Source organism: Anaerococcus sp. C0059F3 (assembly GCF_056590475.1).
In genome coordinates this window covers 1-57,671 of the sequence record NZ_JBWPWE010000010.1, presented here as the reverse complement: position 1 = coordinate 57,671, position 57,671 = coordinate 1, and the positions used below count along the sequence as shown (strand labels likewise).

Genomic DNA, 57,671 nt, shown 5'->3' with positions numbered 1-57,671 from the left:
TATTTCCCTATCTGCCCTCCTACCTCCAGGAGCTAGCCAAGAGCAAAGAATAACCATGGTTATGATTCTTTTAGGTATCCTAGGTTGGACAGGACTTGCACGTTTGGTACGTGGACAAATCCTTGCAGAACGTGAAAGGGATTATATTACAGCAGCCAAGGCCCTTGGTGTAAGGGATTGGTCAATTATGGTTAAGCACATACTCCCTAACGTCCTATCAATTGTTATAGTAAATGCGACAATTGGTTACGCAGGCAACCTTCTTACTGAAAGTGGTCTTTCATTCTTAGGATTCGGTGTTCAAGAGCCTACACCATCTTGGGGTAATATGCTTACAGCTGCCCAAAGTTCGGATGTACTAAACACTTACTGGTGGAGATGGGTATTCCCAGCCCTTGCAGTATTCTTGACATCATTCTCAGTTAACCTTATTGGTGATGCCCTAAGAGATGCAATCGACCCAAGAGCAAACGAGAGATAGGTGAAATTATGAGCTTACTAGAAATAAACAATCTTCATACCTACTTTTCTACAAGGCGTGGTCTAATCAAGGCTGTTAACGACGTAACCTTGTCTGTTGACGCTGGAAAAACCCTAGGTCTTGTAGGTGAGTCTGGATCTGGTAAGAGTCAGACAGCTATGAGTATTCTCCAACTGTTTGAAGCTAACCAAAAGATCTATGGTGGTGAAATAATATTTGATGGAGAAAAAATCTCCGAATATAAAACAAGCCAAATGGAGCATATCAGGGGAAATAAGATTTCTATGATCTTCCAAGAGCCAATGAGCTCCTTAAACCCTGTATTTACTGTAGAAAAACAGCTTTCAGAAGTACTTATGCTTCACAAAGGCATGAATAAAAAAGAAGCAGCTGAAAGAGTTGAAGAACTTCTTGCAGCTGTTAAAATCCCAAACCCACACGTAGTTACCAAGCAATATCCATTTGAATTGTCAGGTGGTATGAACCAAAGGGTTATGATAGCCATGGCCCTTGCTTGTGAGCCAAAGCTTCTTATAGCTGACGAGCCAACTACAGCCCTCGACGTAACTATCCAAGCCCAAATCCTAAGGCTAATGAATGACCTTAAGCACAAGGCTGGCACATCAATCCTCTTTATCACCCACGACCTTGGTGTTATTAACCAAATGGCTGATGAAGTAGCTGTAATGTACTGCGGACAGATCGTTGAGCAATCACCAGTAGAATTTATTTTCAAACGTGATATAACAGACTTTAACCACCCATACACTGTAGCCCTTCTAAACTCTATCCCATCTATCACTTCAGATAGGAATGAGAGATTAGACATAATACCAGGAAGCGTACCTCACCCATTAAACCTACCAGACGGTTGTAAGTTTGCGGCAAGGTGCAAATTTGCTACAGAAAGATGTATCAAAGAGATGCCAGAATTACAGGCAGTAAATGAACACCAATTAATCAGGTGCCATTACCCAAATAGAAAGGAAAGAGAAGATGGAAAATAAAGACAAGAAGGTCTTATTTAAGATAAGAAACCTCAAAAAATATTTCCCTCTTAAGAAAAAAGGCTTTTTCAACAAGGGCCCAGGCGAATATGTACACGCCAACGAATCTATATCTATAGACATCTATGAGGGTGAAACACTTGGTCTTGTAGGAGAGTCAGGCTGTGGTAAGTCTACTTTCGGAAGGACACTTCTACAAATTTATGAGCAAACAGAGGGAACAACCCTTTATTACGGAAAAACTCTAGAAGAACTTGCTCCAGAGTACATGGGCAAGATGATTGGTAAAATCCCATCAAAATTCCCTAACTACCACAAGGAATTAGATGAATTAAATAAAATCTATGAAGATTTAGAAAAATCTGAAACCGACGAAGACAGGGCAATGAATAACGAAAAAGCCATGTTCAAACGTCGTGCAATCGAAGAAGAATACCTAAATATGATAAGAATTGCCGGTGGACTTCTAGCTTCAGATGACCTAGGCAAGGTAGCAAACCTCCTTAACGGAGAATACCAAGTCCTAAAGGAAAGAGCTAAGGTTTATACTGACATAGAAGAATTTGAGCAAAAGGCTCAAATGATGGTAAGAACCTGGGATGACTACTACAAAATCCTAGATGAAGATCCAAAATATAAGGAATTAAAAAATAAGGCTGATGAAATAAGTAAGAGAGTTGAAGAAAAAAGAGCTGAAATTGAAGCTTACAGAGATACTCTTAGGGACAAAGAAGGCTTTGATGAGCTTGAGAGTCAACTTGACACAGGTATCGACCTTTCAGAATTAAACAAGGAAGAGATGAGACAACTCCGCAAGGATCTACAAATGATCTTCCAAGACCCTTATGGATCACTAGATACAAAGATGACTGTAGGAAATATCATCGGTGAAGGAGTTCTAGGCCATGATTTATTCAAGTCTAGAAACGAAAAAGGCTACAACGAATATATCCAAGAAACAATGGAAAAATGCGGTCTCGCCCCATACTTCCTTCATAGGTATCCTCACCAATTCTCAGGTGGACAAAGACAAAGAATAGGTATAGCAAGAGCCCTTGCCCTAAAACCAAGCTTTATAGTTTGCGATGAGGCGGTATCTGCCCTTGACGTATCTATCCAGTCACAAATCATAAACCTTCTTCAAGACTTAAAAGAAGAAAACAACCTAACCTACCTCTTCATTACCCACGACCTTTCAGTTGTAAAATACATCTCTGACAGGATTGGTGTAATGTATCTAGGTGTAATGGTAGAACTTGCTGATTCTGAAAAGATATTCGCAAACCCACTTCACCCATACACAAAGGCCCTACTTCAAGCTATACCAAGAACTGACGTTGATCAAGGTCAAGAGCTTGCAATAATCGAAGGCGATATTCCTTCAGCTGTAAGGCCACCAAAGGGATGTAGGTTCCACACTAGGTGTGAATACGCTATGGACATCTGTTCACAATTTGAACCAGAACTCAAAGACGTTGGCGACGGCCACTTCGTTGCCTGCCACTTAATGGATGTATCTGAAGAAGAAAAAGAAAAAGCCCACGCTAAGGTTATGGCAGAAAGAGCCAAATTAGACAAAGAATTAGAAGAAATTAGTGCTATATGAAAAGACCAATAGACAGGTTTAAGGGAAAAACTAGAGAGGAAATAGAAGAAAAAGAAGATCTCCTAGACAAGGACAACCTAGAAAGAGGCGATAAGCTGGCAATGTTTCTAGCAGCCATGAGAGTCTTCATGCCCTTTGTCCTACTTCTTCTCGCCCCAATATTTTTAATAGCATATTTTATGTAAGTTAGAAAACCAGGATTTTTATAAATTCTGGTTTTTTTATTCCAGAAAACCATTAATAGTTTTTTATCCGAGATTAATGGTAGTAAAAACTTTGATATCAAAGTTTTTACGGTTTTCAAAATTTCTCAAGGTGCAAAGCACCGAAGCAGAAATTTATGAAAAACCTTATGTAATTTTTTACAAGCGATGCGACGAATAGGAGCATTGATTGTAAAAAGATTACGTTCCTTAGCTCGTTAATCCGAGATTAACTGTATCTTAATAATAATCTAGGTCATTTACATGACCCCTCCGTTCAAAGGGGAGGCCCAAGGGACCTTCCGCAGGGTCCCTCACCCGCCGGAAACCCGTTTGCTTTGCAAACTCCTCCGTGCTACCGCACTACGTTTCCGGCATAAACGCCCCAAATCAAGGGGCGTTTATGTCCCCCTTAAACCCCTCTCGGCTACACCCCCGAGCGTCTCCTTGGCGGAGTGCGGGAGCAGAAGCTTGCCTTTTCGGCAAGCTTTTTTATGTAGAGAGAATTACCTTGTATAAGATTACATATCTCCCCACAGATTTCTAATCTTCGGGCTGTTAAAAACTGATAACTCGGCTACGCCTCAAACAATCAGTTTTCTTAACGCAACCCTTGATTAGAAATCTTTGTCAGTAGATTAGAGAATTAACTTCGAAGTTCCAGATTTTACCAGGCACGTTTGGCTTCGCCAAACATTGCTAAATTAGTGTTTGTTTTCAAACAAAGAAGAAAAAATCACAAGACTGTGTATTTTAAAATACCAAGCATCCGTAAAGAAAATTGCACTGACAGCTTTTTACGAATAAAAGCATTATAAATACTGTGAACTAATTAAAAATATAAAGTATAAGTCAAACGAGATTGCAATTTTTAGGAGGCTTGGGATTTTAAAAAGTTAGACAAAAGAAAAACCAAAACGAAGACGTAAACCCTACTAAATAAAGATTTCCGAAGGAAATCCACAGTTTATGCTCCCCGCCATAGGGGCCGCCTGGGGGTGAAACGGAAAGGGGGCCTGGGGGAACCCGATGAGGGGGCATGCGGAAAGCCCCCTTGGGGTTCCCCCAGTTACGGAGTGGTCATGTCAATGACCTAGAACATTTATAAGATAAGTTCAATCTCGGATTGAAGAAAAAAGATGATAATCCTGGATTAATAGACTCACCTAGTGAAAAGATAATTTATCTCGGATAAAAATTTTGTATAGCAAATAAAAAAGTATATAATAAAATGATGAGGTAAAAATTAAAAAGCGCCAGATCCTTTTGGGATGACGAGGGAGGAAGTTATCGAAAATTCGGCGGGAGCTTCCTGGGTTCACAGCCTTAGTGTTAGACAAAAGCAGAGAGTAATTTCTGTGACAGAGAAAACACAGTGGCCTCATAAAAAAATTAATAAGGAGGCACTATGTGCGGAATAGTTTGTTACAAAGGAAGGCTTGATGCTAGGGAGGTAATTGTAGACGGTCTCGAAAAGCTTGAGTACCGAGGATATGATTCAGCAGGTCTTGCCGTTATTAAAGAGGGAGCTATTTCTGTTGTTAAAAAAGCAGGCAAGATCGCAAATCTCAAAAAAGCCCTTGAGGCAAACCATATCAGTGGAAATATTGGTATTGGCCACATAAGGTGGGCGACCCATGGGGAAGCAAGTGATATAAATAGCCACCCTCACCTTTCAAATAAGGGTAGAATTGCCGTAGTCCATAACGGTATTATCGAAAATTACAGGGAATTAAAGAAAGAACTCGAAGACGAAGGCTACACTTTTAAGTCAACTACAGATACAGAAGTTATAGCGGTTTTAATTGAAAAATATTACGGTGGCGATCTTTTAGAAGCTGTAAAAAAAGCCAAGGCAAGGCTAGAAGGTTCTTTTGCTTGCGGGATTATTTCAGCTGACGAGCCAGGAAGGCTAATCGGAATGAGGGTTGAAAGTCCACTTGTAGTAGGTCTTGCTGGAAGTGACATAATAATGGCAAGTGACATTCCTTCCATTCTAAAATACACCAAGGACGTAATCTATTTAGAAAATGGTGACCTTATCGACATTACAGAAGACGGCTACACTATTTATGACGGAAATAACCAAAAAGTCGACAGGGAAATCACAAAAATATCTTGGTCTGTGGATGCAGCCACAAAAGGCGGTTACGACCACTTTATGATTAAGGAAATCAATGAACAAGGGCCAGCTATTAAAGAGCTATTGAACTTAAATATAAAGAATAATGAAATTCATTTTGACGGAGATTCTTTCACAAAGGAAGAAATTGAGAAATTCAAAAGAATTTACATCGTAGCCTGTGGCACAGCCTATAATGTTGGTTTGGTAGGAAAATGGGCCCTTGAAAAATTTACAAAAATCCCGGTTTTTTGCGATTTAGCATCAGAATTTAGGTACAATGAGCCTTTCTTAGATGAAAATACCCTAGTAATCCTTATTTCCCAATCAGGGGAGACAGCAGATAGCCTTAAGGCCCTAAGGTTAGCTAAAGACGAGGGGGCAGAGACCCTGCTTATTACCAACACCCTAGCCTCATCGATGGATAGGGAAGCGGATAGGTCTTTGTATTGCTATGCAGGGCCAGAAATAGCAGTGGCATCTACCAAGGCCTACACAACTCAAATTGTAAATCTCTACCTCTTAGCCCTAGATTTTGGAAATAAGTTAGGAAAGTTTGATAAAAATACCTATGAGGAAATCATTAAAAATCTAAGGGAAATACCAGAAAAAATCGATCAAATCCTAAAGGATGATCATATAATAAAAGAATTTGCAGAAGAAATCAAGGATAAGCATAGCCTATTTTATATAGGCAGGGGCCTTGATTATGCAACAACAATCGAGGCTGCCCTTAAGCTAAAGGAAGTTTCCTATATCCACACCGAAGCCTTTGCGGCAGGTGAGCTTAAACACGGAACAATTTCCCTTATTGAGGAAAATACTCCAGTAATTGCCATCATGACCCAGAAAAACCTCACAGCAAAGACCCTTTCAAATGTAGAAGAGGTTGTGGCAAGGGGAGCAAATGTCTTTATCATCACCTCCCACAAAGATGCTAGGATGGAAAAAATAAGCAAGAAAATTTTTGAAGTCCCAGAGACCCTTGATATTCTCTACCCACTTTTAACAGTAATCCCAGGCCAGTTAATAGCTTATTACACTTCAACAGCCAAGGGCATTGACGTTGATAAACCAAGAAATCTTGCTAAATCTGTAACTGTCGAATAAATTTAGTTTAGTAAACCGACTTTAGGGGTAAAAGAGAGTTTGAGAGTAAAGGAGGTTTTTATGAGATTTAAAGATAAGTCAGTAGTTGTAACAGGAGCAAGCTCCGGAATCGGTAGAGAAATTGCCAAAGAATTTGCCCAAGAAGGTGCAGTTGTAGTAGCTGTAGCCAGGAGGGCAAATCTTTTAGAAGAATTAAAAGAAGAATGCAAGGACTTTGAAGGAAGGATAGTGCCTTTCCCAGGCGACCTAACAGACGGTGATTCTGTAAAGGCTATGCTACAAAAGGCCATAGATGAAACTGGCAAGCTTGATGTTTTAGTTAATAACGCTGGAATTATGGATGATTTCATTCCTTTAGGAGAACTTGAAAGAGATTTCTATGACAGGGTTATGGAATTAAACCTAAATGCACCAGTTTTTGCCATGAAAGAGGCAATTAATATAATGCGTAAACAAGGAAGCGGCAATATTGTAAATGTCAACTCCCTAGCTGGAGTAGCTGGAGCTAAGGCAGGTGCAGCCTACACAGCAAGCAAGCACGCCTTACTAGGTATTTCCAAAAACTCAGCCCATATGTATAAAAAAGACGGAATTAGAATTAATTCTGTAATTCCAGGAGGTATAGAAACTGGAGTTGTGGGCGATTATTCAAAGATAAACCAATTTGGCCTTGGCAGGGTAATGGCAGCTATAGAAGCAGACAACCCAATGGGCCAACCAGTTGATATAGCAAAAGCTTGTCTATTTTTAGCAAGCGATGACGCTAAGTTTATTAACGGCGCAGGCCTTGTTGTAGACGGCGGAGTCTTAGCAGCTGAATAATATAAGTAAAGAAAATATGTCTATTTTTGTAGTGAACCCCAAAATTCTTAATATGGATTGAGGGGTTCTTGCATAATCAAATACATTAAAAAATAAAAATGAGTATAGATTTAAAAAATAAGCGGAATGTATCGTGCTCTATTCAGATTACATTCCGCTTAAAAGATTATTAAATAAACCGTTTTTTATGGGTTTTGTTATATTATTGTTATTTTTGCAAGGATGTTAACTTTAAATTCACGCTATTAACTATTTAGTAAATTATTGTTAATTATAATAGAAGCTTAGTTGATTATAATCTATTTTGCTTTTATTTTTTGATAGCTTTAAATGCCGATGCTTGAGCTGTCATTCCTCTTTCTGATGCAAGCCTTTCAATGGATGATGCGCCGAAAAAGCCATCTATTTCTGGAACGTTTTTAATAACATATTCTGCATCTTCTGGATCTGCAATTGGTCCACCATGACATATTACCATTATTTCTGGATTAACTTCGCGTCCTGCTTTAATAATCTCACGTATTTTTTCACAGCAATCATCAAGAGTGACGGCTGTTTCTGCACCGATTGAACCCTTGGTTGTTAGACCCATATGAGCCACAAGAATATCTGCTCCGGCTTCTGCCATTGCTTTAGCTTGGTCTGGATCAAATACATATGGGCAAGTTAGCATATCGAGCTCATGTGCTTTTTTAATCATATCTACTTCAAGTCCATAACCCATGCCTGTTTCTTCAAGGTTTGCTCTAAACTTTCCATCAATAAGTCCAACAGTTGGGAAATTTTGAACTCCATTAAAACCTTGTTCTTTTAGTTGTTTTAAGAAAATATCTATTACGCGGAAAGGATCTGTACCACATACTCCTGCAAGAACTGGTGTTTTTTCTACTATTGGAAGAACTTCTTGACCCATTTCCTGAACTATTTTGTTGGCATCGCCGTAAGAAAGTAGTCCAGATAAAGAACCACGGCCGGCCATTCTAAAACGTCCAGAATTATAGATTATTAACATATCAACGTCTGCTTTTTCTGAACATTTGGCAGTAATACCTGTACCAGCTCCTACTCCTACAAGAATTTTTCCTCTCAAAACTTCTTCTTTAAAATCGGACATTATTTCAGCTCTAGTTTTATTTAACATAATTATACCTACCTTATTTTTTATTTTTTCTAATTTTATTTATTCATTAAATTAATAAGTTCTTCAGCGGCTGTTACAGCAAACTCATTATCGTTTATATTGCAATCTATTGTTTTGATTTTTACATTAGGATTATCTATTCCATTTTTAATTGCTTTAAAGAGGGTTTCTCTTTCTTTTATTCCTTCAAAAGGTTGTCCTTCTGCATCAATTGCAGATACGCCTTTTTTTGGTAAAAGCACAACCATTTTACTTTCGGCTTTATTCCATCTTTCTGAAAGGGCTTTTCCAACGCTTGCATTTTCAACTTCTGTTGTCCTCATTAATGTTACACTTGGATTATGTTTATAGAAATTTCTTCCAGAAAATTTAGATGGTACGGACTCCATAGGGCCAAAGTTGACCATATCACATGCACCGACTGACACAACCTGAGGAATTCTATTTCTAACAGCAGCTGTACATCTATTTGTTCCAGCAGCCAGTACTCCTCCTACGATTTGGTCACACCACTCTGTAGTTGTTAGATCAAGTACGCCTTTAAAAAAGCCAGCATCTATTAGCGATTCCATTGTTTTACCACCAGTGCCAGTTGCATGAAAGACTAATACTTGATATCCTTTTCCTTCTAGATAATCTTTAGCTTGATCTATACAAGGTGTTGTAACACCAAACATTGTTGCAGCTATTAAAGGTTTATCTTCCTCAGCTTCTTGTTTAAATTTGTCTTTATGCTTAACCATCCCAACTATACAGGCAGCTGCATTGTAAAAAATTGTTTTTGATATTTTATTAAGTCCAGCAACATCAACAATTGATGGCATCATAATAATATCGCTAGTTCCAACATATTGGGATACATTGCCCGAAGCCATTGTTGATACCATCACCTTTGGAACTCCAATAGGTAGTGTTCTCATGGCTGCTGTTGCAAGTGCAGTACCACCCGAACCGCCACAAGAAATGATACCATCAAATTTTCCCTCATTATAAAGCTTTGGTACAATATTTTTCATACCTTCTGACAAAGCTTCTGTAGCAGTAGATCTATCTTTTTTTGCGAGTAATTCCGACATCTCATATCCAGCTGCGCCAGCAACTGCTGTATTAGACACATCTGGTATAAATTTGGGATCAAATGTACCTGTATGAATAGTAAAAGTTTTACAGCCTAAACTTTCTATAAGTGATTTGATGTATAGAAACTCATCACCCTTGGTATCAAACGTTCCCACGATAGCGATTGTTTTCATTCGAATCTCCTTTCTGAAGATTTTATTTAGAAAATAAGTTCATGAGCTTATTGTAGTTTAATTATAGAACATAGATATGTGTTTGGTAAATGGGTTTATATGCTTTTAATATGTGGTTTTAGTAAATGATTGTGATAAAATTTGATTTATATATGTTTTTATGTATTTATCTATCTTGAATATTTGTTTCTTGGATAAATTTTATTTTTTAGTAAATTTTTTTCTCCATTTTATTGGACTATATCCTGTATATTTTTTAAACATTTTTGAGAATTGAGCATAATCATAGTAACCAACTGCAATTGCTGCCTCTTTACAAATTATATTATCATCTTTTAATAATTCTTTGGCTTGATTAACACGATATCTAACAAGATATTCAATAAAACTAGTACCTGTTTCTTTTTTAAAACGTCTACTTAAATAAGAAGGTGAGATATGAATTACCAAGGCTATATCTCCTAATTTTATGTTCTCCATATAATGTTTTGATATATACTCTTTTACAAAAGTTACAGCATTATTTGAATTCCAGCATCCTTCGATTAGTTTGTTTTTTATGTCATCATTTAAGACATTTGCATCGTAGAGCTTAAACTCTCTTGTTGCATTAAAAATAGCTTGTTCTGTTGGGATTCTATCAAATGTTGAGCCTCCAATATATCCTTGACATATGGTGTTTTGATATATGTATTGCATATCTACTAAAGTGTTGGCGGGGCCAGCATAAACCATACGTATTATTTTGGGATTCATTTTTTCACAAACATGAAAGATATTATCTGCAATTATCCTTGCCTCATCAATGGATATTTGCTTTTTTGCTCCTAAATATCCTCCTTTTGTAAGGCCGAGGTGAACACAGATTATATCTGCTCCAGCTTTGATCATTGCCTTTGCCTCTTTGATATTAGTCACAAAAGCTATCGTGAACATATCAAGATAATTTGCGAGTTTTATTGCGAGAACTTCCCTTGCAAAGGTATTATTTTCATACTCTAAACCTTGTCGAAATTTTCCATCAATTAATGAAATTGTTGGAAAATTTACTATCCCTGAAAATCCATTCTTTTTGATTTCTTTCAGGTAATCATAGAGCTGAATATTTGGATCATTCGCCATCAATCCAAATATTAATGGTCTATCTGATAGTATTGGAAGCAACTCTCTTTGCCCTATTTCCATGACTTGGTCATTATTGTTCCCATAACATAAATAGCTGGCATAAGAGCTTCTACCCATAATACGATATTTTCCGGCTGTTAAAGCTAAGAGTAAATCAGATCCTCCCATTGCTGCATACTTTGCAGTCATGCCCGATCCTACTGAGGCACCTATTATATGACCGTTAATATTAATTTGTGCACGTAATAATTTAAGTATTTTTTTTCTTTCCATAATATTAATCCTAATTTTTCGGCTTTATATATATTTTACTTTAATTATCAACTTAATGTTTCTCTGTTATATTTTCTTATAATAATAATTGAAAAAGACGAGGATTTCCAAAATCTTCGTCTTTTAGCTTTGCAAACATTACGCCAGTTTATTTAATTAATTTTCTATTTTCTTTACTTCCTCAATTACTTCTTCAGGAATCATCTTATTTGAAAAGTAAAGGAGACCTGCTGTGAGAACTGCATCGTCTATATAGCCCACAAATGGGAATATATCAGGGATGACATCTGCTGGTAAAAGTATATAGGCAAGGGAAAATACTGCGAGAATCTTTGCCATTAGAGGGGTTTCCTTGTTTTTTAGGGCCCTAAAATATCTTGGTATCATTTTTCTTAATTTATTCATAAAACTTCCTTTTATTAAACTTGTGTTTTAAATATCTTAACTTCTAATATCATTATACTAGGAAAAACCAAAAGTCAAGCGAATAATATTGAAGTTAAACTTTAAAAATAAAACAAATGCTTTTTAGGAAAAAGCCGATCTTTGGGTATAATGATTTAAAGAAAGAAGGTTCTTATGGGATTTAGATTTAGAAAAAGTATTAATTTGGGCAAGGGCTTTAGGATTAATATGTCCAAGTCCGGTCCGGGATTTTCATGGGGCGGCAAGGGCTTTAGGGTGACTAAAAAAGCAAATGGTGGCTTTAGGACAACTGCCTATATACCAGGCACAGGCCTTTCCTACCAAAAAGATTTCTCAAACCCCCTTGGTGGTGGATCAAAAAAAGCAAATAAAAAAGTAAGTGGCCAAAGACAAATAGAAGAAAACGAGACTGAGTCAAGAGACTTTGGCCTTGATTTTAAAAACCTAGAATCAACAGGCCTTAAGGATGTCTTAGACCAAGCGGCTTATGAATATCCTCTAAGAAAGCCGGGTTTTGGTATATTTATTTTGGGAATCATACTTACATTCATCCAGCCTTTCCTTGTTATAATTGCAATCCTTGGAGCCCTTATGTATTTTTACAAAAAGGCAAATCCTGTTGAAATCGAATACGATTTTGAAGGTGGGGCCAAGGATGAATATGACCTTACCAATAAACTTTTGGCTGGAATTTTGGAAAGCGATGCGGTTTGGCTGGTCGAAGGAATAGAAGCAGATGATGATAGGAATTTAATCACAGCGAGAAAAGAATTAAAGATTAAGGATGGTCTTCCTGGTGATTTATCAACAAATGTTAAGGTCCATAGCCTTGTGGCAGGAGATTTGACCTTATCCTTCCTTCCAGATGCCCTTTTGATAAATAAAAATGGGTCAAATAAGGCTCTTGATTACAAGGACCTAGAAGTTGACCTAAGGAGCGAAAATTTCCTAGAAGAGGAAAAAATTGCCGACGCGACCCTAATAGAAAAGACCTATCTCCACACTAACAAGGACGGGGGACCTGATATGAGATACAAGGACAATCCAGAAGTCAACCTTGTGGAATATGGGGTTTTGGAGATGAAAAACAAGGATATTAACCTAGTAATTGTCTTTTCAGACACAGTTATAGATGGAAAATAATGTTATGATGGAAAATAAGATGGGAATTGATTTAAGAAAAAGAAATTTTATAGCCCTCAAAGATTTTTCTGAGAGGGAAATTTTATATTTAATAGACTTAGCGGCAGAATTTAAAGAATTGAAAGCCCAAAGAAAACTTCACAAATACCTAGAAGGGCAAAATATTATCCTTCTTTTTGAGGAGGCTTCAGCAAGGACTAGGACTTCCTTTGAGATAGCAGCGGCTGATTTGGGAATGACTACATCCTTTATTAACTACACCCAGGCAAAAATGGGCGAAAATGAATCGATTGAGGATACCATTTCTGTCTTTGATCGATATTACGACGGGATTGTCTATAGGGGCCACGAGCAAGACCTCCTAGAAAAATTGGTGAAAATCACAGAAGTACCAATTTATAATGCTATGACAGATATGTTTCACCCTTCACAGATGATTTCAGATATGCTTACCATTAGGGAAAAATTTGGATATCTAAGAGGCCTAAAACTTGCATATCTTGGCTATCCTGGCGATATTATGCCCAACTCTCTAGTCATCACTTGTTCAAAACTCGGTATAGATTTTGTAGGCTGTGGACCAAGGAAGTTTTTCCCGAGAAAAGACTTGGTCAGACTTTCTAGGAGATTTTCCGACAAGCACGACTCAGATGTGATTTACACAGATGATATAGAAGAAGCAGTTGCAGATGCCGATATAATCTACACTGATATGTGGATTGCCCTTACAGAAAAGGACGACCCACCTATGGACAGGATAAGGAGGCTCTATCCTTACAGGGTGACTGATGAGGTAATGGCCATGTGCGATAAGGACGCGATTTTCATGCACTGTCTGCCAGCCTTCCACGACCACAAGTCAAATCTAGCAAAAAAAGTCTTAGCCAAACTCCCAGAAGATATGAAAGATTGGGATTTTAATGGGATGGAAGTTGCTGATTCGGTCTTTAGATCTGATAAATCCATGGTTTTCGACCAAACTGAAAACAGGATTCCTGCTGTGAAGGCGATTTTATATTCAACCTTAAAATACGATTAGAAAAAAGCTGGTAGAAATTTTGCGAAGTCCCCTTGCCTTAAGGGGGTTTTCCTTATTGTCTACCAGCTTTTTAATTGCTTATTTTTTTGGAAACCATGGTATTATTCGATTTACTCTTTTGCAATACAAGTCATATTCCTTGCCAAACTTGTCCCTTAGCCATTTTTCTTCGCTTTTTTTCATCAAAATTGTCAAAAATATCCAAAAAATAATTGGCAAGACTAACAAAAGATAATTTTTTGCAAATAGGAGAATTCCTGTAAAAATACTTATAAAAGCGGTATAAACAGGATTTCTTACTATGCCATAAACTCCGTTGGTAATAAGTATTTCATCCTTGACCCTTGCATTTATTTTTTGTATCAAAACAGCTTTTACCCATAAGTATAGGCCTAAAATTATTAAGATAAAACCCATAATTACAAAAAGTGTTTTAGCCTGGCCGACTTTCCCAATTTCTAAATATCCCTTATAATTTAAAACTAACCCTAGGATTGTTAGGATCAAACAAGATAGGACGTAGATGGGGCCAACTCCAAAGATAGGAAGAGAATTATTTTCTTTCATTTTTTTCTCCATGAAAAATAATATTTACTATAATTTTATTATATTGTCAGTCTAATTTCTCGGCAAGAATTTATGCAATAATAAGCGTTCATATGAATGGATATTCATTACAAATAAGTATGGTTATAATAATCATTATCAATATCAATTAACCTAAAAATTTGATTTGAACTAATAGAGGTTATCATTATTGCTAATTCAAGGTTTATCAAGGAAAAAATCAATAGAAAAACTTGATTTTGTAGAAAACTTAACTATAATAATATTACAATATTTATACAATATTAGTATGTATTTTAAGGAGAGTAATATGGTAAGTAAAAAGTTTATTAGAATCGGTGCAGGCGTTTTAGTTGGTGCTCTTGGTGGCAAGGTTCTAAGCTCACAGCTTGCTAAGAAAGCCGCTGTAGGTGCAGTTGCAGGTGGCCTTAGGGTTAAGGAATCAATCGACAAAACAGTAGAACAAGTGAGGGTTTCTGCTGATGATATAGTTGCAGAAGCTAAGGAAGCCAATCTTAAAGAAGATTTAGAAAGAGCTAAAAAAGAAGCAGAGCTTAATATAGATGAGGTTGCCAAAGAAGACCTTATTAACCAAATCAAAGAAGAATTAAAAGAAGAAATCAAGGCAGAAATCAAAGAGGACGAAGATAAATAATGAGGGCAAGTTTAGCCCACAGGCTAGATACTAGGGCTAGGTTTGTCTATGAAGAAGACCTCTCCTTTGACCTAGCCAATAATTTAAAATATCTAGTCCAAGGTCTAGAGGGAGTTAAGTTTTGTAAGGTAAATCCCCTTGCAAATTCCTTTACAGTTACATTTGAAAAGGGAAGTCTTCCAAACCTTGCCAGGTTTATCATAGACCTTGATATAAAAACAATAAAAGACTTAGTTATTGATGATCCTGATTTTTATCCACAAGAAGAAGAGGATATTTTTAGGATTTTGAGGGATGCTTTTTATAGGAGAGTTTTCTTTAGGTATTTCATACCAGCACCTCTAGGTCCATACTTCATCATGCTTAGGGCTTATCCATTTATCAGAGACGGTTTAAAGGCTATCCGCCAGAGAAAACTTAATGTGGATCTTTTAGATGCCACAGCTATTTCTGTATCTCTAGCAACAGGGGAATTTGGCGATGCGGCTAATATTATGTTCCTATTGGATTTGGGTGAGAAATTGGAAGATTATACACTTAAGAAATCCCAAGAAGATTTGGCCCATTCCCTTGCCTTAAATATTGACAAGGTATTTGTGGTTGAAGATGGCAAAAAACTCCTAAAACCTCTTAAGGAAGTGGAAATAGGAGACCTTGTTGAAGTTGAAATGGGATCTACAATTCCGGTTGACGGTGAGGTTGTAGACGGTCTTGCCATGGTAAACGAAGCATCCTTTACAGGTGAAAGCGAACCTGTTAAGAAAAACAAGGGGTCAATTGTCTTTGCAGGTACAGCTCTCGAAGAAGGTAATATCCTTGTTAGGGTGAGCAAAAAATACGATGATTCAAGGCTAAGCCACATTATAAACCTCATTTCTGAAAGCGAAAGAAATAAGTCACTTTCACAGAAAAAGGCAGAAAATATGGCCGATTCCCTTGTAAAATACTCATTTATAGGTGCAGGACTCACCTACCTACTTACAAGAAACTTCATCAAGGCCAAATCATTCTTGATGGTAGACTTTTCTTGTGCACTTAAATTGACAATTCCTATTGCAACTATGAAAGCAATAAGCCAAGCATCAGATATGGACGTTATAGTAAAGGGCGGCAAGTTTTTAGAAAACCTATCCCAAGCTGATACCATCGTTTTTGACAAGACTGGAACTTTGACTAAGTCAGAGCCAAGCCTTGCTAAGGTCATTGCCCTTACAGATATAAATGAGGATGAGTGTTTGAGAATAGCAGCTTGCCTTGAGGAACATTTCCCTCATTCAATCGCCAATGCGGTTGTGAAGGCGGCCAAGGATAAGGACCTCCACCACGAGGAGATGCACTCAAAACCAGAATACATCGTAGCCCACGGTATAAGAGCCTATATAGCTGACAGGGCAGCCCTAATTGGATCAGAACACTTCATTTTAGAAGATGAGGGCATAGAAATTTCTGACCAAACAAGGCAAATGATTGATAAATTAAAAGAAAATTATTCACTTTTATACTTGGCCTTTGCAGATAGGCTAATTGCTGTCCTTTGTATAGAAGACCCAATAAGGGAAGAGGCAGCAGGTATTATAAAAGATTTAAGAAAGCTAGGCTTTAAGGAAATTGCCATGCTCACAGGTGATGCAGAAAATGCAGCAGCCTCTGTTGCAAAAAGCCTAGGCCTAGACCATTACCAATCCCAAGTCCTTCCAGAAGACAAGGAAGCCTACGTCAGAAAAAAGAAGGCAGAAGGCAGGAAGGTCATCATGATAGGTGATGGCATAAATGATTCTGTGGCACTTTCAGCTGCAGATGTTGGCATAGCCATGCACCAAGGAGCTGATATAGCCAAGGAAATCTCAGACATATCCATAGGCACAGATAGCTTAGAGGGCCTTGTAGATGCAATTAAACTTGCTAAGGCTATGGATAAGAGGATAAAGGCTGACTACAGAAAGATTGTAGGCATCAATTCAAGCCTAATTATCCTAGGAGTTTTGGGACTTTTGTCAAATACAAATTCATCCCTAATCCACAACATGTCAACAGTAGCCATAGCTGGCCAAAATATGAATAATTACAGAATTTAAAAATTTTATTAGATAATGAGCAAAGAAAAAGCCAGTGTAAAATTAATTTTTACTCTGGCTTTTCTTTTGCTTCTGAAAAAATTATGGTTAATTATGACCAATCAAAGGTCAAAGATAAAGGAAACCTCAAGGCCTGGATCCTTATTTTTTACGAGGAAATTTCCCCCATGCAATTCAGCTATTTGTTTGGAAATAAAAATCCCCAAGCCATGCCTTGTAATATTAGTCAAATCTTCCTCGTTAATTCTTTTTATTATATCATCATCCACTCCGCAGCCTTGGTCTAAGACCTCTATTCTTAGCTGATTATCAGGGCTTGAAATTATCAATTCGATTTTCCCATCGGTATAGGCAAGGGAATTTTTTAAGATATTTTCTACCATCCTATAAAACAAGGTTGGATCCATTTTGATTTTTATATCTGGATCTCTTAGCCTATTTTCAAAGACAATTTCTCTTTCTGGATTTTCATTTAACTTATCGACTATGACTTTTCGGATTACTTTTAAGGGGCTTTTTGCCTCAAAATTCTCCTTGTCGATGTTGGCAAGGGACATAGTTAGATTGAGGCCTTCTAGGATATTTGAAATCTTTAGGACTTGGTCCTGAATATTTTGGGTATCAAGGTCTTCTTTATTTTCCTTATTTAGTTCCCAAGAAATTTTTGCAAGAGGAGTCCTCACATCGTGGCTTACTCCCCTAATCCACTTAATTTGTGATTTTTTTAAGTTATTATATTTTTCATTGGCCTTGTTAATTGAAAGGGCAAGGTCTCTTAATTCTCCGTTTTCATCTAGTTTTTCATAGTCATCTTCAAAAAGCTTATCAATGGCCTTTTGAAAAGGCGAAATATTTTTAAGTATATCCCTTATATCCATCCTGTAAAAGACATAGACAAAGAGCAAAAATAAAACTATAAATATGACAACTAGCCACATATTAAATACAAGATTCTGGTAGTTATAATAATTAAAGGGCAACTTATCCAGGGAATTTTTTGGATAGGCAAAAAGGAGTAGGCCATCTCCTATAATATAGGTAAAAACGGGATAATCAGCCAAGTAGTACCTGGTAAAGCCAGCTACATCTGTGATCTCGAATTTATTTTTAACCTCTTTTGGCTTGTTGAAAGATTCTATGACTTTGCCATCCTTATCTAGCCTTATGGCCCAAATATCTTTTTCTTTTAAAAATTCCTTGTTTTTTTCATTTAGGTAAATACTAGTTTTATTGTCTTCTACATAAGAATAAATCTTGTCGGGGTTTGGGTATTGGTCTTTAAGCCTATAGTTTAGGTAGAGGAAAATCATAAATAAAAATATTAAAAAAAACATTAAAGCTAGTATCCTAATAACAATTTTTTTGAACCTTTTTATTATAAAATCAAACATTATTCATCCTCTTTGACAAGCTTATAGCCAAGTCCTTTTATAGTAATTAAAAGCTTTGGATCTCTTGGATTATCCTCAAGCTTTTCCCTAAGTCTATAGATGTGAGTTATTAATGTGTTTTCATACCCATAGGAATCTTCCCAAATATTTTCCAAAATACGGTCAATAGAGACAATCATATTCATGTTGTCGGCTAGGTAGGCCAGGATTTTAAATTGGGTAGCAGTTAGGGGGATTTCCTCTCCATTTTTTATGAGGATGCCCTTGGACTTATCGAAAATTACCTTTCCTAAATTAATTTTCTCGTCGTTTTTTATTTTTTTACTGCGTCTTAAAACCGCATCAATTCTCCAAAGGAGTTCATCAGGGAAAAATGGCTTGACTAGGTAGTCGTCGGCCTTGTTTTCAAAACCTTCCTTCCTATCATCTATCCCATCAAGGGCAGAGAGGATTATGACTGCCATATCGGAAGTCTTTCTTATTTCCTTCAAAAGATCAAAACCACTCCCATCTGGAAGCATTAGGTCAAGGACCACTAGGTCGATTTTAAAATTCCCTAGTTTAAACCTTGATTCCTTAAGGTTTTTTGCAGTATAAACTTTTTTAAAACCCTTGTCTTTCAAAAAATTATATAAATTTTCTAATAAATTTGTTTCGTCATCTACTATTAGTATAGAAAAATTATTTCTAAAATCCATTGAACTCCTCCTTGCTACCCTAATTATACACCAAACTTTTAGATTTTTGGTTTTTGTGATGTAAAAGTGACCTTGCTTAAAGCTTATTTTTATCTTAGCCTGGTATCCTTTTTGTAGGAGGAATAATTATGGAAAAAATATTAGAAATAAAAAATCTACAAAAATCATATAACAAGAAGAAAGTCCTAGATATTGACTACCTAGAAATTGCCCAAGGTTCAATTTACGGCCTAATAGGCAAAAATGGAGCCGGTAAGTCTACGCTTATGAAGCTTATACTTGGACTTGTTAAAAAAGACGGAGGGGAAATTAGGGTTTTTGGCCAAGCAGTAAGTCCCAAAAACCAAAAGGACCTTAATAAAAATCTCGGGGCCCTAATTGAAAATCCTTCCTTTTATGACCACTTAAGTGGCTATGAAAATCTTGAAATAATTTGCGAGCTTAAGGGAATAGATAAGGGAGAAATTTCAAAAACTCTTGACCTTGTTGGCCTTAATAATGTAGGCAAGAAAAAAGCAAGGGATTATTCGCTGGGTATGAAGCAAAGACTTGGAATTGCCATCGCTCTTATTGGAAATCCAAAACTTTTGATCCTAGATGAACCTATAAATGGCCTTGATCCTCAGGGAATTGAGGAAATGAGAAACTTATTTAAAAACATAGTGAAAAACACTTCTACAAGCATTCTGATTTCTTCCCATATTCTTGATGAGATGGAAAAAATTTCTACACATATTGGTATCCTCAAGGCAGGGAAACTAACCTACAATGGAAGCTTGGAAGACTATAGGAAACTTCATCCACCATTTATTTCCATCCAAACATCTGACAATCAAAAAGCTGCTAATCTTTTAGACTTAGATCAGGTAAGGATAGATGGTAAAAAGATTATTTTGGGCAAAGTTTCTAACCAAAAAATATCTGAAATAGTAAATTTCTTGCACGGAAAGGTTGATATATACAGGATTGAAGAAGAAAAAGAAAGCCTAGAAAAACTTTTTATCGAAGAAAGCAGGTCTTAATATGGCAAACTTAGAAAGAAAAAAATACAAAAGACTTGGGATAAATTTTTTAATACTAATAGTATTTTTCGCTCAAATGCTAATGGTGGCAGGGGTCAGCCATTCAAAATCATTTGCGCAAGGAAATTATCCCCTAGCCTATATCCTAGACACATATCTATTTATTTCCTTATTGATAAATCCGATTTTAATCTCTTCTTTGGTGAAAAAAGTGATTGAAATCGAGGAAAAAAACAAGATGTGGCAGTTGCAAGTAAGTCTTGGAGAAAAAGTAAACTCTATACTCATAAATAAATTTAAAAACCTATCCCTAAAGCTAGTTTTATTGCAAATAGTAGAAGCTTTTGTATTTCTTATCATAGCAAGAAGGTCAAATAATTTTAATATGGATACCGATATGATCTTAAGATTTGGCCTGGTAAACCTATCTGCCATAATAATAAATTTATTTTTTATGGGCCTATTTATGATAATAGAAATGAAATCAAAAAGAGTCTACACCCTGTCATTTATTTCAATAATTGGAGGGCTAACTGGAGTAATAACCATGCTTACATCAGAGACTCTTGCCTTTGTAAATCCCTTTGCTTGGATGGCTAGTTTATTGAATATTTCCTATGTAAGCGAAGGTGGAAAATTTATCCAGGTTCTAAATCCAATAAATTTTTATACACCAATCATTGCCCTTATCCTTTTAATAGTTTGCCTATCCTACTTAAAGGCAATGAATACTTATAATCTATACAAGGACTAGGAGAACTTATGTTAAAATTAGAATTTAAAAAAATAAAATTTACAAATATCTTGTTGGTAAGTCTGATAATTCCCCTACTAGCCAACGCCTTTGGCCTTATAAATTATATGGGAAATAGGTCAACTTTAACCAATGAATGGCAATCTTTGTGGACCCAGGTGAGCTTGTTTTACTTTTCATTTTTCTATATTCCTTTAATTGCAATCGTAATAGCAAGTCTTTGGGCGACAGAACACAGGGTAGGACTAAAATTTATTAGGCTAAGCCCAAAGAAAAATATGGCCTTTGTAGGGGCAAAATTGCTTTTAGCATTTATTATAATTTGCCTTTGCCAAATATATTTTCTAGCCCTTTTCTACCTGGGAGGAAAATATATAGGAGGATTTTCGACCATTGATTTTTCTATATATTTTTACTATATAGGTCTTAGCATCTTGCTTGCCCTTCCAATAATTGGAATCTTTGGAGCCCTAGCCATAAGGATAAGGTCTTTTGGGATCACAGTTCTCCTATCTACAATCTTTACCATGTTTGGATTTGCAAGTGCCTTTAGGTCTTTAAAAATTGTAGGTCTAAGCTTTTTGGCAATAGAGGCTAATAATTTAAGGTTCATAAATCCACACGATTTGGTCTTATTATTTATTTTTGCTCTGGGAGAATTAGTAATTTTCTTTTACCTTTCAAATAGATTCTTAAAATACGAAAATAAGTAATTTTCAAAAAGTATTTATAGCTAACCTTGATTTTGGCCTATAAAATTTGACATATTATAAATTTTGATGTATTATTATAGAAAATAAAAATGTTAGTACAGAAAGACAGTTTTAATGAATTACTTTAGAGAAAAGACGGTTGGTGCAAGTCTTAGTAAGGATCAAAACTTATTCCCTCTGTAAGCAGAATAGCCGAAGTTAGTAAGCTATTACGGAAGCTACCGTTATCAGAAGCAAGAAGTTGTTAGACTTCTGTTGAGTTAATCTTTTAGATTATGAAATTAGGTGGTACCACGAATTGACCTCGTCCTATGTTAGGGCGAGTTTTTTTATTGAGATTTTATTAGAAAGGAATAGAGATGAAAAAATTATTAAGAAAAAAAATAACTGGGCTGATTATATCCCTTGGTGCAATCTTCATTTTGGGATCTTGTGCCAACAAGGAAGGGAAAAAAGAATACATAATTGGGGTAATCCAAATCGCTGACCACCCATCACTTGATGCGGCTAGGGAGGGATTTTTAGAGGAACTTGATAAGGAAGGTCTTTCCTACAAGCTAATCGACCACAGGGCAGGAGGGGATATTTCCCTCATCCCCCAGTTGGCAAGCGACCTTAAAATCAAGGGGGCAGACCTTATCTACACCATAGGCACTCCTGCTGCCCAAGGCGTTTATAATATAGTTAACGACAGGCCAATCTTATTTACGGCCGTCACAGACCCGATAGGGGCAGGTCTTGTGGATGAAAATACAAGAACTGGAGCAAATATCACCGGAGTTTCCGATTATGTCGACCCTGCCAAAGTTATTGATGATTTTTTGGAAATTTATCCAGAAACTAAGACCTTCGCTACTATGTATAACACGAATGAGCAAAATTCTCTTGTCCAAATCGAAGCCCTAGAAAAGGCCCTCAAGGAAAGGGGATTAAGCCTTAAAAAACAGGGAGTTTCATCAATCAACGACATTCCTCAGGCTCTTGCAAGCCTAAAATCTGGGACAGACGCCATGGTTACTGTCACAGACAATGTTGTTGTAAATGCAATGCCAGTTATAGCCAAGACCTTGAAAGATGAGAAAATTCCAAGTCTTGCCTTTGACGAAGGTTCAGTTGAAAACGGAGCCTTAATTGCTGAAGGAGTTAATTACAGGAGAGTCGGTATAAGGGCTGGCCAGATGGCGGCAGAAATTCTTAAGGAAAATAAGGAGATAAAAGAAATTCCTTTTGAAGATGCCAAGGACTTAGAAATGCTTGTAAATAAGGAAACAGCAGAGATTTTGGGCCTTGATTTAAACAAGGAAGCCCTCAAAAAAGCAAATATTAAGGAAAATAAGGAAGGAAAGTAAAATGACAGTTTTAATAAATATCATGGCCTCATCGGTCGAAATTGGCTTAATCTTCGGAGTTCTCGCCATGGGCTATATGGTCACATACAAAATTTTGGAATACTATGACCTAACTCTGGAAGGATCCTACCCACTCGGAGCGTTTCTTACAGCGGCAGCTATTACAAGCGGTTTAAATCCCTATTTGGGTCTTGTTTTATCTGTTCTAGGCGGTGCGGCAGCAGGTTCTATCACTTATTTTCTCTATAAAAAAGTGAGAGTCGAGCCTCTTTTAACAGGTATCTTGACCCTAACCATGCTTTATTCAGTGAATTTAAAGATTAAGGGAGTGTCAAATATTCCGGTTGCTCAGTATCCATCAATTTTTGGCAGCCTTCCTAAATGGATAATTCTCCTCGCCTTTGTCCTTGTAATAAAATTTTTGATCGACCATTTTCTCAGAAGCGAGCAGGGATACTTGCTAAAGGTCACTGGCAACAACAGGAAACTTGTCAAGGCCCTAGGCAAGGACCCAGATACCTATGTATTTTTGGGATTAATTATATCAAATGCCCTAATTGGCCTTGCGGGAGGATTAATGACCAACTACCAAGGTTTTGCCGATATAGGCATGGGCACAGCAATGATTGTTACAGGCCTTGCTTCAATCATAATCGGTGATACAATTGCCAAAAATTCAAACAAACTAAGAGATACTACAAGAGCGATTTTGGGAGCTATTGTCTATAGGATAATTTCAGGCTTTGCCATCTTCTTTGGCCTAAATCCAAATGACCTAAAGCTAATCACTGCCCTAATCGTAATAGCCTTCATCGCCTACAATAATTACCTAGGCAAAAAACAGTACAGAAAGTTGGTAAAAGATGTTAGAAATTAGGAATATATCAAAAACCTTTAACCTTGGCACTCCTGAGGAAGTGACAATTTTCGATAATTTTTCCCTAAAAATTGAAGAAGGAGTAGCGACAACCATTATAGGCCCAAACGGCTGTGGCAAGTCGACCCTTATGAATATAATCTCTGGGTCACTCAAAGTTGATTGCGGTTCGGTTTTAATTGACGGTGAAGATGTGACCAAGCTTTCCGAAGAAAAAAGGGCAGCCTATATTGGAAAAGTAAACCAAGATCCAAAAGACGGAGTCGCAACCAACCTTGATATTTACGAAAATATGGCCCTTGCCCTAAAAAAAGGCAAGAAATTCACCCTAAAAAACCTAAAGAAAAACGCTGACGAAAAAGAGATTATAGAAAGGCTTAAGTCTTTGAATTTGGGTCTTGAAAACAAACTTCACACCAAGACCGGCCTTCTTTCAGGCGGCCAAAGGCAGTCCCTATCGCTTTTGATGGCAACAGCCAAGAGGCCAAAACTTTTGCTCCTTGATGAGCATACAGCGGCCCTAGATCCAAAGACAAGTAGGAATGTAATGGATAAGACCAGGAGCCTTATTGATACAGAAAAAATCACCACCCTTTTAATTTCCCATAACCTAAGGGATGTCATAAAATATTCTGACAGGATAATTATGTTAAATAAGGGAAAGATTGCCATAGATGTGAGGGCAAAAGATATCACCGAACCTGAACTAATAAAAAAATACAAGGAAGAACTCGGCGAATACGAAGGATAAAAAATAGCTAGGAAGTCCAAGTGAGGATTTTCCTAGCTATTTTAAGCTAATATTTAAAAGGGTTTTAACTCAGCATTTAATTTTAGCCAATCCTTGGAAAATTTGGAGGGACCAAGGCCTTGGCTTATTTTTTTACAATTTTTTTGTAAATAGCGAATACAGCCATGCCTATAAGGGCGTTTACCACAATAGCGCCACCTGGTTTGATGTCAAAATGGTAAGAAACAATGATTCCCACCATCATATAAATCACGCCAAGTATAGTAGTTATGAAAAAGGTTTGTTTATAGGATTTGGCGACTATGAGGGCTGTTGCAACCGGAAGGACAATGAGGCTTGTTACCATCAAGGCTCCGATTATCTTAACAGACAAGGCTATAGTAATTGCTGCAAGGAGGGTAAAGACGGCGTCCATTGCCTGGACCTTAACCCCAGATAGTCTTGCAGTATTTGGGTCAATGGCGATGGCCAAGAGGGCTGAATACCTGGTCGCAGAAAGGATAATAACCAGGATAAATACAATAGAAGTATTTATAATATCAGTTGTAGTTACCGATGAAATCGAACCGAAAAGGTAGGATTCAAAGGAATTGCCACCGGGAGCGAAATCTGACAGGATGGCAGCTATACCAAGGCCTGTCGACATGATTACCGCTGTTGCCATATCCCCATATTGGGGAAATTTTTTTCTTATTAATTCTATTAGGAAGGCTGCAAGGACGCAAATTATTGCAGATCCAAGTAGGGGGTCAAAACCTAATATTAATCCCATACCAACACCAGCTAGGGCTGTGTGGGAGAGGGCATCTCCAATCATGGAGGTTTTTCTGTTAACCATTACAATACCAATGATTGGGATCATTATTGAAAGAAGAAAGCCTAGAAAAAGAGCTTTTCTCATAAAAGCAAATTCTAACATCTGACTAGCCTCCCTTCTACCATCTCGTATTTTTGCATATTTAGGTCAAGACTTTCCATTTCCTTAAGTTCGTGGGTGACCATGACAATTGTTATAGAAAATTTCTCGGAAAGTATATCTATGGTTTCAAAGAAATTTGCCTTGCTTTCCTTATCGACACCTGCTGTAGGTTCGTCAAGGATAAGGATTTGAGGATTGTTAATCATAGACTTGGCAATCATTGCCCTCTGTGCAAGGCCACCAGACAATTCATTGACTGGAGTATTGATGTATTCTTCCATGCCCATTTTTATAAGGATATCCCTTGCCTTTTGGTAGTGGATTTTTTTAGGAATTTTAATTATGCCAAAATCCTCATAAAGGTTCAAAGATACAAGCTCTAGGCAGGTTATAGGAAAGGATATTTTGTTTACTATATTTATTTGGGGAACATAACCGATGTCCTTATAGGACTTGTAATCTTCGATATTCTTGCCTAAGATTTTTATAGAACCTGAATCTTTTTTTAATTCACCCAACATTAATTTTATTAAAGTTGACTTGCCACTGCCGTTTCCACCGAGGATGAGGGCCAAATCTCCCATTTCTAGGTCAAAATCACAAGATTTTATGACGGGGATTTTATTGTAGGCAAAAGTCAAATTTTTTATTTCTATTGCTTTCATTTTTCCTCCTCGACCATAGACTTGTAGAGATTTTCAAGATTCATTCTCATCAGATCAATGTAAGATTGGTCCTTATCCTTTTGCTCTTTGGTCAAATATTCCATAGAGGCAAGGGGAGAAGTTTTGCCGCCTATCTCTTCGGCAAGGGCAGCGGCCTGTTTTGGGTTTTGCCCATATTCGTAAAAGACTGTTGAAATATGGTTATATTCCGAAAAATCTATAGCCTTTTTGATTGTCTTAAGACTTGGGCTTTCAAGGCTGGTTAGGCCTTGGAGAGGGTACTGGGTAAGGTCAAAGTCCCTAGCCAGATAGGCGTAAGCATAGTGTAAAGTTAGGAAATTTTTCCTAGACTTATCTAGCTTGGAGAATTTTTCTGTGTATTCTGCGTCTATATCTGTCAGTTGGTCTACATATTTTAGTTTATTTTTTCTATAAGTTTTTTCGTTTTTTGGATATTTTTCAATCAATTTTTCTTGGATGGCGTTGAGGTATTTCTTGGCATTTACGATGGAAATCCAAGAGTGAGGGTCATAGGTGATTTTGTCAAAACCTGATGAAGAGCCTTCCATAAGAGAGACTTCTTTGCCCTCATCCTTTAAGAAATTGCCCTTAGCGTCTACGAAATTATAAGGGAGCAAGTCCTCACTAACCCTATCGGATATAAATATCCACTTGCCATCTTCAGGGAAATCAAAAAAGACTTCGCCGGATTCGTGGCCCATTTCAATACCATAAACCTTGCCTTCTTCTACTTTGTTGGTAGATTTTTGATGGACTAGCTCGCCTTTTTGGCTCATGACTTCCTTGGCTTTTTTGACCAAGTCTTTTTGGTCAAGACCTTCATCTTTTATAAAGGCAACCCTCATCATGTCTTCGTGGGTGTGGCCAAAGTCAATCTTATTTTTGCCAGCCTTTATATCAAGCCTTGCTAGGTATTGAAAATCACCGATAGCAGCTGCACCCTTATAGGTAATAAGGTCTACAGAATCGGAAAGCTTTAGGATATCAAGGTCTGGCAAGTTTTCCTTTACGGTATCTAACCAAGGTTCCATGTTGGCCCCATTTACAACCAAGAGGTCGCAAGAAGCGAGTTTTTTCATATCCTTAGCAGAAGGTTCCCATTCGTGGGGCATCTTGTCTACAGGCATGAAACTTTCTACATTGACAGTGTCTCCGCCAATCATTTGGACAAGATCATGGACTGGGTAAAATGAAGTATAAATTAGGGGTTTATTTCCAGATTCCTTAGACTTCTTTGAACACCCACTCGCCAAAACAAGAACGAAGATAGAAAAAACTGTAAGAAATTTTCTTCTCCCATTTTTTTGGCCAAGAAATACTTGGCCAAGGGAGAAAATCTTATTCAGTAATTTCATCTATGATTTGTTGGTCAGTTGAAGATGGTTTTACAAATGTTGGGTACCAGCCTTCTTCCTTAAGTAGGCTATCCTTGTCATCACCATATCTCATGTGGAAGTGGGTTAGACTCTCTTCACCGTGGATAGGCATCATTAGAAGAACCTTGTAAGGAGCATCTTCGCTTTTTGCTTCAAATACGTCCCATTCAAGCTTGTGACCACCGTGTTCTACTTCTATTTTTTCTTTATAGGTATAATCAGCTTCACCGATAACTTCGCCCTTAGCATCTGGGAATTCTTTTAAGAATTTAATATGGTCACCTTTAATCTCGAGTCCACCGAAGTCACATTTTCTCTTTTTGAGATAAGCTTCTTTGGCACTAGCTTCGTCTGTTTTTTCTTTTTCAGCTAGAGTTTTGAAAGCGTCTTGGATTTCAGCTTTTTCTAGGTAACCACCCATGTTATTCCATTCGCCTTCCCAGTCAGCTATGCTTGCTTGTTCAGCTTCTTCAGCAGGTTTTTCATTTTCAGCAGGTTTTTCGTCCTTAGCTGTTTCTTCAACCTTTGTTTCAGCCTTAGTATCTTCCTTTGTTTTTGTATCAGCTGCGTCTTTTTGGCAAGCTGCTAGGATAAGACCTAGAGAAAGTAGGGCTGTTAATGCAATTTTTTTATTGTTTTTCATAATAAGTACCTCATATTTTTGTATTTTAACTTTGTCAATCGATCAACTAACTACGATAATGATAACACCTATTAACTGCGATGTCAAGAATGATTTGCATTATCGAGCAAAAATAATAAATTAGCAAGGGTAAATTAGGATTTTATACATAAGTTTAATGTTGGTATTTTAAGGGAAATTGAGGATTTGATTTATTTTTAAAACAAAATAAATTCTGGCCTAAAATATAAGATAAATTATAATTTTTCTAGAAAAAGATAGGAATCTGACTTAAAATTTATAATAGTTTAAAAATTGGAATTGATTTTTAAAATAAGAAGCAAAATTAGTTTAAGTTAGGATTGAAAAATATATACAAACAGAAAAAATTAAAAAAAAGTGACTGGCTTTTTTTCTTTGCCAGTCACTTTTATCATGACTATTTCTTTGTATAGTTTGGAGATTCTCTTGTAATTTGAATATCGTGTGGGTGGTTTTCTACTAGGGAAGCAGGGGAGATTTTTACGAATTTTGATTTTTCGTAAAGTTCTTTGAGGTTTGCTGCTCCTACATAGCCCATACCAGATCTTAGTCCGCCTAAAAGTTGGTAGACAACATCGCCAACAAGACCTTTGTAGGCAACACGTCCTTCAACGCCTTCTGGTACGAATTTTTTGGTGTCATTTTGGAAATATCTGTCAGATGAACCTGATTTCATGCTTGCGAGAGATCCCATGCCGCGGTATTCCTTAAATTGCTTACCTTCGAACATGATTGTTTCTCCCGGACTTTCTTCAGTACCTGCAAAAAGAGAACCAGCCATGATGACATTAGCACCACAAGCTAGGGCCTTGGTAATATCTCCTGAATATTTGATACCACCATCTGCTATTACTGGGATGCCGTATTCTTTGGCAACTTCAACGCAGTCGACAATGGCAGATATTTGTGGGACACCAACACCTGTTACAACCCTGGTTGTACAAATTGATCCAGGACCTATACCGACTTTGACACAGTCAACTCCTGCTTCGATTAAATCTCTTGCAGCCTCGCCTGTTGCAATGTTGCCAGCAATTACTTGGAGGTCTGGGTATTTGGCCTTAATTTTCTTAACAGCTTCCATCACGCCTTTGGAGTGGCCGTGGGCAGTATCAAGGGCGATTACGTCAACTTTTGCACCAACAAGGGCGTCAACTCTTTCCATCATATCAGATGTGATACCAACGCCAGCACCAACAATGAGTCTGTCTTGGGCATCTCTTGCTGAATTTGGATATTGTCTGGTTTTTTCTATATCTTTGATTGTGATAAGGCCTTTTAGCTTACCTTCGTCATCAACAATTGGGAGTTTTTCAACCTTGCCAGATTCCATTTTTTTAATGGAATCTTCCATGCTGATACCTTCGTGGCCTAGGATCAAATTTTCCTTGGTCATTATATCGTCAATAAGTACGCTTTTGTCATCTTGGAATCTCACGTCCCTGTTGGTTAAAATTCCCTTTAGGTACATATTATCATCAACTATTGGCACACCTGAAATCCTGTAATGTGCCATAATATCAAGGGCATCGCCAAGGTTGTTGTATGGGTGTAGATAGAAAGGATCGGTTATAACTCCGTGCTCACTTCTCTTAACCCTGTCAACTTGGGCAGCTTGCTCTTCTATTGACATATTTTTGTGGATAATACCAATGCCGCCTTGTCTAGCCATAGCAATTGCCATTTCGTATTCTGTGACAGTATCCATTGATGCTGACATTAATGGAATATTAAGCTTAATTTTCTTTGTTAAGTTTGTTTTGATATCTACTTGATTTGGCAAAACTTCAGATGGGCCTGGAACTAGAAGTAGGTCATCAAAAGTAAATCCGTCGCCGATAATTTTCATATTAATCTCCTCTTTTCTTTTTCTAATAGAAACAATCCAACCTTCAAGCAAAATCTTTGCTTTTTGCAACACTCTATTCAATTATTTTTCTTACTATACCTTTAAAAATAAGACTCGTCTAATAATTTTCCTAAGAGATTTAAAACTGGCAGATTTACAAGGAAATTAGTAGAAATTGTCCCTTGCAAATAAAAAATCGCCCCGAAGGACGATTTCTTTTTTATTCATTTACCATTAGGTAATTATAGGCTCCAAGGGCTGCTGTGGCTCCTGTGCCAGCGGCGATTACGATTTGCTTAAATTTAGTATCTGTGGCATCACCTGCGGCGTAGATTCTTTCAATGCTGGTAGATCCATCACTTGATGTTGTGATTTCTCCCATCTTATTTAGGTCGATGCCTGAACCGTCTAGCCATTCGGTATTTGGAATGAGGCCGACTTGGATAAAGCAACCTGCTATATCAAGCTTGTTTTCCTCGCCACTTACCCTGTCTGTATATTCGAGTCTTTCAACCCTGCCTTGGCCGTAAAGGCCTGTTGTCTGAGCGTTTGTTATGACTGTCACATTAGGAAGTGATTTTAATTTCTTTTGTAAAATCTCATCTGCCTTTAGTTCTGGCAAAAATTCAAGTACTGTAACGTGTTTTACAATACCTGCAAGGTCTATAGCTGCCTCTATACCAGAGTTGCCGCCACCGATTACAGCGACGTTTTTGCCCTTAAAGAGTGGGCCATCGCAGTGGGTGCAATAGGCAACTCCCTTGTTTCTAAACTCGGTTTCACCAGGGATTCCGATTAGTCTCCACCTAGCGCCAGTTGCAATTATTGCAGTTTTTGCAAAGAGCTTAGCTCCATTATCAAGGCTTACTTCTACCTTTCCGTCCAAAGATTTTATTCCATCTGCAAGGATACCTGTCATTAGGTCAACACCTAGGCTTGTCACCTGATCTTTCATTTGGACCATAAAATCAGGTCCTTCTGTGTATTTAAAACCAGGAATATTTTCGATAGACAAGGTCTCATTGACTTGTCCACCAAATTCGCTGGCCACAAGGCCTGTTTTGATTCCTTTTCTAGCTGCGTAAATTGCAGCTGTAGCCGCTGCTGGCCCCCCACCGATAATTAGGGTATCAAAAACTCCTTTATTATCAAATTCTCCCTTATCAACCTTAGTTCCAAGTTTATCTAAAAGGCTTGATAGGGATTGCTTGCCGCCTTCGAAAAATTCTCCGTCCTTAAAAATAGCAGGAACAGCGAGAACGTCTCTTGATTCTGCAAGGTCTTGGAACATGCCGCCTTCGATCATGGTGTGGTTTATATTTGGATTTAAAATCGCCATGATATTTAGGGCTTGGACTACGTCTGGGCAGTTGTGGCAAGAAAGGGAAACTATGGTTTCAAAATCTGCACCACCAAGTGATTCTATTCTTTTCTTGTCAGCATCATCAATCTTTGGCTCAATACCACCTGCTTGGAGCATGGCAAGGGCAAAGGATGCAAACTCATGGCCAAGAGGAAGGCCTGCAAAGATTATCCTGCCATGGTCAAAGGATCCCTTGATTTCAAAAGATGGACTAAGTGGGAGGTCTTTTTCAACAAGGCTAAGCTTATCAGAAAGACCTACAACTTCCTCAACAAATTCTCTAACTTTTTTGGAATTTTCGTCATTATGAGCAGAAAGCCCAATAGTGACCTCTGTTTTCAAGAGGTCAAAATATTGGGCCAACTGGTTTTTTAGATTATTATCTAACATATTAGATTTTACCTACTAGGTCAAGTCCTGGTGTAAGTGTTGCGTCAGCTTCGCTTTCCCATTTAGCTGGGCAAGCTTGGCCTGGGTGTTCTGCAACGTATTTTGCAGCCTTAACTTTGTTTATATTTACATTAGCTTTTCTACCTATACCATCAGCGTTGATTTCTATAGTTTGGATAACATTTTCTGGGTCAATAACAAGGGTTGCTCTGTGAGCCTTGCCTGATTCGTCAAGTAGGCCAAGTTCTCTTGTAAGTTCTTTATTAGAATCACCAATCATTGTGTACTCGATTTTGCCAATAGCTTCAGAGTTGTCATGCCAAGCTTTGTGAACAAAGTGGGTATCTACAGAAACTGAATAAACTTCAGCGCCAAGTGCCTTTAGCTCTGCGTATGATTCTTGCATGTCTTCAAGTTCTGTTGGGCAAACAAAAGTAAAGTCAGCTGGGTAGAAGATAAGAACCGTATAAGAACCCTTTAAGTCCTCGTTAGTAACTGTTACAAATTCATCTTTAGCTGGGTTATAAGCGTCAAGTTTAAATTCTGGTAATGTTTTTCCTATTAAAGCCATAATATACTCCTTAAAATAATATTTCAGAATTGTTAGCTCTGTAATAATAATTATAATCATTCTAAATATAATAGTCAAGTTTTGCTTCCAATCCTAAGTAAGAAATTTTTAAAAAATATATATTCTAAAAATTTTAGAAAAAAAGCTTCAAACAAAACAAAGTTTTAAATATAGTTTCGGAATAAAGTTTTACACTTTTAAGTAAATACATGGTTTGCAAGATATTGATAATTGTTTACTTTTTCTATAAAACATGGTATTCTAAAGGCATAAGAAGCATTACGAAAGGAGTAACGTATGACTAACAAGAAAAGGATTTCATTAGCTTTAGCTTTACTTCTAGGGCTGTCTAGTTTTACAGCTTGCCAAAAATCAGAAGAAAAGCCTGCTGAAGAAAAAGCACAAGAAGAAAAAGCAGACGAAGCTGATAAGAAGGAAGCAAAGCCTGAAAATGAAGGCAAAAAAGAGGGCGAAAAAACTGATGGAAAGTTCGAAGCTACTGGTCCAGGCTATGGTGGAGATATAAAAGTAGCTGTGGACTTAAAGGATGGAAAGATAGAAAATATAGAAATTCTTGACAACCTAGAATCAGCTGGCGTAGGAAAGGTAGCCATGCCAATAGTTGCAGATAGGATTAAAAAGGGTCAATCTGTAAATGTTGATTCTGTTACAGGAGCTACAGCTTCATCAAAGGGGCTTATGCTCGCAGTTACCAATGCTTTAAAAGAAGCCAAAATAGATGATAAGTTCAAAGAAGAATATAAGGAGGACAGAGAATATCCAAGCGAACTTGACGCTGATGTAGTAATCCTAGGTGGCGGTGGTGCTGGTCTAGCTGCTGCTGTTGAAGCTGTAGAAAAGGGCTCATCAGTAATAGTAGTTGAGAAAAATGGATATGTAGGTGGAAATACTATCCTATCTGGTGGTATATATAATGCACCAGATCCAGAAAATCAAAAAGCTCAAGGCATAGAAGATTCAAATGAATTATTCTTTAAGCAAACATTCGAAGCAGGGGATGAAGTAGCAAACCCAGAATTAGTAAAAACCATGACAGACAATGCTTATGATGGTCTTGTATGGTTAAAGAAACTTGGAACTAAGTTTGAAGATAAGATAATTCAAGGAGCTGGCTCCCTCTATCCAAGAACCCACCAAGCTGTAAAACCTAATGGAACAGGACTGATAGAAGCTTACGAAGAAAACCTAAATGGCAAAGAAAATTATAAACTTTTAACAGAAACAACAGCTAAAAAGATTTTGATGGATGGCGATAAGGTAAGCGGAGTAGTTTGTGAAAACCATGATGGATCAGAATTAAAAATAAAGGCAAACAAGGCGGTCATAATTTCTACTGGTGGTTTTGCTAAAAATGCAGAAATGGTTGTAGAATACAAAGATGCAGAAAAATGGCCAAACTTAGATGAAAATACTATATCTACAAACCTTGATTCTATAAGAGGTGATGGTATTACCATGGGCAAGGAAGTTGGAGCTGACCTAGTAGACATGGGTCTAATGCAATTTTTATACTTAGGAATACCAAAGAAAGGTCAAATAACTGGACTTGTGGATTTAGGTGCAGAAAAAACCTTATTTGTAAATAAAGAAGGCAAGAGATTTGTCAGAGAAGATGGTAGGAGAGATGTAATCTGTAAGGCAATATTTGATCAAACTGATGGAGAAATGTGGTTAATACATTCATCAGATGCACTTGATTTTGATACAGAAAAAACCATAGAAGGCAAAGATTTCAAAACAGTATTAGAAAATGGTGAATTCGGATGGGTTAAGGGTGATACCCTAGAGGAATTAGCTGAAAAGATGAATGTTCCTTATGAGAACTTAAAAGAAACCATAGACCAATACAATAAAGCGGTTGATGATAAAAAAGATGAATTTGGACGTGAGAACCTAACAATTAAATTTGAAAAAGGCCCATTTGTAGGTGTACCTAGAGTTCCATCCCTACACCATACAATGGGAGGATTGAGAATTGATAAAGATTGCCACATACTAAATAAAGATGGCAATGTTATAAAAGGTCTTTATGCTGCTGGGGAAGTAACTGGAGGCATCCATGGAGCCAACAGAGTTGGTGGAAACGCTATAGTAGATACAGTTGTATTCGGTAGAATAGCAGGACAAAATGCTGCTGATGAGAAATAAAACAATAAAAGGATGTGAAAATTCACATCCTTTTTTATGCAAAAAATTTATTTATTATAAAATTAAGTATATAATATCAGAGCAAGGTCTTGAAATCACTGTATTATTTTAGTCTAAGAGGCTTTATTCAAATTTAAAATCAGAGAACCTGATAAGACTAAAACCATTCCGATTGCGAGGTTAGTAGTAAAAGCTTCACCAAGGGTTAGGACAGAAAGGATAGAGCCAAAAAGCGGCACAAAAAGTTTGTAAATTCCAAACTCTCCAGCAGAATGGTATTTAAGCACAAGTGTCCAAATAGTAAAGGCGGTTGCCGAAATGAAGGCGGCGTAAAGTAATAAAATAATAGCCTTGAGGTTAAAGTGAAGATTTCCATCTCTTAGGATAAGACCTGTTATTATCATCAAAGTCGCCCCGATAATAAATTGCATGGCCATGAGGAAGTAGGAATTTTCCTTTTGACCGTATTTTCTTATAAGAACTGTGCAAAGGGCGTTAACTGTTGTAGACATCAGGATAAAGCCGTCGCCAGTTAGCTTAAAACCAGCATCTCCGCCAGCTTTTCCCATGTTTGTGATGATAATGCCTGCTGTGCCGAGGATTAGGGCAATAATCATATTTTTATTAATCTTATCCCCAGGCAGCAAGAGGAGGGAGAAAATCACAACAATAAAGGAGTTTGAAGCCTGAATTATAGACGATTTGACTCCTGCTATGTGGGAGAGGCCTATATAATAGAAAATATATTGGATGAAGGTCTGGATGATGCCTATAAAAATAATAAATTTCCAATTTATTTCATTTTTCTTTATTTTTTCCTTATTGAAAAGGCCTAAATATATAAAAGTAATAATCCCCGCCATAAAAAACCTCATGCCAGCTATGAGAATTTTTGCACCTGTATCTAATGGGTTGATGGCCAATTCGGCATAGGTGGTTTTTATTGTAGGAATGGCTGAACCCCACAAAAGCATGGCGAAAATTGAAAATATAATCGCGTTTTTCTTATTTTTTAACAAATTAACCTCCTGGTAAAATTTTTTCTGCTAGTAAGACTTTACCAAATAAAAAGATTTTAGCAAAAGAGTAAGGCTTGGTTTTAGAAATCGAAAAAAATCATCTATAAAAATTAGGGCAGTAAAATTATTTGGGATTTTATAATAGAGGACTCTTGTAGAAATTAGCAAGGGAAAATAAAAAAACAAATATACATGATTTCGTTTTTATGAGTGAATATATACGGTATAATCCTAGTGAATATTTAATATACCAGCTAATTTAGGAATAATTATAAATACTATGATCTAGATATTAGTTTAAAAAAATAATTGACGAGATTAAAATTGCAGTTTTTTTGTAAAGTAGCTATGAAATCGTTTTTTTTAAAAATAAAACAATAGTTATTTAAATTTTAATAGAAAGAAGAGGAGCCTATGGATTTTTGTGAACTTTTACTAGAAAAAATGGTCCCTGCCTATGGGTGCACGGAGCCAGTTGCCCTTGCCTTGGCAGCTAGCAGAGCCAAAGATCTTTTGGGAGAAAATCCCAGAAAAATCCACGCCACCCTATCGGGAAATATTATAAAAAACGCCAACAGTGTAAAAGTGCCAGGAACAGAGGGGAGAAAGGGAATAGAAATTTCCTTGGCTGTTGGAGCTTTTCTGGGAGATTATAGGAAAAAATTAGAGGTGATTTCTGGCATAGACAAGTCAAAGCTCGCCTACATGGACGAACTGCTCACAAAGGGTCTAGTTGATGTTTCTTTAGACCACGATAAGGTAGGGCTTTATATTGATATATCAATGGAAGGGGAGTCTTCTAGGTCGGAAGTTATCATAAGTGATCACCACACAAATATTGTCTATGAGAGCAAAAATAACCAAGTAATCCTCGATAAAAGATGCGAAAAAAGAGCGGAAGAGTCTATTAAGCAATTGAATTTCGATAGGATTTATGATTTTGCAAAAAATGGTGACTATTCAAGGCTTATAGACATCCTTGATAAGGAAATCGCCTATAATTATGCCATAGCCAAGGAAGGCATGGAAAATCCTTGGGGAGCTAATATCGGGAAAATTTTGTTATCAGAAGCAAATGGAAAACCAATAGAAAAATACATAGCCTATGCAGCAGCGGGATCTGATGCCCGTATGGCAGGTTGCGAAAAGCCAGTTGTGATAAATTCAGGCTCGGGAAACCAAGGGGTGACAGTGTCAGTTCCTATAATTTTATATTGTGAGGATAATAATTGTAGCAAAGATTCGCTCTACAGGGGATTGATTTTTGCTAATCTAATCGCCCTTTATATCAAAGAAGGCATTGGTGAACTTTCTGCCTATTGTGGAGTTGTTTCTGCAGGAGCGGCCGCCATTGCTGGCCTTGCCTTTGTCAAAAATGAAGATAAGGAAATAATAAAATCTACCATCATAAACGCCCTAGCAACTAATTCTGGCCTTTTATGTGACGGAGCCAAGGAGTCTTGTGCAGCCAAAATCGCATCAAGTTTGAAAGTCGCAAATATGGCCTATATCCAAGCCAAAACGGGCAATTCCTTTAAATTCGGCGACGGAATTGTAAGTGATGATATTGACAAAATGATAGAAAGGGTTGGAAACATAGCCCAAAAAGGCATGAGAGAAACTGATAGGGTAATTTTAAATGAAATGATTAATAAATAGAGATTTTTCTATATAGCCGAATTTGGGCAAGGGGAAAGGGAATTTATTGGTAGGTGTTCGTATATATCGTAATGTTTTTGCAAATAACGCTCCTATTCGTCGCGTCACTTGCAAAAAATTACACAAGGTTTCTCATCAATTTTCCTGCGGACTTCGTCCTTGTAAAATTGTGAGAACCGTAAAAATTTTGCTCACAATGCAGACCAAAATTTCCTATGGAAATTTTGTAAAGAACGTAATGTTTTTATTTCAGCTGCTCCTATTCGTCGCAGCCTCAATAAAAAATTACATAAGGTTTCTCATCAATTTTCCTGCGGACTTCGTCCTTGTAAAATTGTGAGAACCGTAAAAAACATTGTTTACAATGTTTTTTACTACCATTAAAAAAGACCATTAGTTTACTAATGGTCTCTAATGGGTGGGATTTCTCCCTGAGTTAAACAGCTAAGTTCGTTAATTTTACGAACTTTCCTATTTAGTATAGCAAGAATTAGCCAATATGTAAAGCTTTTTAGAAAAATTTGTTAGTTTTGTTAAAAACTTATCAATATTTTTTATGATTTCGGGTATAAATACTAGAGATTGGAGTTGAGATGAAAACTTTAGTAGGAATAGATTCAATAAAAACTTTTGAAAATTCAGTTGAAATCGGAAATATATTTAAGGCCAACCTTTCATCGGATGTTGAGGTCATGCCTTTTCTAGATGGGGGCGAGGGAACAGTTGAAGCCATGCAGGCCATTATCAAGGGCAAATACAAGTATGTCAACGTCCACAACCCTCTAAATGATGTTATTACAGCCAGATACATACTAAAAGACGACCTTGCCGTGATGGAGATGGCTGAGTCTTCTGGTATCAGGCTTCTTTATAAGGAAGAGCTCAGGGTTATGGAGTCATCTTCTCTTGGTTTTGGGGAAATGGTCTTAGATGGTCTTAACAACGGGGCTAGGTCCTTTTATATAGGTATTGGTGATACAGCGACAAATGACCTTGGCATGGGCATGCTCTATGCCCTTGGGGTCAGATTTTTTGACGAGGAAGAAAACGACCTAAATCCTATTGCAGAAAATATGGAAAGAGTCGTAAGGGTTGATATGACTGGATTTGATGAAAGACTCAGAGGGGTTAATATCAAGATTGCCACATCCACCAATCAAACTCTTTTTGGAGAAAATTCTTTCCTCGAAGATAGGGTTTACAGAAAAGGTGCCAGCGACTACGACACAGCTAGGCTTTTTAAGGGCTGCAAGCATTTTAAAAAGGTAATTGAAGACAGCTTGGGAACAGGCCCTGTAGATATGCCTGCCATGGGATCTGGCGGAGGAGTTGCCTGGGCCCTTTATATGTTCTTTAGGGCAAATATTTCAAAATCAATGGACTTCATCCTTGAAACTGTCGATTTCAAAGACCTTATCAAGGACAAAGATGTCTTTATCCTTGGTGAAAATGTGGATCAATTTAATGGAGCCGCTTCTATAAATGTGGCAAGTCTTGCTAAAAGATACAAAAAAGACATCAAGATTATTTTCCTCCAAGATAAGGACGGAGAAAAGATTGAAAACAGGGGAGATTTCGACCTGGTTTATACCTACAGACTCAAAGACGCCTACGATAGAAAAGACATCCACAAGGAGATAGGAAGTCTTGCTAGGAGTCTTGACAAGTCTATTTTGACGGAAAAAAATTAGGGTATAGTAGACTTATGAATATAAATTTAGAAAGACTTAGCCAATCCAAGGTGACATCGGGTCTTATGATTATAAATATAATCGTATTTATCTTGATGAGCCTAAGTGGCGGTAGCGAAAGTATTGAAAACTTAATAAGATTTGGGGCAAATTCCAAAATTCTTGTGGCCCAAGGTGAGTGGTGGAGGCTTTTTACAGCGTCTTTTATCCATATAGGATTTTTCCATATCCTTTTTAACATGTATTTTTTCTATAGTTTGGGTCCGATTTTCGAAAGAATGTATGGGTCAGTAAACTTTTTGATAATTTACTTAGTTTCAGGGATTTTTGGAAACCTTATATCCTTCGCTTTTGGCGATCCTTATACAGTATCAGCTGGTGCATCAACCAGCCTTTATGGCATGTTAGGCCTTGCCATCGGCATGATGGTGACCTATAGGAATGATGAAATCATCAGGAGCTTCGGGGCAAGCTTTGTCTCTGTTGTGGTGATAAATGTGATTTATTCCTTGTTAGCACCTGGCGTTGGGGTTTACGGCCATCTTGGTGGTTTTATCGCAGGTTTTATCCTAGTGGGGATTTTCCCTATTTTAGGCAGGGACCTTGCTACTACAAGACGCCTTATTTCCCTAATAATCTTATTGGGTGGAGCTTTTGCCCTCTACAAGATTGGCCTTAGGTCTATGATAGGAGTCTAGATGAAGATAGTTTTAGCACTCATCCTTGCCCTTAGCCTTTCCGCATGTGGTTTTGAATCACAGAGCGAATTTAAGGAGGATAAGGGGGAGAATGTAAGCGAAGAGAAAATGGAATTTCCAGAAATCAAGTATATAGAAGATACAGATCCTAAAGATAGGGTGGATTTTGAAGACCTTTATGGCAAGGGCCGCATGTCTAGCAAAATTTACTTAAATGATGCTATGGGTTTTCTAAAGAAGTTTAACTTTGCTGGAAGGGAAATAGGAATCGAAGTCCTAGAATCATCCTATAGCCCAACTTCCTATACGACAGTCCTTTCTTTTAAGGATAATGACAATCTTGTCGAAAAGGAATATGGGCCTTTGGTAACTAGCGATAATATTTTTAGTCAGGTTGATATTGACATTGTCGATGCAGAATCTGGGCCATCTCTAATAGTGAGCCAGGTTGTGGTTGACGGCAATGAGACTAAGAGTGCTTATTATATTTACAACAAGTACATGTCATTGATAGACTCTTTTCACTTTGAAAACTCTATCGACGATGTGAATGTAAATGTATATAGGATGAGTAAACCTGTAGAAATAAGCGAAAATCCAAATCCATCTGATCTTGAGATGGCAATTTCCAAAAGAATTGACAAGGAAGAGGAATATCTCAAGGAAATCTTTGGACTATATAAAATCGAAAGTGAAAATATAAAAGCAGAAATAAACGGCAGGAAGGTCCTTGTAGGCCTCATGCCAAGCCCAAGTAAGGCTAGGATAATGGAATTAAAATTACTTGGTAAAGACCAAAATGATGCGATTTTAAGCATAAAATAAGAGGAGGAAATAATGAAAAGAAGTGAAGTTGAAGAAAGATTAAAATGGGACACCTCATCAATCTATGCTGATGATGAGGGATTTTATAAGGATATTGAGGAAATTAAGAGCCTTGTAGAAGAACTTAAGAAATTTAAGGGAAAAATAACTAGTGACCTTGAGACCTTCAAATCTTACCTAAAATTAGAAGAAGAATTTTCAAGAAAGATGGAAAAAGCCTTTGTTTATTCATCTTTAAAATCAGATGAAGATACCACAGTAAGCAAGTACCAAGAAATGAGCCAAGTAGCTCAAAATACTTATGTTTACGCATCAAGTGAACTATCTTTCATTTCACCAGAAATCCTATCCACAGATGAGAAAATTATCGATAAGTACCTAGAAGATCCAGAGCTTTCATACCTAAAACACTATTTTGAAGACAAATTTAGGGCAAAAGACCACGTTCTAGATGCAAAAAGCGAATCAATCCTTGCAGCCTTTGGTAAGTTAAAAAACAACCCACAAAATACTTACATGATTTTTAACAACGCCGACCTAAGTTTCCCAAGCGTCAAAAAAGACGGCGAAGAAATAGCCATTACAAATGCTAATTTCGTAACCCTTCAAGAAGACCCAGACAGGGACTTTAGACGCGAAGTTTATGAAAAATACTACCAAACTTACAGACAATTTTCTAACACCCTTGCATCTACACTTGACGGTGAATTTACAGCCCATAATGTAGAAGCAAAATTAAGAGGCTACAAGTCAGCTAGGGAAATGAGCCTTTTTGCAAATAATATACCAGAGGAAATTTACGACAATTTATTAGAAGTTGTTCACGAAAACGCTGGTATTCACAGAGACTACACCACACTTAGGAAAGAATATCTTGGAGTAGATGATTTAGGTTTCCACGATATTTATGTACCATTAGTAGAAGATTATGACAGGCAAATTGACTTTGACGAAGCAAAAGAAATTGTCCTTGAAGCAATCAAGCCACTTGGCGAAGAATATGTAAAAGTTGCCAAAGAAGGTTTTGAAACAAGATGGTTTGACGTAATGCCAAACGACGGCAAAAGGTCTGGTGCATATTCATCAGGATCTTACGACACCCAACCATTTATCTTATTAAACCACACCAACTCAATCAACGACCTATTCACTATAGTTCACGAACTAGGCCACTCAATGCACTCTTACTATACAAGACGTGAACAACCATATTTCTATGGTTCTTACTCAATCTTCTTAGCAGAGATTGCATCAACAACCAACGAGCTCTTGCTATTAAATTACATGCTTGACCACAGCCAATCAGAAGCTGAAACAAAATATCTATTAAACTACTTTGTAAACCAATTCAAATCAACAGTATTCAGACAAACAATGTTTGCAGAATTTGAACACAAGGTAAATAAATTAGTAGAAAACGCAGAGCCAATCCCAGCAGAAAGACTCCACGCAATCTACAAAGAATTAAACGAAGAACTTTTCGGCAAAGACATTAAAGTAGATGACTATATAGCATCAGAATGGGCAAGAATCCCACACTTCTATATGTTCTACTACGTATTCCAATACGCAACAGGCTTTATGAGTGCAGTAGCCCTAAGCCAAAAAATCCTTCATGGCACAGACGCCGACAGAGAAGCTTACCTAGGCTTCCTAAAAGCAGGCGAAAGCGAATACCCAATCGAAGTCCTCAAAAAAGCAGGAGTCGACATGACAAACAAAGAAGCCATGGAATCAGCAATGGAAGTAGCTAGAAAGGCTATGAAAGACTTAAGACAAGCAATTTTATAAAGAATAGAAAGAACCTAGCTTTAATAACTGGGTTCTTTTTCTTTGCCCAATTTTAAAGTTTATAAAATTCCATTGTTGTCGGAAACGTTTTCTATTATAGAAATAAAAAGTAATGGATACAAACAAATAATTTTCCATCAATTTGAAAAATATGGATATAAATCCATATAAGTGTTAATATTACAAGGTTTAAGGCTCGGAGAGATTTAGATATAATCAAGTTTTCGCTTCACAAGGTAAAAAATCTCGTAATATTTTATAAAAAAACCTTTACATTAGTATTTTTTTGTGATATTATAAAAATAACAAGAAATGGTATCGATTACAAAGCGTGATTTTTATATTCCAAGTATGATATAATAATAACAATAATAATTTAAACAGAGGAATAATATGAATATAAAATCTATCGCTAAACTTTCGGGAGTATCTACAACAACTGTATCTAGGGTCTTGAATGACTCTCCTTATGTAAGTGATGCAACAAGGAAAAAAGTTCTCCAGGTAATTGAAGAGAATGATTATATACCAAACAATATAGCTAGGAATCTCCACCAAAAATTTTCTAATAAAATCGGGGTTATAGTTGCTGATATCACTAACGAATTTTTTTCTAGTGCCATAAATGGAATTAGTAAGGTGATGGATGAAAATGGATTCCAGGTCTTGTTTTACAATACTGACGAGAATTTAAAAAATGAATCCAAGGCCCTGCATTCTATTTTTGAAGAAAGGCTAAGTGGATTGATAATTTCGCCTGTTTCTTCTAAAGATAAGAATACTTTGGAAAAATTAAAAAAACTCTCATTAAAAATGAAAACCCCCGTAGTCCTATTGGATAGGAATATAGAGGGGATTAGTTTGGATGCTGTTTTTGTTGACAATGAATGTGGGGCAAAAAAAGCTGTAAACGCGCTGATAAAGGAAGGTCACAGGGATATAGCTATTATCACAGGACCGATCACTTCTACTCCTGGTAATAGCAGGTATAGGGGGTATATAGAAGCCTTAAGGGAAAATAATATACCTATAAAAGAAGAATATATAGTATCAGGAGATTTCAAGGTAAGTATGGCCTACGAACAGACTAAGCGTTTGCTTAACTTAGAGAATCCACCTACTGCAATTTTTCTAAGCAATAATATGACAAGCTTAGGGGCGCTGAAATACCTTAAAGAAAAAAATTATAAGATAGGTGAGGATATTTCTATAATAGGATTTGATGAAATCAACCCATTTAGAGTGATAGACTATATTTTTTCCTATGTTGGAAGAGATGCTGAACAGCAAGGTAAGATTGCAGCTAAAGTTTTGCTAGATAGGATAGATAAGAGAAATGAGGGCGTAGATTTTAAACCTAAGAGAATAGTTTTAGAATGCTATTTAAGCCTGAATGGATCGGAAAAATTTAAACATAGAGAATAGGTCTTTGTAAAAAAATATAAATAAGATTTTTTTAAGAAAAATTGTAATCGATTACAATAATAAAATATCAAGTATAGGAGGTAGTATGAGTAAGGTAGTAGTTTTTGGAAGTTTTGTTGTGGATCTTATGGCTAGGTCACCACACTTACCATCACGTTCAGAAACGGTGAAGGGTTCGTATTTTCAAATGGGTGCAGGAGGAAAAGGTTTTAACCAAGGGGTTGCTTGTCACAAGGCTGGAGCTGATATGGCTATGGTTACAAAACTCGGTAAGGATAGTTTTGCAGATGTATGCTTGAATGTCATGCAAGATCTTAACATGAATAAGGAATATATTTTGACTTCTGAGAAAAAACAAACTGGAATTGCCTTAATAATGGTGGACGAAAACACAGGAGATAACCAAATTACAGTTGTTCCATCAGCTTGTAGTGATATAAAAATAGAAGAAGTTAATTCTTTAGAAAATTTAATCAAGGAAGCTGATTATGTTTTATTGCAATATGAGGTAAACCAAGACGCTAATGAAAGAATTAAGGAACTTGCCTTAAAAAATAATACTAAGGTCATAGTTAATACAGCTCCTTATGTTGAAGTTGGTGATGATTTTTATAAAAACCTTTACATGGTTACACCAAACGAGGTGGAAGCGGAAGCTATAACAGGGGTTAAAGTTGATTGTCTTGAAAATGCAAAGAAAGCAGCTGCCATATTTAGGGAAAAGGGAGTTTTGAATGTACTTATTACCCTGGGTTCACAAGGGGTTTTCGTTTCAGATGGTAAAAAAGAAGAAATAATAGATTCATTTAAAGTTAAGGCTGTGGATACAACTGGCGCTGGCGATGCCTTTAATGGTGGCTTTTTAGCTAGTTTATCAGAAGGCAAAGATATTTGGGATAGTGCAGTTTTTGCAAATGCTGTAGCAGCCTTGTCAGTTCAAAAATTGGGCACAACTCCAGCTATGCCAAGTAGAGAAGAAGTTGATAAGTTCTTAAGTGAAAGAAATAATTAGGAGGCAATTATGTTAAAAGGAATACCAACAGAGATTAGTTCAGAGCTTTTAAAAGCGTTAGCAGATATGGGTCACGGGGATATTTTGGTAATAGCAGATGATTTTTATCCACCATATTCCAAGACACCTAACGGCAGAAGCATAAATGCAAAAGGAAATACAGCGCCAGAAATGCTTGATGCGATTTTAAAATTATTTCCACTTGATACTGAATATGAAGCTTATCCAGTTGAGTATATGATTCCAGATGCTGATGCAAATATCAATTTAAGCCAAAGACCAAAGGTTTGGGATGATTGCATAAGGGTTTGTGAAAAACACGGTTTAACTAAGGAACAAGTTGGAGAAATAGAGAGAAGCAAGTTCTATGAAAAAGCAGGAAGGGCTTTTGTGACAGTTTGCACAAGTGAAAGAGAAGCCTATGGATGCTTTATAATCCAAAAGGGAGTTATGTAAAACAAATGGAAATTAATAAATATATTGATCATACATTATTGAAGGCTGACGCTAAGAAGGAAGATGTTATAAAAATTTGTAAGGAGGCGATAGAGTATAAGTTTAAGTCTGTCTGTGTAAATTCATCTTTTGCAAAATTGGTAAAAAAAGAACTGGAAGATAGCGGTGTAGACCTAACTGTTGTTGTTGGTTTTCCTTTAGGAGCTATGAGTACAGAGGCCAAAGTTTTTGAAACAAAGTATGCGATTGACAATGGGGCTGATGAGATAGATATGGTTATAAACATATCAGCCCTTAAGGATAAGGATTATGGTTATTTGGAGGAAGAAATAGGCAAGCTTAAAGAAGTTTGTGGACAAAAAATATTAAAAGTAATCATAGAAACATGCCTATTAACTGACGATGAGAAGGTTAAAGTTTGTCAAATTGCTAAAAAAGCTGGAGCTGACTTTGTAAAAACATCAACTGGATTTAGCACAGCGGGCGCTAAGGTTGAGGATGTTAGATTGATGAGGGAAACTGTCGGCGAAGACATGGGTGTAAAAGCATCTGGGGGAATAAGAACTCTTGAAGATGTAGAAAAATTTATCGAAGCAGGAGCTAGCAGGATAGGCGCTTCTGCATCTGTACAAATTATGGAAGAATTAAAAAATAGGGAGTAAAAAATGAAGAAATTTAGGTTGTTAAGTTTAGTTTTGGCACTAGTAATGATACTTGCTTCTTGTGGTGGAGCTAAAAAAGAAGAAAAAAAGGGCGAAGAAAAGACCGAGGGCAAGAAAGACTCTTATGACATTGTATACCTTACACCATCTACAGCATCTCAATTTTGGACTCACGTTGGTATAGGTATTGAAAATGCAATAAAAGATATGGAAGAAGAACACGGCATCAAAATCAATTATTCTATAGTAGGCCCATCAGAAGAAGGTCAAACAGAAGAATATGTTACTGCTTTTGAACAAGCCATAGCTAAAAAACCAGATGCAATCATTACCGCAACCTTAGCTATAGACTCAACAGTACCAAAAGCAAAAGAAGCTACAGACAATGGTATAGTTCTAAACTTTGTTAACTGTGGTCTAGGTATAGGCGATGACGGAGCTCACGAAGAGACCTATAACCAATTCTACTACTGCTCAAATAAAACTATTGGTGAAATGGCTGGAGAAGCATTCCTAAAAGCTAAAGAAGCTAAGAATATTGGAGAAGGCATAGTTGGAATTAACACAAACGTAGAAAACGAAGCCTTAGACCAAAGAGTTATTGGTTTTAGAGAATATGTAAAAGAACATGCACCAGAACTTGAACAAACAGATACTTACTATAACGGAAACGTAGTTGAAAAAGCTCAATCAAATGCTGAAAATATAATTTCAACATACGGCGATAAGTTAATGGGTATGTTCGCAGGAAATAACATCACTGGTAACGGCGTTGCCCTAGCAGTAGAAGGAGCAAAGCTAAAAGATAAGATAGTTACAGTTGCAGTTGACTCAGATGACACAGAAATCAAAGCTTTAAAAGATGGAGTCATTGATGCAATAATTGTTCAAAATGCTTATGAACAAGGTTATCTTGGAATGAAAAATGCTATTGAAACTCTAATCAACGGCAAAAACCCAGAAGAAAAGAAACAAGTAAATTGTCCTCCAAGCATAGTTGACAAAGACAACATGGAAGATCAAAAAATAAAAGAATTATTAGATCCAACCTTATTGAAAAAATAAGTTGTAATGAAATTTGTTATATGCTAGATAGATAAAAGAATCTTAGGCTTCTCTGAAATTAATAAAACTAATAAAGAGAAGCCTATAGATATTATTAGGAATGTTAAAATAGCAGGTTTCGAATGAGAGGTGAACATGGACAAAGACAATAATTTGATATTGAAAGTTGAGAATGTAATCAAGGTATATCCTGGTGTAACAGCTCTCGATAATGTATCATTTTCTATAAAAAAAGGTGAAGTTCATGCTTTGGTAGGGGAAAATGGAGCAGGCAAATCTACTCTTATAAAATGTATAATGGGAGTTGAAAAACAAAATTCGGGCCATATATATCTAAACAATGGAAGCGAGTGGATTGAAAACAAAGATGCGATAGAAGCCCAAAACAATGGTGTTTTTGCCAACTATCAAGATGTAAATATTGCTCCAAATTTATCTGTAGCCGAAAATTATTTTTTAGGTAAGCAGCCATCAAAAAATGGAATTATAAACTGGAATGATATGTATAATGAATGCAAAAAAGTGCTTGATAAATTCGACTTAGACATAAATCCCAAGGCTAAAATAAACACCTTACCATTAGCCATGCAGGCTATGATTACTATCAGTAAAATATCTACAAACGATACAATAAGATTGGTAATATTTGATGAACCTACAGCCCTATTAGAAAATGAAAAAGTAGAAAAACTCTTTAACTTCATAGAAGAACTTAAAAATCAAGGTGTAAGTATTATATACATATCTCACAGACTAGAAGAAATAATGGAAATATGCGATAGCGTTACAATATTAAAAGATGGAAAATATGTTGATACAAAAAAGGTAGACGAGGTTGATAAAGACAAGCTAATATCCTTAATGGTCGGAAGAAAGATGACTGATATTTATGATATAAAACATCAACAACCCGGTCAAGAAGTTTTGAGAGTTGAGAACTTTAGTGATAATATGAACTATCAGGATATATCTTTTAATGTTAGAGAAGGAGAGATATTAGGATTTTTTGGCCTGGTCGGATCAGGACGAAGCGAGTTGATGAGAGGTATATATGGCGTTGACAAGAGAGAAAGTGGCGAGATATATATCAAGGGAGAAAAAGTAAATATCGACTCAGTCTCCAAGGCCTTAAAAAACGGCCTAGGATTTCTAACAGAAGATAGAAGAGAAGATGGGTTAGCCTTGCCCCTATCTATAAAAGTAAATTCAAACATGAATTCTTATGATTTGATAAGTAAAAGAAACGTTATCTCATTAGATAAAGAAAAAAATAGAGCTGACCAATCCATTGAAGATCTAAGAATCAAGACGCCATCATGTAATCAAGTAGTTTCACATTTATCAGGCGGAAATCAACAAAAGGTAGTAATCTCAAAACTCTTAAATGCTAACCCTGATATTCTTATTTTTGATGAACCAACAGTAGGTGTAGATGTTGGAGCCAAACAAGAAATATTCCAAATAATGGAAAGGCTAATTGCGGAAAAGAAAGCTATAATCCTGATTTCATCATATTTGCCAGAAGTTATGGGATTATCAGATAGGCTAATAGTAATGGCTAAAGGCAGGATTACGGCAGAATACACAAAGGCAGAAATTGAGAAATTACATGAAGATGATATCTTAAAGAAAACATCAGTATAAATTTGGAGTTGATAATGAATAATAAAATAAAAAAGACAAATTTAGCAAGTCTTACTAATAACACTGAATTTAGTTTGGTATTTATTATATTAGGATTGTTTATAATAACTTCTATATTTACAGATAACTTTATGACCCAATATAACATAACAAACCTTATGAAACAGTGTGCTATAGTAGGAGTACTAGCAGTAGCTCAAACATTCATAATAATAACAGGTGGAATAGACATCTCTTGTGGTGCTATAGCTGGTTTATCCTGCATGGTACTTGCTATCTTACAAAGAGATACAGAACTTGGCCTTGCTATAACCTTGCTAGCAGCAATTCTAGTAGGATTAGTTTCAGGTTTTGTAAATGGAGTGATAATATATAAATTTAAAATCCCACCAATGATAGCAACACTGGGAACATCTACTGTTGTAGGTGGTATTACCAAAATAATAAGTAATGCCTTGACAGTAAGTGGTCTTGATGAAAGGATTCTAGCCCTTGGGAACTCAACAGTGCTTGGATTATTTCCGGTACTTGCCTTGATATGGATAGTAGTGGCAATAGCTATATTTTTGCTCCTAAGATATACAATATTTGGTAGGAATATTTATATACTTGGATCAGGAGAAAATGTAGCTAAACTTAGCGGAATCAATGTAAGAAAGATGTATATAGCAACTTACACCCTAGCTGGTTTATTATATGCCGTCGCTGGAATATTGCTAGCAGCAAGAGTTCAAAGTGCCCTACCAACAGGAGGTGAAGGCTATGAAATGAACGCCATAGCAGCAGCTGTTATAGGTGGAGCATCACTAAGTGGTGGACGTGGATCAATGATAGGAACAGTACTAGGAACCATCCTAATGATATTAATAAACAATGCTGGTGTTCAATTCGGATTAAATACCCATATACTAGAGATAACAAGTGGTGTTATAATCCTCTTTGCAGTAGCATTTGATATGTACAGGAATAGTAGGTTAGCAAAACAAAAATAGCAAGTATTACCCTCTTAAAATGAATATATATAAGACAAAAACCCGAAGAAGCATAACATCTTCGGGTTTTTAGGTTCTCAAAAATCTGTATCAATCCTTCTTTTCCCATAAAACATTTCCGTCCTCGTCATAGACTTTTTTAACTTTATAAAGGGGCATTGAGTCTTTGGTGTATTTTTCTTTTTTATATAGGGGTGGTAGGTATTTTTCCAATGGGGTCTGCCAAAACCTTATAGTCCAGACTTTTCTGTTCTCCCAAGAGGCGTTTGCACTGTAGAGGAGATCGCCCTGGCCATCGTATTTCATCATCAAATAATCATCTTTTTCGTAAAAATCCACCTTAGATGAATCAACTGGCATTTCATATCGAGTAGCAAAAATAAAGCTTCCTACAAAGAATCCTATCACAAGGACGACAGCCAAGACTCTTCTAATAATTTTCCTAGAAAGACTGGCCTTTAAATATTCCATCGGTTTTAGGTCATATTTTCTAGTTTCTCTGCTAACAGGGATTTTAACATCACTGGATAATTTTTCGTAATATTTTCTGCAAGCTTCGCAAGAGTCAATGTGGTCTTTTACAAAAATCTTTGAATTTTCGCTTAAAACATCATCAATATATAAGGGAATTAAGTCCTTAACTATATCACATTCATATTTCATTTTCTTCCTCCAAATAATCTATAATCATGTTCTTGGCCCTGTAAAAAGTGACCCTGGCCCGGGTATCGGTTTTGCCAAAAATTTGGCCGATGCTTTTATAATCAAGCTCTCCAAAGACTCTGAGATTAAAAGCCTCCTTGTAAGGTTCTTTCATGGAATGGAGAAAGGTGTGGACTTTAAGAGCAAGGTCATCATTGGCGAGGTCTTCGACAAAGGATATCTTCTTATCCTCAACTATGGATAGGTCATAATCGGGATTTATTTTATTATTTTTTCTGTAAAAATCATAAAGAGTATTACGAGCAATAGTAAAAAGCCATGCCCTTATATCTTGTGAACCATCAAAGGTGTCTATCTTATCCATGGCCTTGGCAAAGGTCTCATGGCAAATATCGATAGCTAAATCTTGGTTTTTGCACAAACTAAGGGCAAACCTATATACATCCCTATTATAATCCTCATAAATTTTTGCAAAATCCATAACCTTCTCCTTACTTATATGAAATACTCTACCTCACTTAAGAGCCTTTCTACTATAATAACGGATGGGATTTAATTTTGTTACAAAATGTAATTAAAAATTTTATTAAAGCTATAATAAATTATAGGTATTTTACAAGTTGGATAAGGACCTAGACGGATTATTTTTTATTTAAAATTTACTGTCACTTAATATTTGCTTTACAAAATTAGGCTAATATTTAAAGAAAAAGTAAAGGAGAAAGTATGTTAAATATTGCTCACAGAGGTTTTAAAGGGGAATATCCGGAAAATACCATGCTTGCTTTTAAGAAAGCAGTTGAAATAGGTGCTGATGGTGTGGAATTTGATGTTCATTTGACTAAGGATAAAGAACTTGTTATTATCCACGACGAAAAACTTGATAGGACTACAGATATGGAAGGGCTGGTTAAGGACTTCACTCTTAGGGAGTTAAAAACAGCTAATGCTAGCAAACTTTTCCCAGCCTATGAGGAAAAGATTCCAACCCTTGAAGAATATTTTGATTTTATTAAGGACAAGGATTTTCTTACTAATATTGAGATTAAAAACTCTATTATTGATTATCCTGAGATAGAAGAAAAAATTTATGAAATGATAAAGGCCTATTGTCTTAAAGATAAGATTATTATTTCTTCTTTTAATCACGAAAGCCTTGTTAGGGTAAAAAATATTGACAAAAATATCAGCTGTGGTGTCTTAGAGTCTTCAAGACTTTATAGGCCTTGGGATTATGTAAAAAATCTGGGTTGTGAATATTTTCATCCTCTTAATTTCTCTGTTGATGAAGAGATTATAGCGATATTTAAGGAAAATAACATAGGGATTAATCTTTGGTTTGGCATTTCTGATTATGATTTTGGCCAATATGTAAAAGACGGCATTACAGGTCTTATAACTGATTTCCCTAATCGAGTTGGTCAAATTTTAATGAAGAAGGACAAATAATAAAGTTTATCGTTTAAGTTTTACTTAAATTTTACAATTATAAAAAATAGTTTTGACAAATATCCTTTATACTCTTGTAGTAAAGAATTTTTATTTGGAGGAACTATGTTTAAAAAAATTTTTACTAAACTTATGTTAGTGTTGATGTTTGTTAGCCTAACTGCCTGTGCAGGTCGTAATGAAGATGCAGCTAAGGAAGAAAATAAAGATAAGGCTGCTAGTAGTGAAGAAGTTAATAAAGAAGATGGTAAAGCCGATGCAAATGGCAAAACAACTATAGTTTTTTGGCATTCAATGGGTGGTAACCTTAATGACGCTATTGACCACCTTGTAGAAGAGTATAACAATTCTCAAGACAAATATATAGTTAAGGCAGAATTTCAAGGTGAATATGATGATGCCTTAACAAAACTTAGATCATCTGCATCAGGCAAGGATGTTGGAGCTGATCTTGTACAAGTTTTCGACCTTGGTACAAGATATATGATTGATTCCGGCTTGATTAAACCTATTCAAGATTTTGTTGATGAAGAAAATTATGACACCAGCCAGCTTGAAGATAATCTTCTTGCCTACTACACAGTTGATGGCAAGCTAAATTCTATGCCATTTAACTCTTCAACCCCACTTTTATATTACAACAAAGATATGTTTGATGAGGCAGGAGTTGAAGTGCCAAAATCTCTTGAAGAGATGAAAGAAGTTGGCAAGAAGCTAAAAGATTCTGGTGTGACTGATATGCCAATTTCTATGAGTGTTTACGGTTGGTGGGTTGAACAATTCATGAGTAAACAAGGACTAGAGTTGTTCGACAATAACAACGGTAGAGATGCTAACCCAAGTAAAAGTGTTTTTGATGAAAATGGTGGAGTTAAAAATATCCTTACAGCTTGGAAAGAGCTAAAAGATGAAGGTATTGCACCAAATGTTGGTAAACAAGGCGGTGATCCAGAATTTAAGGCTGGCACCAGTGCTATGTGCTTTGCATCTACTGCATCTCTTGCACAAATTTTATCAGAAGTTGGAGATAGGTTTGAAGTAGGTACAGCATATTTTCCTGGAATAAAGGCAAGTGATAACCATGGTGTATCAATTGGTGGGGCTTCACTATATGCATTAAACTCAGGCGATGAAGAAAAAATGAAGGGAACTTGGGACTTTATCAAGTTTTTGGTAAGTGTTGAATCTCAAACTTATTGGAATGCAAATACAGGTTATTTCCCAGTTAATAAGGGAGTACTTGATACTGATGATTTCAAGGAATTAATAAAGAAATCCCCACAATTTGAAACAGCTATTGACCAATTACACGATTCAAAACCAGAAGACCAAGGAGCCCTTGCGACAGTTTTCCAAGAATCTCGTCAAATTGTAGAAAAATATATTGAAGAGATGCTAAATGACAAGCTAAGCCCAGAAGAAGCTAGCAAAAAAATGTCAGAAGAAATCGATAAGGCTCTAGAATCTTATAACAAGGTTAACAAAAAATGAGAAAATACAATAATAAAGCCTACTTGTACATGCTACCAGCCTTGGCTCTATTAGTGATATTTGTATTTTATCCATTCGTACAGACTATTATCCGTAGTCTGTACGCTACGGATAATATGGGAAATAATACAATATTTATTGGTTTAGAAAATTATACAGATCTTCTATCTTCGTCATCTTTTTGGAATAGTATAAGGGTGACTTTTATATATGTATTAATAGTAGTAGTCTTAGGAGTTCTTTTAGGATTTGCTACAGCTCTTTTATGTAGGGTTAATTTTCCAGCTATTAGACTTTTTTCAGCATCCTACTCCCTACCCATAGCTATAGCATCATCGGGCATGGCTTTGGTATTTAGAGTAATGCTAAACCAGTCTGTTGGTATTTTAAATGTTATATTAAAAACAAATATAAATTGGCTAGCAGATCCTAGTTGGGCCTTACTAAGCGTAGGAGTTCTCACAGCATGGCTAAATTCAGGTCTTAATTTTTTGTATTTTTCATCAGGTCTTGCGGGAATAGACGATAGTTTGTATGAGGCTGCATCTATGGATGGAGCCAATTCCATTAATCAGTTTAAAAACGTAACCCTACCATCAATTAGACCTATTATGTTCTTTGTGGTTGTTACAAATATTATAAACGCCTTCCAATCTTTTGGACAAATTAAATTATTAACCCAGGGTGGACCAGGTGAATCAACCAATGTTATAGTCCACGATATTTACAAAAATGCCTTTATGAACTACAGGTATGGATACGCATCAGCAGAATCAGTGGTTTTATTTTTCATAGTAATGGTATTAACAATTATCGCTTTTAGGTCGAACGGAGTAAAAAATGCAAAGAACAAGTAATGATATAGATAACTTCAGACTTTTTAATAAAACCGCAAAGCCAAGAAGTAAAAAAATAGATAAGGCCATAGGTATAAGGCTAGTTTTAAATATTATTGTGGTGATTTTTGTATTATTTCCTATAATCTATGCCTTTGTGATGAGTATTAAGCCTTCCTATGAGCTATACAATAAAACTTTTTTTACAGCAAATCCAAGCATAGAAAATTACAAGGATGTATTTAAAATTGCTCCCATAGAAGGATATATAGTAAATTCGCTAATAGTATCCATAATAATAACATTTTTTCAAACTATGACAGCAATATTTGCAGCCTTCGCTCTTCACTTCTTAGATTTCAAAAAGAAGGGGCTTTTGTTTGCAATAATTATGGCAACAACGATGATACCTGGAGAAACAACAATTATATCAAATTTTTTGATGATATCTGGTTGGGGCTTTGCAGATTCATTTTTTGGACTGGTGGCACCCTACCTAACAAGCGCTATGGGAATATTTTTGTTTAGACAGGCTTTTCAGTCTTTTCCAATGGATATATATGAAGCAAGTAAGATGGATGGGACAAGTGATCTAGGCTTTATTTTTAGAATTCTAATTCCCCTATCAAAACCAACAATTGGAGCCTTAGCAGTTCAGTCCTTTCTAGGAGCGTGGAATATGTATATGTGGCCTTTACTAATAACAGGTTCTGACAGGTATAGAACAGTTCAAATTGGTATATCAATGCTAAACTCAGCAGACGCCCAATCAATGCTATTAATGATAGCAGGGGTTGTAATTTGTATGATACCATCACTTATAATATTCATGTTTGCTCAGAAAAACATGGTAAAGGGACTAACAACAGGAGCAGTAAAGGGATAAAATGGCAAGAGTAAAATTAGAAAATGTTTCAAAAATCTATGACAACGGTTTTGAAGCAGTAAAAAATATGAATTTAGATATAAAAGATGAAGAGTTTGTAGTGTTGGTAGGACCTTCGGGCTGCGGCAAATCAACAACACTTAGGATGATAGCAGGCCTTGAAAACATATCAGAAGGAAAATTTCTAATTGATGATAAAATTATGAATGACGTGTCATCTAAAGACAGAGACATAGCAATGGTATTTCAATCCTACGCCCTATATCCACACATGACCATTAGAGAAAATATGGGCTTTGCCTTAAAAATGCAAAAAGTAAATAAAAAGGAAATTAGCGAAAAAGTAGAAAATATAGCGAAAACATTAAAATTAGAAGAATTACTAGACAGAAAGCCAGCCCAACTTTCAGGCGGACAAAGGCAAAGAGTAGCCCTAGGTAGGGCCATGGTTAGAAATCCAAAAGTGTTTTTATTAGACGAACCCCTATCAAACTTGGATGCTAAATTAAGAGTTGAAATGAGAACAGAGATAGTAAGGCTTCACAACGAATTAAAGACAACCTTCATCTATGTAACCCACGATCAAATAGAAGCAATGACAATGGGAGATAGGATAGCAGTAATAAATGAAGGAGAACTAGTCCAATTTGACACCCCTTTAAATCTTTATTATAAACCAAAAAATAGGTTTATAGGACAATTCATAGGTTCACCAAAGATGAATGTCATAGAAACAAATCTATATAGGGATGGTTCAGACTTTTATGTAGAAATATTTGGCAAAAAGCGTCAACTACCACCAATAAAAATAAAAGACTTGGTAAGTTATGAAGCAAAAAATAGCAAAGTCCTTTTGGGAATAAGAACAGAAGAATTTACTTATGACGAAGACTCAGATATTAAAGTAGTCTTTGATAATGTAGAATACATGGGCTCTGACACCTATGGATATATAATAAAGGAAAATAAAGAACCAATAGTAATGCGTTTCAAACCTCAAGATCCAATAATAACAGAAAAAGAAATACCAGTTAGCATTAACCTAGAAAATACTTACCTATTTGATATAAAAACAGAAGAATGTATATCATATCCAGAAAAGAAAACAGATATTAAAAATATATTAATAGAAGATATGATAAACAAAGAAAGTGTAAAAGAAGAAAAAATAGAAAGTGAAAAAATAACATATTGAATTATCAATAAAAAGAATTAGTAGGTCTTCTTAAAATGACCTGCTTTTTTAATGCGGAAAAACTGGTTAGAAGAAATATAGAAAATAAATGAAAAGATATGAGATGATTATGCTAGCATAAACTTGTACATATATTATAGAAGGAAAAAATAAAAACAAGAAAAATGAAAAGATTTTAGGAAAACTAGTTGACAAGCTATATATAGGGCAGTACTATATATAGGCACGATGTAGACAGGTCCTAAAGGGCCTAAAAAAATATTTGCAAAAATATTTGACAAAGTAAAATCTATATCGTATACTTATATTAATGCTGCTTAAGGCATTTATCAAAAATGTGCAAATATTTGAGAAAAACTTCAAAAAATATTTGACAAGATAAAAGTTAAGTGGTATTATATAAAAGTCGCAACAAGTTAGCGACATTGAACCTAGATAAGACCTAGTCTTATCGATTAAAATTATATAGAAGATTGATAAAGTTAATTACTACTATTCCAAAAAGGAATATTAATAATTACTTTAAAAGAATAACAACTATAACCTAGTTAAATTTCTTTACAGTAATGATTCTTGAAAAAGAATTTTAAATCACGCATTTGATATATAAGTCAGATGTAAATGACAGAGTCAGAATAAAATGACACTCATTACAAATTTTTAATGAGAGTTTGATCCTGGCTCAGGATTAACGCTGGCGGCGTGCATAACACATGCAAGTCGAACGATGAAACTTAAATGATCTCTTCGGAGTGAATTTAAGTGGATTAGTGGCGGACGGGTGAGTAACGCGTGAGTAACCTGCCTTAGAGAAGGGGATAGCCTTTGGAAACGAAGAATAATACCCTATGAAACCATAACCTCGCATGAGGCCTTGGTCAAAGATTTATCGCTCTAAGATGGACTTGCGTCTGATTAGTTAGTTGGTGGGGTAACGGCCCACCAAGACAGCGATCAGTAGCCGGCTTGAGAGAGTGTACGGCCACATTGGGACTGAGACACGGCCCAGACTCCTACGGGAGGCAGCAGTGGGGAATTTTGCACAATGGGGGAAACCCTGATGCAGCGACGCCGCGTGATTTAGAAGGCCTTCGGGTTGTAAAAATCTTTTCTATGGGAAGAAAATGACAGTACCATAGGAATAAGGACCGGCTAATTACGTGCCAGCAGCCGCGGTAATACGTAAGGTCCGAGCGTTGTCCGGAATCATTGGGCGTAAAGGGTACGTAGGCGGGTAAGCAAGTTAGAAGTGAAATCCTATAGCTCAACTATAGTAAGCTTTTAAAACTGCTCATCTTGAGGTATGGAAGGGAAAGTGGAATTCCTAGTGTAGCGGTGAAATGCGCAGATATTAGGAGGAATACCGGTGGCGAAGGCGACTTTCTGGCCATAACCTGACGCTGAGGTACGAAAGCGTGGGTAGCAAACAGGATTAGATACCCTGGTAGTCCACGCCGTAAACGATGAGTGTTAGGTGTCTGGAGTAAATCTGGGTGCCGCAGCTAACGCATTAAACACTCCGCCTGGGGAGTACGCGCGCAAGCGTGAAACTCAAAGGAATTGACGGGGACCCGCACAAGCAGCGGAGCATGTGGTTTAATTCGACGCAACGCGAAGAACCT

The 57,671-nt window shown here is 36.5% G+C and carries 51 protein-coding genes, 1 rRNA gene and 1 other annotated feature (1 of these 53 running past the window's edge); of the genes, 35 read left to right on the top strand and 17 right to left on the bottom strand.

Going from position 1 to position 57,671, the window contains the following annotated elements:
• The 6 genes from AC1EJ5_RS07530 to AC1EJ5_RS07505 all read left to right on the top strand — a co-directional run.
• Positions 1–481, top strand: the 3' portion of a protein-coding gene (locus AC1EJ5_RS07530) for an ABC transporter permease subunit (protein ID WP_479815513.1). 1,472 nt of this gene lie to the left of the window's left edge; the window shows 481 of its 1,953 coding nt (coding positions 1,473–1,953); its start codon lies off the left edge, out of view; the stop codon is at positions 479–481.
• A gap of 8 nt (positions 482–489) precedes the next feature.
• Positions 490–1,488 (top strand): ABC transporter ATP-binding protein, encoded by a 999-nt coding sequence (locus AC1EJ5_RS07525; RefSeq protein ID WP_308749546.1) that lies wholly within the window; start codon positions 490–492, stop codon positions 1,486–1,488.
• Positions 1,478–3,094 carry an ABC transporter ATP-binding protein gene (locus AC1EJ5_RS07520; RefSeq protein ID WP_223418426.1) on the top strand — a complete coding sequence of 539 codons (1,617 nt, stop codon included), beginning with the start codon at positions 1,478–1,480 and terminating at the stop codon, positions 3,092–3,094. Before AC1EJ5_RS07525 ends, AC1EJ5_RS07520 begins: the two co-directional genes overlap by 11 nt.
• A complete protein-coding gene (locus AC1EJ5_RS07515) occupies positions 3,091–3,279 on the top strand; it encodes a hypothetical protein (RefSeq protein WP_308749544.1) in 189 nt (62 codons plus the stop codon). The genes AC1EJ5_RS07520 and AC1EJ5_RS07515 overlap by 4 nt, the downstream gene beginning before the upstream one ends.
• 1,426 nt (positions 3,280–4,705) lie before the next feature.
• Positions 4,706–6,529 carry a glutamine--fructose-6-phosphate transaminase (isomerizing) gene (gene glmS, locus AC1EJ5_RS07510; protein WP_479815510.1) on the top strand — a complete coding sequence of 608 codons (1,824 nt, stop codon included), beginning with the start codon at positions 4,706–4,708 and terminating at the stop codon, positions 6,527–6,529.
• 60 nt (positions 6,530–6,589) lie between these two features.
• Positions 6,590–7,351 (top strand): SDR family NAD(P)-dependent oxidoreductase, encoded by a 762-nt coding sequence (locus AC1EJ5_RS07505; protein WP_311480944.1) that lies wholly within the window; start codon positions 6,590–6,592, stop codon positions 7,349–7,351.
• A gap of 310 nt (positions 7,352–7,661) precedes the next feature.
• Here the strand turns inward: AC1EJ5_RS07505 and AC1EJ5_RS07500 are convergent, their stop codons facing one another.
• The 4 genes from AC1EJ5_RS07500 to AC1EJ5_RS07485 form a co-directional block, all read right to left on the bottom strand.
• Positions 7,662–8,492 carry a phosphoenolpyruvate hydrolase family protein gene (locus AC1EJ5_RS07500; RefSeq protein WP_479815508.1) on the bottom strand — a complete coding sequence of 277 codons (831 nt, stop codon included), beginning with the start codon at positions 8,490–8,492 and terminating at the stop codon, positions 7,662–7,664.
• A 35-nt stretch (positions 8,493–8,527) separates the two neighbouring features.
• Positions 8,528–9,745, bottom strand: coding sequence for a Tm-1-like ATP-binding domain-containing protein (locus AC1EJ5_RS07495; protein ID WP_479815506.1), 1,218 nt, complete (start codon positions 9,743–9,745; stop codon positions 8,528–8,530).
• Between the two features lie 201 nt (positions 9,746–9,946).
• Positions 9,947–11,143, bottom strand: coding sequence for a phosphoenolpyruvate hydrolase family protein (locus tag AC1EJ5_RS07490; protein WP_479815504.1), 1,197 nt, complete (start codon positions 11,141–11,143; stop codon positions 9,947–9,949).
• Between the two features lie 156 nt (positions 11,144–11,299).
• A complete protein-coding gene (locus AC1EJ5_RS07485; RefSeq protein WP_479815502.1) occupies positions 11,300–11,548 on the bottom strand; it encodes a YkvA family protein in 249 nt (82 codons plus the stop codon).
• 174 nt (positions 11,549–11,722) lie between these two features.
• Between AC1EJ5_RS07485 and AC1EJ5_RS07480 the strand changes: the two genes are divergently transcribed.
• Entirely contained in the window at positions 11,723–12,712 is a 990-nt protein-coding gene (locus tag AC1EJ5_RS07480) for a DUF4236 domain-containing protein (protein WP_479815499.1), read from the top strand.
• A gap of 4 nt (positions 12,713–12,716) precedes the next feature.
• Positions 12,717–13,751 carry an ornithine carbamoyltransferase gene (gene argF, locus AC1EJ5_RS07475; protein WP_223418439.1) on the top strand — a complete coding sequence of 345 codons (1,035 nt, stop codon included), beginning with the start codon at positions 12,717–12,719 and terminating at the stop codon, positions 13,749–13,751.
• 78 nt (positions 13,752–13,829) lie between these two features.
• On the opposite strand, the gene AC1EJ5_RS07470 is transcribed toward argF, so the two are convergent.
• Complete coding sequence (locus tag AC1EJ5_RS07470) at positions 13,830–14,318, bottom strand: methyltransferase family protein (protein WP_479815497.1); 489 nt, start codon at positions 14,316–14,318, stop codon at positions 13,830–13,832.
• Between the two features lie 310 nt (positions 14,319–14,628).
• Between AC1EJ5_RS07470 and AC1EJ5_RS07465 the strand changes: the two genes are divergently transcribed.
• Both AC1EJ5_RS07465 and AC1EJ5_RS07460 read left to right on the top strand, forming a co-directional pair.
• Complete coding sequence (locus AC1EJ5_RS07465) at positions 14,629–14,973, top strand: DUF6110 family protein (RefSeq protein ID WP_479815495.1); 345 nt, start codon at positions 14,629–14,631, stop codon at positions 14,971–14,973.
• Positions 14,973–17,048 carry a heavy metal translocating P-type ATPase gene (locus AC1EJ5_RS07460; RefSeq protein ID WP_479815493.1) on the top strand — a complete coding sequence of 692 codons (2,076 nt, stop codon included), beginning with the start codon at positions 14,973–14,975 and terminating at the stop codon, positions 17,046–17,048. The genes AC1EJ5_RS07465 and AC1EJ5_RS07460 overlap by 1 nt, the downstream gene beginning before the upstream one ends.
• A gap of 101 nt (positions 17,049–17,149) precedes the next feature.
• Here AC1EJ5_RS07460 and AC1EJ5_RS07455 read toward each other — a convergent pair whose 3' ends face one another.
• Both AC1EJ5_RS07455 and AC1EJ5_RS07450 read right to left on the bottom strand, forming a co-directional pair.
• Complete coding sequence (locus tag AC1EJ5_RS07455) at positions 17,150–18,439, bottom strand: sensor histidine kinase (RefSeq protein ID WP_479815491.1); 1,290 nt, start codon at positions 18,437–18,439, stop codon at positions 17,150–17,152.
• Positions 18,439–19,137: a response regulator transcription factor gene (locus tag AC1EJ5_RS07450; protein ID WP_479815489.1), complete on the bottom strand. Its 699-nt coding sequence runs from the start codon at positions 19,135–19,137 to the stop codon at positions 18,439–18,441. The genes AC1EJ5_RS07455 and AC1EJ5_RS07450 overlap by 1 nt, the downstream gene beginning before the upstream one ends.
• A 128-nt stretch (positions 19,138–19,265) precedes the next feature.
• Between AC1EJ5_RS07450 and AC1EJ5_RS07445 the strand changes: the two genes are divergently transcribed.
• The 6 genes from AC1EJ5_RS07445 to AC1EJ5_RS07420 all read left to right on the top strand — a co-directional run bounded on the left by AC1EJ5_RS07445 (position 19,266) and on the right by AC1EJ5_RS07420 (position 24,603).
• Positions 19,266–20,159 (top strand): ABC transporter ATP-binding protein, encoded by an 894-nt coding sequence (locus AC1EJ5_RS07445; protein WP_479815487.1) that lies wholly within the window; start codon positions 19,266–19,268, stop codon positions 20,157–20,159.
• A 1-nt stretch (position 20,160) separates the two neighbouring features.
• Positions 20,161–20,913 (top strand): hypothetical protein, encoded by a 753-nt coding sequence (locus tag AC1EJ5_RS07440; protein ID WP_308748830.1) that lies wholly within the window; start codon positions 20,161–20,163, stop codon positions 20,911–20,913.
• Positions 20,914–20,921: 8 nt separating this feature from the next.
• A complete protein-coding gene (locus AC1EJ5_RS07435; protein WP_479815485.1) occupies positions 20,922–21,626 on the top strand; it encodes an ABC transporter permease in 705 nt (234 codons plus the stop codon).
• Between the two features lie 85 nt (positions 21,627–21,711).
• Positions 21,712–21,941, top strand: a binding site (T-box leader).
• Positions 21,942–21,985: 44 nt separating this feature from the next.
• Positions 21,986–22,975: an ABC transporter substrate-binding protein gene (locus AC1EJ5_RS07430; RefSeq protein ID WP_479815483.1), complete on the top strand. Its 990-nt coding sequence runs from the start codon at positions 21,986–21,988 to the stop codon at positions 22,973–22,975.
• A gap of 1 nt (position 22,976) precedes the next feature.
• Positions 22,977–23,852, top strand: coding sequence for an ABC transporter permease (locus AC1EJ5_RS07425; RefSeq protein WP_308652911.1), 876 nt, complete (start codon positions 22,977–22,979; stop codon positions 23,850–23,852).
• On the top strand, positions 23,839–24,603 hold the full coding sequence (locus AC1EJ5_RS07420) for an ABC transporter ATP-binding protein (RefSeq protein WP_479815481.1): 765 nt from the start codon (positions 23,839–23,841) through the stop codon (positions 24,601–24,603). Before AC1EJ5_RS07425 ends, AC1EJ5_RS07420 begins: the two co-directional genes overlap by 14 nt.
• Before the next feature lie 124 nt (positions 24,604–24,727).
• Here the strand turns inward: AC1EJ5_RS07420 and AC1EJ5_RS07415 are convergent, their stop codons facing one another.
• From AC1EJ5_RS07415 to ahpC, 7 genes are all read right to left on the bottom strand, one after another.
• Positions 24,728–25,522, bottom strand: a complete 795-nt coding sequence (locus tag AC1EJ5_RS07415; protein ID WP_223418464.1) for a metal ABC transporter permease — start codon at positions 25,520–25,522, stop codon at positions 24,728–24,730.
• Positions 25,516–26,187, bottom strand: coding sequence for a metal ABC transporter ATP-binding protein (locus AC1EJ5_RS07410; RefSeq protein ID WP_311480931.1), 672 nt, complete (start codon positions 26,185–26,187; stop codon positions 25,516–25,518). Before AC1EJ5_RS07410 ends, AC1EJ5_RS07415 begins: the two co-directional genes overlap by 7 nt.
• The gene (locus AC1EJ5_RS07405; RefSeq protein WP_311480930.1) at positions 26,184–27,563 is read right to left on the bottom strand and encodes a metal ABC transporter substrate-binding protein; all 1,380 of its coding nucleotides are present in this window, start codon (positions 27,561–27,563) and stop codon (positions 26,184–26,186) included. Before AC1EJ5_RS07405 ends, AC1EJ5_RS07410 begins: the two co-directional genes overlap by 4 nt.
• The gene (locus AC1EJ5_RS07400) at positions 27,547–28,227 is read right to left on the bottom strand and encodes a ZinT/AdcA family metal-binding protein (RefSeq protein ID WP_209774950.1); all 681 of its coding nucleotides are present in this window, start codon (positions 28,225–28,227) and stop codon (positions 27,547–27,549) included. The genes AC1EJ5_RS07405 and AC1EJ5_RS07400 overlap by 17 nt, the downstream gene beginning before the upstream one ends.
• Before the next feature lie 418 nt (positions 28,228–28,645).
• The gene (gene guaB, locus AC1EJ5_RS07395; protein WP_308748823.1) at positions 28,646–30,097 is read right to left on the bottom strand and encodes an IMP dehydrogenase; all 1,452 of its coding nucleotides are present in this window, start codon (positions 30,095–30,097) and stop codon (positions 28,646–28,648) included.
• A 220-nt stretch (positions 30,098–30,317) separates the two neighbouring features.
• A complete protein-coding gene (ahpF, locus tag AC1EJ5_RS07390; RefSeq protein ID WP_479815478.1) occupies positions 30,318–31,850 on the bottom strand; it encodes an alkyl hydroperoxide reductase subunit F in 1,533 nt (510 codons plus the stop codon).
• 1 nt (position 31,851) lies between these two features.
• Positions 31,852–32,421 carry an alkyl hydroperoxide reductase subunit C gene (ahpC, locus tag AC1EJ5_RS07385; protein WP_479815476.1) on the bottom strand — a complete coding sequence of 190 codons (570 nt, stop codon included), beginning with the start codon at positions 32,419–32,421 and terminating at the stop codon, positions 31,852–31,854.
• Between the two features lie 297 nt (positions 32,422–32,718).
• On the opposite strand from ahpC, the gene AC1EJ5_RS07380 reads away from it, so the two are divergent.
• A complete protein-coding gene (locus AC1EJ5_RS07380) occupies positions 32,719–34,590 on the top strand; it encodes a flavocytochrome c (protein WP_348938388.1) in 1,872 nt (623 codons plus the stop codon).
• Between the two features lie 113 nt (positions 34,591–34,703).
• On the opposite strand, the gene AC1EJ5_RS07375 is transcribed toward AC1EJ5_RS07380, so the two are convergent.
• Positions 34,704–35,609, bottom strand: coding sequence for a DMT family transporter (locus AC1EJ5_RS07375; protein ID WP_308748820.1), 906 nt, complete (start codon positions 35,607–35,609; stop codon positions 34,704–34,706).
• Between the two features lie 414 nt (positions 35,610–36,023).
• On the opposite strand from AC1EJ5_RS07375, the gene AC1EJ5_RS07370 reads away from it, so the two are divergent.
• The 12 genes from AC1EJ5_RS07370 (at position 36,024) to AC1EJ5_RS07315 (ending at position 49,529) form a co-directional block, all read left to right on the top strand.
• Positions 36,024–37,268, top strand: a complete 1,245-nt coding sequence (locus tag AC1EJ5_RS07370; protein ID WP_479815474.1) for an L-cysteine desulfidase family protein — start codon at positions 36,024–36,026, stop codon at positions 37,266–37,268.
• A gap of 593 nt (positions 37,269–37,861) precedes the next feature.
• The gene (locus AC1EJ5_RS07365) at positions 37,862–38,959 is read left to right on the top strand and encodes a glycerate kinase (RefSeq protein WP_308748818.1); all 1,098 of its coding nucleotides are present in this window, start codon (positions 37,862–37,864) and stop codon (positions 38,957–38,959) included.
• 14 nt (positions 38,960–38,973) lie between these two features.
• On the top strand, positions 38,974–39,657 hold the full coding sequence (locus AC1EJ5_RS07360; RefSeq protein WP_223418483.1) for a rhomboid family intramembrane serine protease: 684 nt from the start codon (positions 38,974–38,976) through the stop codon (positions 39,655–39,657).
• Positions 39,658–40,482 (top strand): hypothetical protein, encoded by an 825-nt coding sequence (locus AC1EJ5_RS07355; RefSeq protein ID WP_479815471.1) that lies wholly within the window; start codon positions 39,658–39,660, stop codon positions 40,480–40,482.
• 12 nt (positions 40,483–40,494) lie between these two features.
• Positions 40,495–42,273 (top strand): oligoendopeptidase F, encoded by a 1,779-nt coding sequence (gene pepF / locus AC1EJ5_RS07350; RefSeq protein WP_348938382.1) that lies wholly within the window; start codon positions 40,495–40,497, stop codon positions 42,271–42,273.
• Between the two features lie 393 nt (positions 42,274–42,666).
• Entirely contained in the window at positions 42,667–43,698 is a 1,032-nt protein-coding gene (locus AC1EJ5_RS07345; protein WP_479815469.1) for a LacI family DNA-binding transcriptional regulator, read from the top strand.
• A gap of 85 nt (positions 43,699–43,783) precedes the next feature.
• Positions 43,784–44,710, top strand: coding sequence for a ribokinase (rbsK, locus tag AC1EJ5_RS07340; RefSeq protein ID WP_479815468.1), 927 nt, complete (start codon positions 43,784–43,786; stop codon positions 44,708–44,710).
• Between the two features lie 9 nt (positions 44,711–44,719).
• Entirely contained in the window at positions 44,720–45,166 is a 447-nt protein-coding gene (locus AC1EJ5_RS07335) for an RbsD/FucU family protein (protein WP_223418495.1), read from the top strand.
• Between the two features lie 5 nt (positions 45,167–45,171).
• Positions 45,172–45,828: a deoxyribose-phosphate aldolase gene (deoC, locus tag AC1EJ5_RS07330; RefSeq protein ID WP_223418497.1), complete on the top strand. Its 657-nt coding sequence runs from the start codon at positions 45,172–45,174 to the stop codon at positions 45,826–45,828.
• A 3-nt stretch (positions 45,829–45,831) separates the two neighbouring features.
• Positions 45,832–46,893 carry a substrate-binding domain-containing protein gene (locus AC1EJ5_RS07325; protein ID WP_479815466.1) on the top strand — a complete coding sequence of 354 codons (1,062 nt, stop codon included), beginning with the start codon at positions 45,832–45,834 and terminating at the stop codon, positions 46,891–46,893.
• Between the two features lie 135 nt (positions 46,894–47,028).
• Positions 47,029–48,537 (top strand): sugar ABC transporter ATP-binding protein, encoded by a 1,509-nt coding sequence (locus AC1EJ5_RS07320; protein WP_223418501.1) that lies wholly within the window; start codon positions 47,029–47,031, stop codon positions 48,535–48,537.
• 14 nt (positions 48,538–48,551) lie between these two features.
• A complete protein-coding gene (locus tag AC1EJ5_RS07315; protein WP_223418503.1) occupies positions 48,552–49,529 on the top strand; it encodes an ABC transporter permease in 978 nt (325 codons plus the stop codon).
• 90 nt (positions 49,530–49,619) lie between these two features.
• Here AC1EJ5_RS07315 and AC1EJ5_RS07310 read toward each other — a convergent pair whose 3' ends face one another.
• Both AC1EJ5_RS07310 and AC1EJ5_RS07305 read right to left on the bottom strand, forming a co-directional pair.
• Positions 49,620–50,192 (bottom strand): zf-HC2 domain-containing protein, encoded by a 573-nt coding sequence (locus tag AC1EJ5_RS07310; protein ID WP_223418505.1) that lies wholly within the window; start codon positions 50,190–50,192, stop codon positions 49,620–49,622.
• The gene (locus AC1EJ5_RS07305; RefSeq protein WP_223418507.1) at positions 50,182–50,673 is read right to left on the bottom strand and encodes an RNA polymerase sigma factor; all 492 of its coding nucleotides are present in this window, start codon (positions 50,671–50,673) and stop codon (positions 50,182–50,184) included. Before AC1EJ5_RS07305 ends, AC1EJ5_RS07310 begins: the two co-directional genes overlap by 11 nt.
• Positions 50,674–50,918: 245 nt before the next feature.
• On the opposite strand from AC1EJ5_RS07305, the gene AC1EJ5_RS07300 reads away from it, so the two are divergent.
• The 6 genes from AC1EJ5_RS07300 to AC1EJ5_RS07275 form a co-directional block, all read left to right on the top strand.
• The gene (locus AC1EJ5_RS07300; protein WP_223418509.1) at positions 50,919–51,641 is read left to right on the top strand and encodes a glycerophosphodiester phosphodiesterase; all 723 of its coding nucleotides are present in this window, start codon (positions 50,919–50,921) and stop codon (positions 51,639–51,641) included.
• Positions 51,642–51,746: 105 nt separating this feature from the next.
• Positions 51,747–53,132 carry an ABC transporter substrate-binding protein gene (locus tag AC1EJ5_RS07295; RefSeq protein ID WP_479815462.1) on the top strand — a complete coding sequence of 462 codons (1,386 nt, stop codon included), beginning with the start codon at positions 51,747–51,749 and terminating at the stop codon, positions 53,130–53,132.
• 116 nt (positions 53,133–53,248) lie between these two features.
• Positions 53,249–53,989: a carbohydrate ABC transporter permease gene (locus AC1EJ5_RS07290; protein ID WP_223418514.1), complete on the top strand. Its 741-nt coding sequence runs from the start codon at positions 53,249–53,251 to the stop codon at positions 53,987–53,989.
• Positions 53,973–54,854 carry a carbohydrate ABC transporter permease gene (locus AC1EJ5_RS07285; protein ID WP_223418517.1) on the top strand — a complete coding sequence of 294 codons (882 nt, stop codon included), beginning with the start codon at positions 53,973–53,975 and terminating at the stop codon, positions 54,852–54,854. Before AC1EJ5_RS07290 ends, AC1EJ5_RS07285 begins: the two co-directional genes overlap by 17 nt.
• A 1-nt stretch (position 54,855) precedes the next feature.
• On the top strand, positions 54,856–56,049 hold the full coding sequence (locus AC1EJ5_RS07280) for an ABC transporter ATP-binding protein (RefSeq protein WP_479815460.1): 1,194 nt from the start codon (positions 54,856–54,858) through the stop codon (positions 56,047–56,049).
• Positions 56,050–56,708: 659 nt separating this feature from the next.
• Positions 56,709–57,671: ribosomal RNA gene (locus AC1EJ5_RS07275) — 16S ribosomal RNA — on the top strand; the annotation flags it as partial.

Bases quoted from the DNA above. Each gene is read 5' to 3' on its own strand.
- AC1EJ5_RS07525 (WP_308749546.1), top strand. From the start codon at position 490: ATGAGCTTACTAGAAATAAACAATCTTCATACCTACTTTTCTACAAGG.
- AC1EJ5_RS07520 (WP_223418426.1), top strand. From the start codon at position 1,478: ATGGAAAATAAAGACAAGAAGGTCTTATTTAAGATAAGAAACCTCAAA.
- AC1EJ5_RS07515 (WP_308749544.1), top strand. From the start codon at position 3,091: ATGAAAAGACCAATAGACAGGTTTAAGGGAAAAACTAGAGAGGAAATA.
- glmS (WP_479815510.1), top strand. From the start codon at position 4,706: ATGTGCGGAATAGTTTGTTACAAAGGAAGGCTTGATGCTAGGGAGGTA.
- AC1EJ5_RS07505 (WP_311480944.1), top strand. From the start codon at position 6,590: ATGAGATTTAAAGATAAGTCAGTAGTTGTAACAGGAGCAAGCTCCGGA.
- AC1EJ5_RS07500 (WP_479815508.1), bottom strand. From the start codon at position 8,492: ATGTTAAATAAAACTAGAGCTGAAATAATGTCCGATTTTAAAGAAGAA.
- AC1EJ5_RS07495 (WP_479815506.1), bottom strand. From the start codon at position 9,745: ATGAAAACAATCGCTATCGTGGGAACGTTTGATACCAAGGGTGATGAG.
- AC1EJ5_RS07490 (WP_479815504.1), bottom strand. From the start codon at position 11,143: ATGGAAAGAAAAAAAATACTTAAATTATTACGTGCACAAATTAATATT.
- AC1EJ5_RS07485 (WP_479815502.1), bottom strand. From the start codon at position 11,548: ATGAATAAATTAAGAAAAATGATACCAAGATATTTTAGGGCCCTAAAA.
- AC1EJ5_RS07480 (WP_479815499.1), top strand. From the start codon at position 11,723: ATGGGATTTAGATTTAGAAAAAGTATTAATTTGGGCAAGGGCTTTAGG.
- argF (WP_223418439.1), top strand. From the start codon at position 12,717: ATGATGGAAAATAAGATGGGAATTGATTTAAGAAAAAGAAATTTTATA.
- AC1EJ5_RS07470 (WP_479815497.1), bottom strand. From the start codon at position 14,318: ATGAAAGAAAATAATTCTCTTCCTATCTTTGGAGTTGGCCCCATCTAC.
- AC1EJ5_RS07465 (WP_479815495.1), top strand. From the start codon at position 14,629: ATGGTAAGTAAAAAGTTTATTAGAATCGGTGCAGGCGTTTTAGTTGGT.
- AC1EJ5_RS07460 (WP_479815493.1), top strand. From the start codon at position 14,973: ATGAGGGCAAGTTTAGCCCACAGGCTAGATACTAGGGCTAGGTTTGTC.
- AC1EJ5_RS07455 (WP_479815491.1), bottom strand. From the start codon at position 18,439: ATGTTTGATTTTATAATAAAAAGGTTCAAAAAAATTGTTATTAGGATA.
- AC1EJ5_RS07450 (WP_479815489.1), bottom strand. From the start codon at position 19,137: ATGGATTTTAGAAATAATTTTTCTATACTAATAGTAGATGACGAAACA.
- AC1EJ5_RS07445 (WP_479815487.1), top strand. From the start codon at position 19,266: ATGGAAAAAATATTAGAAATAAAAAATCTACAAAAATCATATAACAAG.
- AC1EJ5_RS07440 (WP_308748830.1), top strand. From the start codon at position 20,161: ATGGCAAACTTAGAAAGAAAAAAATACAAAAGACTTGGGATAAATTTT.
- AC1EJ5_RS07435 (WP_479815485.1), top strand. From the start codon at position 20,922: ATGTTAAAATTAGAATTTAAAAAAATAAAATTTACAAATATCTTGTTG.
- AC1EJ5_RS07430 (WP_479815483.1), top strand. From the start codon at position 21,986: ATGAAAAAATTATTAAGAAAAAAAATAACTGGGCTGATTATATCCCTT.
- AC1EJ5_RS07425 (WP_308652911.1), top strand. From the start codon at position 22,977: ATGACAGTTTTAATAAATATCATGGCCTCATCGGTCGAAATTGGCTTA.
- AC1EJ5_RS07420 (WP_479815481.1), top strand. From the start codon at position 23,839: ATGTTAGAAATTAGGAATATATCAAAAACCTTTAACCTTGGCACTCCT.
- AC1EJ5_RS07415 (WP_223418464.1), bottom strand. From the start codon at position 25,522: ATGTTAGAATTTGCTTTTATGAGAAAAGCTCTTTTTCTAGGCTTTCTT.
- AC1EJ5_RS07410 (WP_311480931.1), bottom strand. From the start codon at position 26,187: ATGAAAGCAATAGAAATAAAAAATTTGACTTTTGCCTACAATAAAATC.
- AC1EJ5_RS07405 (WP_311480930.1), bottom strand. From the start codon at position 27,563: ATGAAATTACTGAATAAGATTTTCTCCCTTGGCCAAGTATTTCTTGGC.
- AC1EJ5_RS07400 (WP_209774950.1), bottom strand. From the start codon at position 28,227: ATGAAAAACAATAAAAAAATTGCATTAACAGCCCTACTTTCTCTAGGT.
- guaB (WP_308748823.1), bottom strand. From the start codon at position 30,097: ATGAAAATTATCGGCGACGGATTTACTTTTGATGACCTACTTCTAGTT.
- ahpF (WP_479815478.1), bottom strand. From the start codon at position 31,850: ATGTTAGATAATAATCTAAAAAACCAGTTGGCCCAATATTTTGACCTC.
- ahpC (WP_479815476.1), bottom strand. From the start codon at position 32,421: ATGGCTTTAATAGGAAAAACATTACCAGAATTTAAACTTGACGCTTAT.
- AC1EJ5_RS07380 (WP_348938388.1), top strand. From the start codon at position 32,719: ATGACTAACAAGAAAAGGATTTCATTAGCTTTAGCTTTACTTCTAGGG.
- AC1EJ5_RS07370 (WP_479815474.1), top strand. From the start codon at position 36,024: ATGGATTTTTGTGAACTTTTACTAGAAAAAATGGTCCCTGCCTATGGG.
- AC1EJ5_RS07365 (WP_308748818.1), top strand. From the start codon at position 37,862: ATGAAAACTTTAGTAGGAATAGATTCAATAAAAACTTTTGAAAATTCA.
- AC1EJ5_RS07360 (WP_223418483.1), top strand. From the start codon at position 38,974: ATGAATATAAATTTAGAAAGACTTAGCCAATCCAAGGTGACATCGGGT.
- AC1EJ5_RS07355 (WP_479815471.1), top strand. From the start codon at position 39,658: ATGAAGATAGTTTTAGCACTCATCCTTGCCCTTAGCCTTTCCGCATGT.
- pepF (WP_348938382.1), top strand. From the start codon at position 40,495: ATGAAAAGAAGTGAAGTTGAAGAAAGATTAAAATGGGACACCTCATCA.
- AC1EJ5_RS07345 (WP_479815469.1), top strand. From the start codon at position 42,667: ATGAATATAAAATCTATCGCTAAACTTTCGGGAGTATCTACAACAACT.
- rbsK (WP_479815468.1), top strand. From the start codon at position 43,784: ATGAGTAAGGTAGTAGTTTTTGGAAGTTTTGTTGTGGATCTTATGGCT.
- AC1EJ5_RS07335 (WP_223418495.1), top strand. From the start codon at position 44,720: ATGTTAAAAGGAATACCAACAGAGATTAGTTCAGAGCTTTTAAAAGCG.
- deoC (WP_223418497.1), top strand. From the start codon at position 45,172: ATGGAAATTAATAAATATATTGATCATACATTATTGAAGGCTGACGCT.
- AC1EJ5_RS07325 (WP_479815466.1), top strand. From the start codon at position 45,832: ATGAAGAAATTTAGGTTGTTAAGTTTAGTTTTGGCACTAGTAATGATA.
- AC1EJ5_RS07320 (WP_223418501.1), top strand. From the start codon at position 47,029: ATGGACAAAGACAATAATTTGATATTGAAAGTTGAGAATGTAATCAAG.
- AC1EJ5_RS07315 (WP_223418503.1), top strand. From the start codon at position 48,552: ATGAATAATAAAATAAAAAAGACAAATTTAGCAAGTCTTACTAATAAC.
- AC1EJ5_RS07310 (WP_223418505.1), bottom strand. From the start codon at position 50,192: ATGAAATATGAATGTGATATAGTTAAGGACTTAATTCCCTTATATATT.
- AC1EJ5_RS07305 (WP_223418507.1), bottom strand. From the start codon at position 50,673: ATGGATTTTGCAAAAATTTATGAGGATTATAATAGGGATGTATATAGG.
- AC1EJ5_RS07300 (WP_223418509.1), top strand. From the start codon at position 50,919: ATGTTAAATATTGCTCACAGAGGTTTTAAAGGGGAATATCCGGAAAAT.
- AC1EJ5_RS07295 (WP_479815462.1), top strand. From the start codon at position 51,747: ATGTTTAAAAAAATTTTTACTAAACTTATGTTAGTGTTGATGTTTGTT.
- AC1EJ5_RS07290 (WP_223418514.1), top strand. From the start codon at position 53,249: ATGGGAAATAATACAATATTTATTGGTTTAGAAAATTATACAGATCTT.
- AC1EJ5_RS07285 (WP_223418517.1), top strand. From the start codon at position 53,973: ATGCAAAGAACAAGTAATGATATAGATAACTTCAGACTTTTTAATAAA.
- AC1EJ5_RS07280 (WP_479815460.1), top strand. From the start codon at position 54,856: ATGGCAAGAGTAAAATTAGAAAATGTTTCAAAAATCTATGACAACGGT.